38 protein-coding genes are annotated in these 57,671 nt (G+C 68.5%); 16 read left to right on the top strand and 22 right to left on the bottom strand.

Translation table 11 applies throughout. The annotated features are described in order from the left end of the window. Nucleotides 1-36 precede the first annotated feature (36 nt). From EKG36_RS00190 to EKG36_RS00180, 3 genes are all read left to right on the top strand, one after another. Nucleotides 37-882, top strand: coding sequence for a FadR/GntR family transcriptional regulator (locus EKG36_RS00190; RefSeq protein ID WP_126479799.1), 846 nt, complete (start codon nt 37-39; stop codon nt 880-882). A 348-nt stretch (nt 883-1,230) separates the two neighbouring features. Further along, nucleotides 1,231-2,493, top strand: a complete 1,263-nt coding sequence (locus tag EKG36_RS00185) for an allantoate amidohydrolase (RefSeq protein ID WP_126479797.1) — start codon at nt 1,231-1,233, stop codon at nt 2,491-2,493. A 70-nt stretch (nt 2,494-2,563) separates the two neighbouring features. Continuing rightward, complete coding sequence (locus EKG36_RS00180) at nt 2,564-3,985, top strand: YfcC family protein (RefSeq protein WP_246007387.1); 1,422 nt, start codon at nt 2,564-2,566, stop codon at nt 3,983-3,985. A 120-nt stretch (nt 3,986-4,105) separates the two neighbouring features. Here EKG36_RS00180 and EKG36_RS00175 read toward each other — a convergent pair whose 3' ends face one another. From EKG36_RS00175 to antA, 10 genes are all read right to left on the bottom strand, one after another. Further along, nucleotides 4,106-5,287 carry an alpha/beta hydrolase gene (locus EKG36_RS00175; RefSeq protein WP_126479794.1) on the bottom strand — a complete coding sequence of 394 codons (1,182 nt, stop codon included), beginning with the start codon at nt 5,285-5,287 and terminating at the stop codon, nt 4,106-4,108. A gap of 26 nt (nt 5,288-5,313) precedes the next feature. Next, a complete protein-coding gene (locus tag EKG36_RS00170; protein ID WP_126479792.1) occupies nt 5,314-6,576 on the bottom strand; it encodes a TRAP transporter large permease in 1,263 nt (420 codons plus the stop codon). Next, entirely contained in the window at nt 6,573-7,121 is a 549-nt protein-coding gene (locus tag EKG36_RS00165) for a TRAP transporter small permease (RefSeq protein ID WP_126479791.1), read from the bottom strand. The genes EKG36_RS00170 and EKG36_RS00165 overlap by 4 nt, the downstream gene beginning before the upstream one ends. 58 nt (nt 7,122-7,179) lie before the next feature. Continuing rightward, the gene (locus EKG36_RS00160) at nt 7,180-8,163 is read right to left on the bottom strand and encodes a TRAP transporter substrate-binding protein (protein WP_126479789.1); all 984 of its coding nucleotides are present in this window, start codon (nt 8,161-8,163) and stop codon (nt 7,180-7,182) included. A 73-nt stretch (nt 8,164-8,236) separates the two neighbouring features. Continuing rightward, nucleotides 8,237-9,211, bottom strand: a complete 975-nt coding sequence (gene catA / locus EKG36_RS00155) for a catechol 1,2-dioxygenase (RefSeq protein WP_126479787.1) — start codon at nt 9,209-9,211, stop codon at nt 8,237-8,239. A gap of 51 nt (nt 9,212-9,262) precedes the next feature. Further along, entirely contained in the window at nt 9,263-9,553 is a 291-nt protein-coding gene (catC, locus tag EKG36_RS00150; RefSeq protein WP_126479785.1) for a muconolactone Delta-isomerase, read from the bottom strand. Nucleotides 9,554-9,579: 26 nt separating this feature from the next. Beyond that, entirely contained in the window at nt 9,580-10,704 is a 1,125-nt protein-coding gene (locus EKG36_RS00145; RefSeq protein ID WP_126479783.1) for a muconate cycloisomerase family protein, read from the bottom strand. Nucleotides 10,705-10,795: 91 nt separating this feature from the next. Beyond that, on the bottom strand, nt 10,796-11,812 hold the full coding sequence (antC, locus tag EKG36_RS00140; protein WP_126479781.1) for an anthranilate 1,2-dioxygenase electron transfer component AntC: 1,017 nt from the start codon (nt 11,810-11,812) through the stop codon (nt 10,796-10,798). Between the two features lie 20 nt (nt 11,813-11,832). Then, nucleotides 11,833-12,318 carry an anthranilate 1,2-dioxygenase small subunit gene (gene antB, locus EKG36_RS00135; protein ID WP_126479779.1) on the bottom strand — a complete coding sequence of 162 codons (486 nt, stop codon included), beginning with the start codon at nt 12,316-12,318 and terminating at the stop codon, nt 11,833-11,835. A 3-nt stretch (nt 12,319-12,321) separates the two neighbouring features. Further along, on the bottom strand, nt 12,322-13,707 hold the full coding sequence (antA, locus tag EKG36_RS00130; protein ID WP_126479777.1) for an anthranilate 1,2-dioxygenase large subunit: 1,386 nt from the start codon (nt 13,705-13,707) through the stop codon (nt 12,322-12,324). 353 nt (nt 13,708-14,060) lie between these two features. Between antA and EKG36_RS00125 the strand changes: the two genes are divergently transcribed. Next, a complete protein-coding gene (locus tag EKG36_RS00125) occupies nt 14,061-15,065 on the top strand; it encodes an AraC family transcriptional regulator (protein WP_126479775.1) in 1,005 nt (334 codons plus the stop codon). Nucleotides 15,066-15,204: 139 nt separating this feature from the next. On the opposite strand, the gene EKG36_RS00120 is transcribed toward EKG36_RS00125, so the two are convergent. The 5 genes from EKG36_RS00120 to EKG36_RS00100 all read right to left on the bottom strand — a co-directional run bounded on the left by EKG36_RS00120 (nt 15,205) and on the right by EKG36_RS00100 (nt 20,029). After that, nucleotides 15,205-16,071 carry a SphA family protein gene (locus tag EKG36_RS00120; RefSeq protein ID WP_126479773.1) on the bottom strand — a complete coding sequence of 289 codons (867 nt, stop codon included), beginning with the start codon at nt 16,069-16,071 and terminating at the stop codon, nt 15,205-15,207. Between the two features lie 62 nt (nt 16,072-16,133). Next, the gene (locus EKG36_RS00115; RefSeq protein WP_221766013.1) at nt 16,134-16,658 is read right to left on the bottom strand and encodes a flavin reductase family protein; all 525 of its coding nucleotides are present in this window, start codon (nt 16,656-16,658) and stop codon (nt 16,134-16,136) included. Nucleotide 16,659: 1 nt separating this feature from the next. Then, nucleotides 16,660-17,901 (bottom strand): styrene monooxygenase/indole monooxygenase family protein, encoded by a 1,242-nt coding sequence (locus EKG36_RS00110; RefSeq protein WP_126479771.1) that lies wholly within the window; start codon nt 17,899-17,901, stop codon nt 16,660-16,662. A 56-nt stretch (nt 17,902-17,957) separates the two neighbouring features. After that, the gene (locus EKG36_RS00105) at nt 17,958-18,746 is read right to left on the bottom strand and encodes an SDR family oxidoreductase (protein ID WP_126479769.1); all 789 of its coding nucleotides are present in this window, start codon (nt 18,744-18,746) and stop codon (nt 17,958-17,960) included. Between the two features lie 17 nt (nt 18,747-18,763). Further along, complete coding sequence (locus EKG36_RS00100) at nt 18,764-20,029, bottom strand: dienelactone hydrolase family protein (RefSeq protein WP_246007386.1); 1,266 nt, start codon at nt 20,027-20,029, stop codon at nt 18,764-18,766. A 174-nt stretch (nt 20,030-20,203) separates the two neighbouring features. On the opposite strand from EKG36_RS00100, the gene EKG36_RS00095 reads away from it, so the two are divergent. From EKG36_RS00095 to EKG36_RS00085, 3 genes are all read left to right on the top strand, one after another. Beyond that, nucleotides 20,204-21,214: an AraC family transcriptional regulator gene (locus tag EKG36_RS00095; RefSeq protein WP_126479767.1), complete on the top strand. Its 1,011-nt coding sequence runs from the start codon at nt 20,204-20,206 to the stop codon at nt 21,212-21,214. 102 nt (nt 21,215-21,316) lie between these two features. Next, complete coding sequence (locus EKG36_RS00090) at nt 21,317-22,681, top strand: DNA-3-methyladenine glycosylase 2 family protein (RefSeq protein ID WP_126479765.1); 1,365 nt, start codon at nt 21,317-21,319, stop codon at nt 22,679-22,681. Between the two features lie 18 nt (nt 22,682-22,699). Beyond that, nucleotides 22,700-23,191, top strand: coding sequence for a methylated-DNA--[protein]-cysteine S-methyltransferase (locus tag EKG36_RS00085; RefSeq protein WP_126479763.1), 492 nt, complete (start codon nt 22,700-22,702; stop codon nt 23,189-23,191). Nucleotides 23,192-23,218: 27 nt separating this feature from the next. Here EKG36_RS00085 and EKG36_RS00080 read toward each other — a convergent pair whose 3' ends face one another. The 5 genes from EKG36_RS00080 to dctP all read right to left on the bottom strand — a co-directional run bounded on the left by EKG36_RS00080 (nt 23,219) and on the right by dctP (nt 28,295). Beyond that, on the bottom strand, nt 23,219-24,490 hold the full coding sequence (locus tag EKG36_RS00080) for a D-amino acid dehydrogenase (RefSeq protein ID WP_126479761.1): 1,272 nt from the start codon (nt 24,488-24,490) through the stop codon (nt 23,219-23,221). Then, nucleotides 24,487-25,257, bottom strand: a complete 771-nt coding sequence (locus tag EKG36_RS00075) for a gamma-glutamyl-gamma-aminobutyrate hydrolase family protein (RefSeq protein ID WP_126479759.1) — start codon at nt 25,255-25,257, stop codon at nt 24,487-24,489. The genes EKG36_RS00080 and EKG36_RS00075 overlap by 4 nt, the downstream gene beginning before the upstream one ends. A 32-nt stretch (nt 25,258-25,289) precedes the next feature. Further along, nucleotides 25,290-26,609, bottom strand: coding sequence for a TRAP transporter large permease (locus tag EKG36_RS00070; RefSeq protein WP_126479757.1), 1,320 nt, complete (start codon nt 26,607-26,609; stop codon nt 25,290-25,292). Further along, entirely contained in the window at nt 26,599-27,165 is a 567-nt protein-coding gene (locus EKG36_RS00065; protein WP_126479755.1) for a TRAP transporter small permease, read from the bottom strand. Before EKG36_RS00065 ends, EKG36_RS00070 begins: the two co-directional genes overlap by 11 nt. 113 nt (nt 27,166-27,278) lie before the next feature. Then, on the bottom strand, nt 27,279-28,295 hold the full coding sequence (dctP, locus tag EKG36_RS00060; RefSeq protein WP_126479753.1) for a TRAP transporter substrate-binding protein DctP: 1,017 nt from the start codon (nt 28,293-28,295) through the stop codon (nt 27,279-27,281). A 384-nt stretch (nt 28,296-28,679) separates the two neighbouring features. Here dctP and EKG36_RS00055 point away from each other — a divergent pair, with 384 nt between their 5' ends. After that, on the top strand, nt 28,680-29,489 hold the full coding sequence (locus EKG36_RS00055) for a helix-turn-helix domain-containing protein (RefSeq protein ID WP_126479751.1): 810 nt from the start codon (nt 28,680-28,682) through the stop codon (nt 29,487-29,489). A gap of 85 nt (nt 29,490-29,574) precedes the next feature. On the opposite strand, the gene EKG36_RS00050 is transcribed toward EKG36_RS00055, so the two are convergent. After that, the gene (locus EKG36_RS00050) at nt 29,575-30,063 is read right to left on the bottom strand and encodes a metallophosphoesterase family protein (protein WP_126479749.1); all 489 of its coding nucleotides are present in this window, start codon (nt 30,061-30,063) and stop codon (nt 29,575-29,577) included. 74 nt (nt 30,064-30,137) lie between these two features. Further along, entirely contained in the window at nt 30,138-30,728 is a 591-nt protein-coding gene (locus EKG36_RS00045; RefSeq protein WP_126479747.1) for a TetR/AcrR family transcriptional regulator, read from the bottom strand. A 93-nt stretch (nt 30,729-30,821) separates the two neighbouring features. Between EKG36_RS00045 and EKG36_RS00040 the strand changes: the two genes are divergently transcribed. The 8 genes from EKG36_RS00040 to EKG36_RS00005 all read left to right on the top strand — a co-directional run bounded on the left by EKG36_RS00040 (nt 30,822) and on the right by EKG36_RS00005 (nt 57,579). After that, nucleotides 30,822-31,325: an HPP family protein gene (locus EKG36_RS00040; RefSeq protein ID WP_126479745.1), complete on the top strand. Its 504-nt coding sequence runs from the start codon at nt 30,822-30,824 to the stop codon at nt 31,323-31,325. Nucleotides 31,326-31,411: 86 nt separating this feature from the next. Further along, nucleotides 31,412-35,008 carry an exodeoxyribonuclease V subunit gamma gene (gene recC, locus EKG36_RS00035; protein ID WP_126479743.1) on the top strand — a complete coding sequence of 1,199 codons (3,597 nt, stop codon included), beginning with the start codon at nt 31,412-31,414 and terminating at the stop codon, nt 35,006-35,008. After that, on the top strand, nt 35,005-38,841 hold the full coding sequence (gene recB, locus EKG36_RS00030; RefSeq protein WP_126479741.1) for an exodeoxyribonuclease V subunit beta: 3,837 nt from the start codon (nt 35,005-35,007) through the stop codon (nt 38,839-38,841). The genes recC and recB overlap by 4 nt, the downstream gene beginning before the upstream one ends. Continuing rightward, a complete protein-coding gene (gene recD / locus EKG36_RS00025) occupies nt 38,838-40,994 on the top strand; it encodes an exodeoxyribonuclease V subunit alpha (RefSeq protein WP_126479739.1) in 2,157 nt (718 codons plus the stop codon). Before recB ends, recD begins: the two co-directional genes overlap by 4 nt. Nucleotides 40,995-41,192: 198 nt before the next feature. Continuing rightward, nucleotides 41,193-49,664, top strand: coding sequence for a hypothetical protein (locus EKG36_RS00020; protein ID WP_126479737.1), 8,472 nt, complete (start codon nt 41,193-41,195; stop codon nt 49,662-49,664). Next, nucleotides 49,664-53,125, top strand: coding sequence for a hypothetical protein (locus EKG36_RS00015; RefSeq protein ID WP_126479735.1), 3,462 nt, complete (start codon nt 49,664-49,666; stop codon nt 53,123-53,125). The genes EKG36_RS00020 and EKG36_RS00015 overlap by 1 nt, the downstream gene beginning before the upstream one ends. 10 nt (nt 53,126-53,135) lie before the next feature. Further along, nucleotides 53,136-56,486 carry a phospholipase D-like domain-containing protein gene (locus EKG36_RS00010; protein ID WP_126479733.1) on the top strand — a complete coding sequence of 1,117 codons (3,351 nt, stop codon included), beginning with the start codon at nt 53,136-53,138 and terminating at the stop codon, nt 56,484-56,486. 181 nt (nt 56,487-56,667) lie between these two features. Then, nucleotides 56,668-57,579 carry a TauD/TfdA dioxygenase family protein gene (locus EKG36_RS00005; protein ID WP_221766012.1) on the top strand — a complete coding sequence of 304 codons (912 nt, stop codon included), beginning with the start codon at nt 56,668-56,670 and terminating at the stop codon, nt 57,577-57,579. The last annotated feature ends 92 nt before the right edge of the window (nt 57,580-57,671 follow it).

The raw sequence follows: 57,671 nt of genomic DNA, 5'->3' as shown, positions 1-57,671 counted from the left end.
CTCGCCGCCACGGGCTGTTCCACCGAAAGGAGAGTGATGAGCCAGTCACCACGACACGCCGCGCGCCGTGCCCGCCCCGAGGTCATCGGCGAGGCGATCAAGGAGTACATCGCGCGCCACGGGCTCGGCCCGGGGGATCGCCTGCCCCAGGAATCCCACCTCGTCGAGGCGCTGGACGCCTCCAAGGGCACCATTCGCGAGGCGCTGCGCGGCCTGGCAGCCCAGGGCCTGATCCAGACCCGCACCGGCCCCGGCGGCGGCGCCTTTATCTGCGAGGTGAGCGACGACCGGGCCATGGAGCTGCTGGGCAACTACTTCTTCTTCCGGCCGCCGACCATCCATGACATCTACGAGGTTCGCAAGCAGCTCCAGCCCGCCATGGTGGCCAGCCTCGAAGGCGTGCTGGACGACGACGCCTTCCGGCGCCTGGAAGCGGTCATGGCCTACTACACCCATCCGCCCGCCTCGCTGGAGGAGGAGCGCACCCAGCGCATCAAGGAGCTGGAATTCCACCTGGTGCTGGTGGATTACTGCCCCAACCCCCTGCTGGCGCTGATGTGTCGCTTCATGATCCGCCTGCTGATGAGCCTGACGACCTGCCAGCGGATCTACGAGCAGCCCTACCCGGAGCTGCGCCAGCGCGGCTACGACTTCCAGCGCCGCCTGCTCGACGCCCTGCGCGACGGCGACACGGACCAGGCACGACACATCATGACCGAGCACATGCAGGCCGCCCAGGCGCTGATGGAGGCGCGGGAGGCCACCCTCGACAAGGCCTTCTTCCGCGCCGACGACACCGCCGGCGAGGCCCCGAGCCGCGAATACCTGGCGCTGCGCGACCTGTCCGACGCCATCGATCCCTCGACGGCGCCCTCCCGCTAGCCGCCACGGATCCCCCGACGCCCCAGAACGCCGTCCAGGCCGGCACTCGGATACGTCGCCCTGCGGACCGAGCGGCCCGGAGGCTCTTCCCGCTCTTCCTCCCGCCGCTCGTCCTGGCGCCTTCCAGGCTTTAGACCATCGTCGCAGCTCGACGGGCGGCGACCGACCGAAATTTATCATAACAAATTGTTTTCTCCCGATTCCGCCCTCCCGGGGCCGAATGGGGGCATCCGCGAGGCCTCCGTCCGCGATTGACAGCGTTTGTCGGGCCCCGCTAGCCTCTATTTATCATGATAAATTAACGACACCCTGGCAGTGCCCACTCGGCCGCCTCGGCAAGGGGAATCCATGAATCATTCATACGAGTCGGCGGCCCGGCAGGCCTGGCAGTGGCTGGAGACGGCGGCCGGCTTCAGTGAAACCCGCCACCCGAATCTCGAGGGCGTCACCCGGCGCTGCGCGACGCCGGAGCACCGCGCCACCCTGGAGGCGCTGGGCGGCTGGATGCGGGAGCTCGGCATGGCGGTGCGGCTGGACAACGGCGCCAATCTGATCGGCCGTCACGCCAGCGCGACCCCGGGGGCCCGCACGCTGCTGCTCGGCTCGCACCAGGACACCGTGCCCAACGGCGGGAAGTACGACGGCATCCTGGGGGTGATCCTTCCGCTGGCGCTGGTCAAGACCCTCAAGGACAACGCCATCGAGCTGCCCTTCCACATCGACGTGGTGGCCTTCAGCGACGAGGAAGGCACGCGCTTCAGCTCGACGCTGCTGGGCTCCAAGGTGCTCGCCGGCACCTTCGACGACGCCATGCTGGAGGCCACCGACGACGCCGGCGTGACGCTGCGCGAGGCCCTCGAGGCCTTCGGCTGCCGCCCGGAGCAGATCGCCGAGGATCGCTATGCCCCCGAGGAGGTCCTCGCCTTCCTCGAGGTGCATATCGAGCAGGGGCCGCAGCTCGAGCTCGAGGACCTGCCGGTCGGCGTGGTGAGTGCCATCACCGGCATCGAACGCCACCGGCTGACCATCCGCGGCCAGGCCGGCCACGCCGGCACGGTGCCCATGCATGTGCGCCAGGACGCCCTGGTCGGTGCCGCCGAGGTGATCCGCCTGGTGGATGCCCTGTGCCGGGAGACCGACGACCTGGTCGGCGTGGTGGGCAAGATCGAGAACGCCCCCAACGGGGTGAACGTCATTCCCCAGGCCACCACCCTGTCCATCGAGCTGCGCTCGCCGCGCGACGAGATCCGGCGCCAGGCCCGGGAGACGCTGCTCGAGCGCATCGACAGCGTGCTGACCGCCTCCCGCCTGGGGCTCGACCATGCCCTGACCTACGAGCAGTCCGCCGTGCAGTGCTCGGACTGGCTCTCCGAGGAGCTGCAGGGCGCCGTGCGCGACAGCGGCCTCCCGCCGCGGGTGCTGTTCAGCGGGGCAGGCCATGACGGCCTGGCCATGCGCTCGCTGTGCGATATCGGCATGCTCTTCCTGCGCTGCGAAGGGGGGGTCAGCCACCATCCCGGCGAGGCCATCAAACCCGAGGACCTGACGGCCGCCGTCGAGGTCCTGGTCCACGTCTGCCAGCGCCTGGCCCAGCGCCACGACGCAGCATGACGGTTATTCCCGACTCACTTCACTCCCCACGACAACACCGACAACACCGACAACGCTCCGAGGGTCGACCATGAGCCAATCCCAACAACATCCCCAGACCTCGGCACCATCGGCCTCGACGACGCTGAAGTGGTACCAGCGCGTGCCGGACCCGATGGTCCTGATCTTCCTGATCCTGGTGGCCGCCTACCTGATGACCTTCATCGTGCCGGCCGGCGAGTACCAGCGTGAAATGCTCGACAACGGCAGGACGTCGGTCATTCCCGACTCCTTCCGCTATCTCGCGGACGTGGCCAACCTCCACGTCTTCGACATCTTCGTGGCCATCCCCGAGGGGTTGATCGCCGCGTCGCAGTACCTGTTCATCGTCTTCATCGCCGGCGGGCTCTTCCACATCCTGCAGCGCACCGGGGCCCTGGAGAACGCCATCGGCGTCGCCGTCCACCGGGTCGGCGCCGAGAACAGTTCCCGCAGCCGCAACCTGATCATCGTCGCCGGGACCTTCATCTACGGCTTCTTCGGCGTGGCCGTCGGCTTCGAGAACAACATCGCCCTGGTGCCCATCGGCGTGCTGATCGCCACCGCCATCGGCTGCTCGCGGCTGGTCGGCGTGACCATGGCCGTGGGCGGCATCGGCGTCGGCTTCGCCCTCTCGCCGATCAACCCCTATACCGTCGGCGTGGCGCAGGGCATCGGCGAGCTGCCCACCTTCTCCGGCTGGGGGCTGAGGACCCTGATGGTAGTCGGCTGCCTGGCCACCCTGAGCGCCTTCATCTGCCGCTACGTGGTCCACATCGACTATCGCGACGACCAGCCCGCCGAGCTCACCAAGCGGCTCGAGGACTACGTCCTGACGCGCCGCGACCTGATGACCCTGGGCATCTTCGTGGCTGGCCTGGTGGTCATGCTGATCGGTGTGTTCACCCGCGGCTGGTACATCAACGAGATCGCCGGCATGTTCCTGCTGATGGCGATCGTGATCGGCTTCGCCAACGGTCTGGGGGCCAATGAGCTGGTCAAGCAGATGATGGAGGGCGCCTCCACCGTCACCGCCGGTGCGCTGGTGATCGGGGTCGCGGCGTCGATCCAGGTCATCCTCAAGGACGCCCAGATCATCGACACCATCGTCCATGGCCTGAGCGGCCTGGTGGGCGACATGCCGACCGCCCTGGCGGCGGTGGCCGCCAGCGTTATCCAGGGCGTCATCAACCTGTTCGTGCCCAGCGGCTCGGGCCAGGCGCTGGTGACCATGCCGATCCTGATCCCGCTGGCCGACCTGATCGACATGAGCCGCCAGCTGATGATCACCGCCTTCCAGGTGGGCGACGGCCTGACCAACCTCATCGTGCCCACCTCGGGCGGCACCCTGGCCATGCTGGCCCTCGGCCGGGTCTCCTATGCCCAGTGGCTGCGCGTGATCATGCCGCTGATGGTGCTGGTCTACGCCATGTGCTGGATCGCGCTGATCGCCGGGCACTATCTCGGCTACTGAGTTCGGCGACTGAGCTCTGCTGCCGGGCATCACGAACAGGGCGAGCGTCCGCACCCGCGGACGCTCGCCCTTGTCGTTCTCCCCCTTCGTTTTCCCCTGACTCACCGAACGCCGGGGCGCTCACGTCGCGGGCGTCATCAGCGCCCGCGACGCCGCCAGCAGATCGCCGTCGGCGAGAGTCTCCATCACCGAGAAATGATGGGTGCCGGGCACGCTCGCGACCTCGAGGCTATCGAGATGAAACGCCCAGCGCCGGCCGAGGGCCCGCGACTGCCAGTGGAATTCCTCGCTTTCCCGCTCGCCGACGGCCAGGTGCAGGCGCAGGCCCGGGTTGGGGGTGGCGAACATCGGGCTCAGCGTCCGCGCCGTCTCGGTGTCCGGCAGGCCGAGCAGTGGCCCGAAGCTCATGTGACGCATCGGCTCGAGCTCATAGAGGCCGCTGACCAGCAGCGCGGAATGGATGGGCGTGGCAGGCATTGTCGGGTCCAGGGCCGGCCAGTCGGTGCTGACCAGGCAGGCGCCCAGGTGGCCGCCGGCGCTGTGGCCGCTGACCTGGATCCGCTCCCGATCGAAGCCCAGGCGCTCCGCCGCGTGCCAGAGATGACGCAGCGCGGCGCGCACGTCGTCGACCTGGTCGGCGATGGTGACCTCGGGACACAGCCGGTAGTTGAGCAGCGCCACTGCCCAGCCCGCCTCGAGCATTCCACCGAACAGCTGGCAATGCTCCGCCTTGTCCATGGCCTGCCAGTAGCCGCCGTGGAGGAACACCAGCAGCGGGGCGTTGGGGCGCGACGCGGGGAAGAAGTCGAGGCGCTGCTCCGGCGCCTTGCCATAGGCCAGCTCGCGACGGACCTCATGGTCCGCCAGGAACCTCTCGCCCTCCTCCCGCCAGCGTTGGAAGATGGCGAGGTGATCGGGAACGGCCGCCCGGGCGCTGTAGGCGGCGTTGACCTGGGAGGCGGTCAGGCCGTGCCAGACCGCCGGCTCGTCCGGCACCGAGACCGGCGGCTCGTCCAGGGTGGCCACCAGGGCGATGCGGCCCTCCTCGGTCGCCTCGACGGCGAAGTCGGCCGGCTTGAAGCCGCCGAAGACCTCCCGCCAGAGGCGGTCACAGGCCCAGGCACGGGGGTTCAGCCGGCCGCCCGGCGAGCGCACCATCAGGTACCGAAGGGCCGCCGGGGAGCGTCCGGCCTCCTTGAGGCGGCCCAGCAGCGCCACCAGGACTGCCCGGTAGGCAGCCTCCCGGGCCCCGGCCGTGTCCTCCGGCAGGGGCGCCTCGGCCCGCAGGGTCGTCATCGCCATGCGTTCGCCTCCCTCGTCTCGCGTGATCATCCGACCAGCGCCAGGGTCAGCCAGGGCTGCCAGGCCAGCAGCACCAGCGCCAGCAGGCTCATCAGCAGGAAGGGCCAGAGCGCGCGGAAGATCTTGAGTGGCGGTACCCCGGTCATCGACGAGCCGATGAACAGCCCAGCCCCCACCGGCGGCGTCAGCAGTCCCAGCACCAGGGTCAGGCACACCACCACCCCGAACTGGTAGGCGGTGATGTCGAACTGGTTCTGGGCGATCGGCAGCAGGATCGGCACCACCAGGATCAGCGCGGCGATGCCGTCGACGATCATCCCCACCAGCAGCAGGATGCCCACCACCAGCATCAGGAACGCAAAGGGGTTCTCGGTCAGCCCGGCGATCCAGGCCGCGGCCATCTGCGGCAACTCCTCATAGACGATCACCCAGCCGAACACCCCGGCGGCGGCGATCAGCATGATCACCAGGCCGGCATTGAAGGCGGTGCGCTTGAGGATCTCCGGCAGCTTGGCGAAGGTCAGGTCGCGGTAGACGAAGCGGCCGATCAGCAGCGCCGCCAGCGAGGCCAGGGCCGCGGATTCGGTGGGCGTGGCCAGGCCGGCGAGAATGCCACCGATGATGATCAAGGGGATGGTCATGGCCGGCAGGCCCATCAGCAGGAAGCGCCTGGCCTGCTCGCGGTTCGGCCACTGGCCCTGGGGATACTGCTGGACCAGGCCCACCGCGGCGATGGCCAGGAAGAAGAGCCCGCCCATCAACAGCCCCGGGATGATGCCGGCGATGAACATGTCGGCGATCGGCACCTGGGCCATCACTCCGTAGAGCACGAACAGCATCGACGGCGGGATGATCGGTGACAGCAGCCCGCCGGCGGCGGTGATGGCCGCGGCATAGGGCTTGTCGTAGCCGTCGGCTTCCATGGCCGGGACCATGGCCCGGGACATGATGGCGATCTGCGAGGCTGCCGAGCCGACGATGGCGGCCATCATCATGTTGGCGACGAGGTTGATGTACACCAGGCCGCCGCGAAAGCCACCGACCAGGATCCGCGCCAGGTCGATCAGCCGCCGGGTCAGCCCGCCCTCGTTCATCAGCTCGCCGGCGAGCATGAACAGCGGGATAGCGAGTAACCCATAATTTTCTATCGCTCCATACAGCTGCTGGGGATAGGAAGCGAACAACAGGGTGTTGCCCGAGTCGGCGATGTACCAGGCGGCGGTGAGCGCCAGCACCAGGGCGATGGGCACCGCGCCCAGCAGCAGCACGGCGAAGACGACGAGAGTCATGCGAGCCTCCTTTCCGCGCTCCCCAGGCCCTTCAGGCCGTCGATCAGGTTGACCACGGCATGCAGGCTCAGCGAGACGGCGAAAATGGGCAGGCACAGCCAGACCCAGAACTTGGGAATGCCCAGCGTGCGCGAGGTTTCGGAGTAGATGAAGTTGAAGGTCTCCCCCTGAAAGGCCTGGAGATCAAAGCCGGTGGCCCAGAGGGTCGCCGGGTCATACCAGCGCCAGCACAGCACGGCCAGGAAGAGCGCGAAGAACAGCACCATGGCATCGACGAACAGGTGCAGCCCCTGGCGGACGCCGCCCGGCAGGGCATCGACCAGCAGGGTGACGGCGACGCCCTCGCGACGCTTGAGCACCGCCGAGGTGGTGAAGAAGGTCATCCAGATCATGGCATGGATGGCCAGTTCGTCGGTCCAGTAGAGGGCATGGCCCAGCGAGCGGGTGGCGATGTTGAGCAGGATCAGCAGGCTGATCAGCGCCGCCAGCCCCGCTGCGATGGCCCCCTCACAGCGGGCGATGCCGGACGAGAGTCGTTTGAGCATGACGGCCTCCGGGGAACCCCGGCGCCTGGGCCGGGGCGGTGACAGGATCAGGCGGGAATCACTCGACCAGCTCGGCGGCCGTCTCGCGCAGGACGGCCAGGGACGGCGCCTTGGGTGACCAGGTGGCCTCCCACTCGGCGATGGCGTCCTCGAAGAAGGCCGGGCCGACCTCGCTCACCGCAATGTCCTGGCTGCGCAGGTCCTCGCCCCAGGCGGCGTGGTTCTCCTGGAAGCGGGCCATGACGTTATCGGCATGCTCGGCCATGGCGGTACGGATCAGTTCGCGCCCCTCACCATCGAGCTGCGCCCAGACGCGCCCGGAGATCACCGCCACCATGGGGAACATCATGTGGTTGGAGATCACCAGGTGCTCGGCCTGCTCGTAGAATTTGAGCAGCCGGATGGCATCGAAGTCCATGTCGATGGCATCGACCTGGCCATTGGCCAGGGCATCGTAGACGGCGGGCAGCGGCAGCGGCGTCGGGGCCGCATCGGCGGCGGTGTAGAAGTCGCGGATCGGGTCGAAGGGCGTGATGCGCACCTTGAGCCCGCTCAGGTCATCGGGGCCCTCGATGGGCTCGCGGCTGAGGATCTGGCGCATGCCGGCCATGCCGTATCCCACGCCCACCAGCCCGGCCTGGGCCGGCATCTTGTCGAGCAGGCCCTCGGCGGTGTCCGAGCGCAGCAGGGCGGCCGCGTGATCGATGTCCTCGACCAGGAAGGGCGCGTAGAGGGCACCGAAGTCCGGGATACGGTTGGAGATCTCGGCCAGGGTCAGGAAGGCCATGTCCAGGGAGCCCGCCTGGAGCTGCTGGACCATCTGGGCCTCGGTGCCGAGCTGCTGGGCGGGAAAGATGCTGACACTGTGCTCCCCGCCGGAGCGCTCCTCGAGGGTCTCGGCGAAGCCCTCGGCCTCCTGGGTCCAGATATGCGACTGGGGGGTGATCAGGCCGAGGCGGAAGTCGCGGGCCTGGGCGGTGAACGCGGTGACGGAAAGCGACGCCGCTACGGCGGCTGTCATCAGGGTCTTGAGCGTGTTCATCAGAGTGCCTCTGTTTTTGTAATCCTGTCTAATGTAACCGGCCCCGGCGGGCCGGCTATCAACGCGGGGAGTGTTACACCGTGGCCGTGCCCGCCAGCTGGCTGGCCCGATCCCGCTCGTCTTCCTTGGCGCGCGGGCGCTTGTGGCGGACCTGAAGCTCGGGGGTATCGGTCGCCGACAGCTCGACGTCGAACACCACCTGGGTGAAGGGGCCCTCGAAGCCGCTGGCCTCGATCGCCGCGGCGTCCTCGATCCGCTGACCTGCCACCACCAGCTCGTCGCGGGTGGCGAAGGCGAAGTCATCGAAGGTGTAGGGATCGCCGGCCAGGTTGATCTGGGTGGTCAGGTGCTGATGACCCGGCGCCGAGATGAAGTAGTGGATGTGCGCCGGACGCTGGCCGTGACGGCCGAGCAGGTCGAGCACCTGCTGGGTCGGGCTGTCCGGCGGGCAGCCATAGCCGGAGGGAATGATGCTGCGAACCGCGTAGCGGCCGTCGGCGTCGGTGATGATCGAGCGGCGCAGGTTGTACTCGGACTGCGACGGGTCGAAGAAGGAGTAGCCGCCCTTGGAGTCGGCGTGCCACACCTCGACCTTGGCGCCGGCGATCGGATTGCCGTCGGTGTCGCGCACCTGGCCGGTCAGCCACATCGCCTCGCCGTCGGTGTCTGTGCCGTCGTCCATGCGCCCGGAGCCCTGGATCTCCGGCGCCCCGGCCACGTACAGCGGCCCCTCGATGGTGCGCGGGGTGCCGCCGGTGCGACCGGCCTCGGCGTCGGCCGCATCCATGCGCATGTCCAGGTAGTGATCGAAGCCCAGGCCCGGGGCCAACAGGCCGAACTGGGTGCCCTGCCCCAGGGCATTCAGCACGCTGACGGCGGACCAGAACTCCTCGGGGGTGACGTCGAAGTCGTCGATCAGCTTGAACAGGTCACCGACCAGGCGGTGCAGGATCTGCTTGGCGCGCTCGCTGCCGCCGTCCTGGTCGAAGCCGCTGACGGCCTGCAGGAAGTCCTGGACTTCGGGGGTATCGAAGATCTTCACGGTCATGGTCGTTTCCTCGGTTATTGTCATGTCGTTGGCGACCGGCGGGGCCGGGGTTCAGCTGTCGTCCTCGCGGATCGACGAGGGATGGCGGCACAGCGGCTTGACGCGGATCTCCATGTAGGGGAACAGCGGCAGGTTGCTGACCAGTTCCTGCAGTTCGGCGTTGTCCTCGACGTCGAAGATGCTGACGTTGGCGTAGCTGCCGGCCACCCGCCACAGGTGCCGCCACTTGCCGGCACGCTGCAGCTCCTGGGCGTAGGCCTTCTCGCGCGCCTTGATCTCGGCGGCCTGCTCCACCGGCATCGCTGGCGGCAGCTTCACGGTCATTTCCACCTGGAAGAGCATGGGGATCTCCTTGGGTTGTCGGCCGCTCAGTCGCGGCGCCGGTAGTGGTCGAGCTTGTCCTCGTCGAGGCAGATGCCGAGCCCGGGGCCGGACGGCAGCTCGACGCCGTACTCGTGGTAGTGCAGCGGCTGGGCGACGATGTCGTCCTTGAGCAGCAAGGGGCCGAACATCTCGGTGCCCCAGGTCAGCTCGCCGAGCGTCGCCCAGGCATGCAACGAGGCGGCGGTACCGATGGTGCCCTCGAGCATGGTGCCGCCGTAGAGGCCGACGCCGGCGGCCCAGGCCACGTGAGCCAGCTCCAGCACGCTGCGCGGCCCGCCGGCCTTGGCGATCTTCAAGGCGAAGGCGTCACCGAAGCCCCCCGCCGCCAGGGTGAAGCCGTCGCGGGCGTCGTGGACCGCCTCGTCGGCCAGCATCGGCACCACGAAGCGTTGTGCCAGTCGGGTCAGGCCGGCGAACTCCCGGGCCGGGATCGGTTGCTCGATGAGGTCGATGCCGGCGGCCTCCAGGGCGTCGATGCCGCGGGCCGCGGTGGCCTCGTCCCAGGCCTGGTTGACGTCGACCCGCACGCTGGCCCGGTCGCCCAGCGCCGCCTTGATGGCGCCTACGTGGCGGACGTCCTCGTCCACCGGGCGGGCGCCGATCTTCAGCTTGAAGTCGCAGTGACGACGCTCCTCCAGGCGCTGGAAGGCCTCGTCGATGTCCTTGCGGGTATCGCCGGAGGCCAGGGTCCAGAGCACCGGTAGATGGGTGCTGCAGGCGCCGCCCAGCAGCTCCGCCACCGACAGGCCGCGGCGCTTGCCCTCGGCGTCGAGCAGCGCGGTCTCGAGCCCGGACTTGGCGAAGCTGTTGCCGCGCGCATGGCGGTCCAGGCGTGCGCGCAGGGCGTTGAGGTTGTCGGGCGCCTGGCCGATCAGCAGTGGTGCCAGGTAGGTATCGATGGTCTGCTTGATGCCCTCGGGGCTCTCCGGGCCGTAGGCCAGGCCACCGATGGTGGTGGCCTCGCCCAGGCCCTCGGTGCCGTCGGACAGCCGCAGGCGGATGATGACCAGGGTCTGGCAGGCCATGGTGGTCATCGACAGCCGGTGCGGTCGGATGGTTGGCAGGTCGACCAGCAGGGTCTCGACCTCTTGGATCAGGATGTCGGACATCGGAGTCTCCAGGCGGCTCGCCTCGGGGCGCCGCTCACGCAGGCAATGAAAGTCGCTGGGGCCGGACGGGGCACCCTCCGGCCGGTGGCGGTCAGCTCGAGACGAACTTCTCGAAGAACAGTCGGTGCTCGCCGACCTCGCGCTCCTCGAGCCACTGCCTCGAGGCCTCGATCATCGGCGGTGGCCCGCACAGGTAGGCGTCGAAGGGCCGGGCCAGGAAATCGAGATCGAAGAGATCGCAGACCACGCCCTGCCTGCCCTGCCAGCCCTCGGAGGGGGTCATCACGATGGTTTCAAAGGCGAAGTCGGGCAGGGTCTCGGTGAAGCGGTCCAGGCGATCGAGCTCGCTGAGATCGGCCTCCTGGGTCACCCCGTAACACAGCCGGATCGGCTGGCTGCACTCGCCCGCTTCCTCGAGTTGCTCGAGCATGCCGAGGAAGGCCGAGAGCCCGGTGCCGCCGGCCACCATCAGCAGGGGGGTCTGTATCTCGCGCAGGTAGAAGGCGCCCAGCGGGGCCTCCAGGGAGATGGCGTCGCCCGGCTTGGCACGCTCGCGCAGGTAGTCGCTCATCACCCCGCTGGGCAGCAGGCGGATCAGGAAACGCAGCTTGCCGTCCTTCACCGAGGCGGTGGCGAAGGAGTAGGCCCGCCATTCGTCGGTACCCGGCACCTCGAGGCGCGCGTACTGCCCGGGCAGGTACTGCAACGCCTGGGCGGGGGCGTCGAGGGTGATCTCGAGGATGGCGGCCGCATCGGACACCTGTTTCACGTCGCTCACGGTGGCGTCGTGCACCTCGGTGGCCACGCTGCACACGCCGGAGTCCACGTCGAAGTAGAAGGAGCCGTGACTGGACCGCAGGCGGGTCTGGCAGGCCAGCACGTGGCCCTGCTCGACCTCCTCCTCGGTCAGCGCTTCCTCGTCGATGTACTCGACGTCGACCTCGCCGGCCTCGCGCAGGCAGCGGCAGGTCCCGCAGACCCCCTCCCGGCAGTCCACCGGCAGGTTGACCCCGTGACGCTGGGCGGCGTCCATCAGCAGCTCGTTCTTGTCGACCTTGACGAAGCGCGTGGTGCCGTCCCGAAAGACGATGGCGGCTGTGTTATGCATGACTCGCCCTCCAGCGAAACTCAGACGTGGTAGAAATCCAGCACGGAATCGATCTTGTCGTTGAGCAGCACGGTGTGCTTGCGCAGGATCTTCCAGCCGTCGCCCTCGCCACGCAGGGTGTAGTCGGCGGTGCCGAAGAAGTGGCCGCTCTCGCCGAAGCGATAGAAGTGGGTCACCCAGTTGACCCGCACCTGGACGATGCCATCGTCCTGTTCCTCGCAACGCACGTTGTCGATCAGGTGCAGGGTCCGCGGCAGCGGCGTGGAGGCCGCGGACTTGCCGGTGCGCAGGCGGAAGATGCGGTCCTCGATGCCGGTACGGTCGGCGTAGTACATCAGCGACATCTCGCGCTTGGGATCCGAGGTGAGCTCGTCCTCGTTCTTCCACTGGGGAATATGGAACTCGCACTCCGGGGCGAACTGGTCGAGGTAGCCGTCCCAGTCACGGTCATCGCAGAGCTCGGCCAGGCGGTACATGAACTGCTCGATGGATTGCTGAAGAGTCATGGCTTACACCTCCTGGAGCTTGAGTGCTTTCTTTTCGAGGCCCTCGAGCAGCAGCCGCTGCCAGGTACCGTGCTGGTTCACGTAGAGGCCCTCGTGGGTGAACTCGGTGCCGGTGATCACCGGCTGGATGCCGAGCACCTGGCTGTTGTGGGTCTCGCCGTACTGCCAGTCCTGGTGCCCCCGGGAGATGTCGCTCCAGCGGGAGGCACGCGCCTGGAAGCCGCGCTGCTGCTCGCGGAACTCCACCAGGTCGTCGGGGGTGCCCATGCCGGAGACGTTGAAGAAGTCCTCGAACTGGCGGATGCGGTTCTCGCGGTCGGTGTCGGACTCGCCCTTCACGCCCAGGCAGAGGCTGATGACCTCGGTCTTGTTCCAGGCCACCGGACGCACGATGCGCAGCTGGGAGCTGATCTGGTCCATGAAGAACAGGCTCGGGTAGATGTTCAGGTTGCGCAGGCGATGCATGGTCCACTCGGCGCGCTCCCGGGGATGGATCTCGAGCATGCGCGGCATCACGGTGGCGTAGCCGGGACGCACCTGGGGGTTGGGCATGTCGCTGAACAGCAGGCTGTGGCCGTTGGCGAAGGAGAACCAGCCGTCGTCGGTGTCCTTGTCGCCGGCGCCCAGCTTGCTGTAGTCGAGGGTGTCCCCGCCGCCGTGCTTCTGCGCCTCGAGCTCGCGGCGATGCTGTACGGTGGAGACGTAGTTGTAGTGCACGGTGCTGACGTGATAGCCGTCCAGGCCGTTCTCGTTCTGCAGCTTCCAGTTGCCGTTGAAGGTGTAGGTGGACTTGCCCGGCAGCACCTCCAGCTCACCGTCCTCGGCCTGCTCGACCATCATGTCGAAGAACAGCCGGGTATCGCCGAGGAAGTCCTCGAGGCTCTCGGTGCCCTCGGCGTCGAGGCTGATGAAGACGAAGCCCCGATAGCTCTCGATGCGGGCCTGCTTGAGACCGCGGCTCGCCTTGTCGAAGTCCGCCGGATACTCGCTCGGCGCCTTGACCTTGACCAGGCGGCCATCGGACTTGTAGCACCAGGCGTGGAAGGGGCAGGTATAGGTGGACTGGTTGCCGCACTCGGTGCGCACCAGGGTCGCGCCACGGTGCTGGCAGGTATTGGCCAGGGCGCGCAGCTGCCCCTTGGCGTCGCGAGCGATGATCATCGGCTGGCGACCGGCCTGCATGGTGATGAAGTCGTTGTTCTCGGGAATCTGACTCTCGTGGCAGGCGAAGATCCACTGCTTCTCGAAGATCAGTTCCATCTCCAGATCGAACAGGGCCTCGTCGGTGAACATCTCCCGGGCCATCTGGTAGACGCCGTCATCGGGACGGAAATCGAGACAGTTCTCGACGAATTGCTGCCACTCGGGGATAGAGCGTTGTGCGGTCATCGGTCATCACCGTCTTGTTGCTTGTCGTGGTGTGACCCAACTTAGGCGTGGCTCCGCGATGCCACTATTCGCTTCTTCGGCCAAGGCTATGCACTTTTTCGGCGCGATCGGCGAAGCCCCGCATACGGCGGCCCCTCCGGCCTAGACTTTGGTCGCAACCCCGGCGAAAAGCCGCCCAAGCCTTGGCCTGGGCCAATGGCGATGTGGCATAAAGGTGCTATAATTCGCACAAGAAAGTTCGCTATGCGAACAGCAAGACTGACTAGCGAACAAAATAGCCTCTGACGATGGGTCCCGACCAGCCCGACAAGAAGCCGTAACCAGCGGCTCGGCCCCGGAGGCGAGGAGACCGTATGACACTCGCGCCCCAAGCTTCGCCCCGCCAGCGGATCGCCACCCTGATCCACGATCCCGACGACGCCTGGCGCTGGATGCGTGGCATCAATGGCCCCCATGAATTGAAAGTGCCCCGCCCCCGGGATCTGGCCTTTCGCCACGAGGGCACGGCGCTCGGCAACGTGGCCATTGGCATCCTCGAGTACGCGACCCCGGTCAATATCCAGGTCAAGGACCTGGCGCACAGCTACAGTATCAGCCTGCCGTTGTCCGGCATTCAGCACATCGAGCACCAGCAGGAGGACTTCGCCTCCGATGCCGCCACGGGTGCGATTATCTCTCCCCACCAGCCGCTGCGGCTGACCATGGCGGAGGACTGCCGCAAGCAGCTGGTGAGGCTGTCCCGAGAGGCAGTGGAACACCGGCTGGCGCAGCTGCTTGGGCGCCGGCTGACGGCGCCGGTGATCTTCGACCCGCGGATGCCGGTGGACGGCGCTCTCGGCGACTGGTGGAAGACCGTCGCCCACCTGCAGGAGATGCTCGGCGCGGAAGGCTCGATGTGCGACCTGCCCGAGGTGTGGGGCAACTTCGAGAGCGGCTTGATCACCAGCCTGCTCTACGCCCAGCCCCACAACTATTCGGGGGAGCTGCTCGGCCGGCACGAGCAGCGCCCGGGCTACCTCGTCCAGCTCGAGGCCATGATGCGCGAATCCCTCGACCAGCCGCTCTCGCTGGAGGATCTCGAGAAGTTCTCCGGCGTCTCCCGGGAGCGCCTCTACCAGGACTTCCATGCCCACTTCGGCGCTGCCCCCATCGCCCACTTCCGCAACCTGCGCTTCGAGTGGGTGAAGCGCCGCCTCGAGCACGCCGGCCCACGGGAGAGCGTCTCCAGCATCGCCATGGACTGCGGCTTCCTGCAGCTCGGCCGCTTCTCCAAGGACTACCAGAAGCGCTTCGGCGAGCGACCCTCCCAGGCCATCGGCCGCCACGCAGGGAGCGGGGTGCCGGCCGTCCGTCACTGAGGGCCTATCGAAGGCGCCTCCGAGGGAGGCGCCGCACCCGGCCATCCAACGGAAAGGGCACGGACCATCAGCGATGGCCCGTGCCCTTTTCGATGTCTTCTACGATGCCGGCCTAAAGCGGCCAGGCAGCCTTGATCCACTAGGCGTCGCCGTCCGGCCGGTTCTCGACGAAGAACTCCCGCTCGTACTTCAGCGCCACGAAGGCGCCATCGCCGGCATCCCACTTGATGGACGGGCCGATGGAGAAGGCCTGCCCCTCGTTGCCGATATCCACGCCGTTGAGCCGGTCACCGGTGATCTGCTTGTAGGCATAGCCGCCGATACCGACGACCCAGTTCGGATGGACGCCGTAGCCGAGGGCATAATCGGCGTGCAGCTCCTGGCCGGAGCGATAGTCGGTGTCCTCGTTCTCGAAGTTGTAGTCATACATCAACTTGATGTCCCAGTTGAGGCCGGCCGGGTCGACCCGCGAGGCCGCATACACGCCCTGCACCGTCCAGTAGTTGCGGCCGATATTGGCCAGCTCCCCGGCCTCGAAGCTGCCCGTGGGGGCGATCACGTCGACGCCGACGGCACTGTGCAGGGTGGGACTGTGATGGTAGGCCAGGGCCGCGGTGAGATCGATATCGCCGAGGCCCCGGTCACTGTCGTGCATGCCGTTGAGCGAGACGTCCAGGTCCACCAGCGGCAGCAGCGCAGCGAAGGCCAGCTGGCCGCCCAGCAGACGGCGCTCGGTTACCCAGAGTAGCCGTGGCGCCAGCACGTCGGCGCGCAGGCGGAAGTCCACTGGCAGGCTGTCGCCGTCGTCGTCCCGAAAGTCGTCGGCGGCATAATGGTTGGCATAGAGCAGCGAATAGAGCCCCGGCGGCGGCAGGGCCCCCATCATGTAGTTCTCCGCGCCCATGGGGTAGCTCGAGCCGCCCCCCTCGGTCGCCTGCGCGCTGGAGGCCAGCGCCATCGCCAGTCCGGCAATGCCAGCCGCTGCGCCTTTCTGATAATGCGTCATGAGGATTGTCCGATCGTTGTTGTTGTTGGATGCGGGCTCCGACGTGGCGGAGCCCGGTGTGCTCAGGCACTCAGGCGCTGGAAGCCACCCTGGTAGAACAGCAGGGGCTCCCCTTCCTCGGTCGCGAAGGCCTGCACACGGCCGACGATGAGCAGGTGATCCCCGGCAACGCGAGTGAACTCCACACGACATTCGAGGCGCGCCAGCGCTCCCTCCAGCAGCGGCACCCCCGCTGCATTGTCGCGTTGGGCCACTCCCTCGAACTTGTCGTCCGACGGACGGGCGAACTGCATGGCCAGGGCATCCTGGTGATGGCCGAGGATGTTGACCGCGAAGGCACGTCCCTCGGCGAAGGCCGCCAGGCTGGGGGACTTGAGTGCCAGGCTCCAGAGGATCAGCGGCGGATCCAGCGACAACGAGGAGAAGGAGTTGGCGGTGATGCCCACCGGTGCGCCGTCCTCGGTCCGGGCGGTGACGATCGTCACGCCGGTGGCGAAGCGGCCCAGGGTGTCACGCAGGGCGCGACCATCGATTGCCTCCGGCGCGGGCATCTCGTTAGTGCGCTGCGAAGCCGTCAGGGTCGTCATGTCAGGCCCCCTTCTTCATGTGGTCGTTGACGAAGTGATTGCAGGCCCGGGCATCCAGCCACCAGGGGTGGTAATCGGGCGGATTGTCGAAGCCGTTGGCGAGCACCGTGGCCAGGGAGGGGGATTGCTGGGCCGCGCCGAGCAGGTTGAGGATGTGCTCCTCGGGGGGCAGCAGCAGGCTGTTGGTCCAGCTCACCACGTCCTTGGCATAGCGCCAGTACGCCTCGAAGGTGGCGCGCATCCAGTCGGCATCGAAGGCTTGCTCCCCACGAGCCAGGATGGCGTCCAGGTAGATGCGGCTGCACTTGGCGCCGTTGTTGGAGCCCTGGCCGGTGATCGGGTCATTGACCACCAGCGCATCGGCGATGCCCAGGACCCGACGCCCGGAGGGCAGGGTCGCGACCGGCTGGCGCACGGTCGGCGGGAAGCGCCCGGCGAGGATGCCCTGGTCGTCGGTGAGCTGGACGTCCTGGCAGCGCTCGGCCTCCCAGGGCGCGAAGGTACGCAGCAGCTCGAGGCTCCTGGCCAGGTGCTGCTCGGGAGTCGAGACGCCCTGCCAGCAGTCCAGGGGGCCGCCGGGGATTCCCTCGAACACCATGATCTCGCAGGGACCGTTCAGCGTCAGGGCCGGGAAGGCGAAGTACTCGCCGACGCCGGGGATCAGGTTGAAGGCCACCCGTGAGAAGGGCTCACGCGGCGCCATGCCCTGCACATAGGTCAGCGCCAGGGCCCGCTGGGGCTTGTCGAAACGCGAGCGCTGGGCGTCGCGCTCGAACAGGCGCACGATGTCGCCCTTGCCGGCGGCCACCAGCACCAGATCATGGGAAGCGGCCAGCTCCTCCAGGTCATCGATGCCGGCATCCCGGATCACCAGCTCGCCGCCGAGCCGTTCGAATTCGTCCATCCACACCGGCATCTTGAGGCGCTGGTCGACCGATTGCGCCGGGCGATCGAGACGCGCGGCCCAGTCGATCGCCTTGGCCCCTTGCCGGTCGGGATCGGGCACCGTCATGCCGATCCCCTCGACCAGCGGGCAGTCCTGCTCCCAGAAATTCAGCCCCAGGTCACGCTCGGTCTGCAGCGCCCGATCGAACATGCACTGGCTCGACATCACCCGCCCGCCGCGAATCTGCTCCGCGGTGCGGTTGGACAGCAGGGTCACCTGGTAGCCGTGCTTGAGCAGGCCGATCCCGGTCTGCAGACCGGACTGGCCGGCCCCTACGATGGCAATGCGTCGGGTCATGATCATCTCCACGATCGATTGTTGTTGTTCCAGCCGTGGGCTGGCGGAGGCCAGTCTCAGCCGGCCAGCCGGGGAATCGCCGGCACGCGCTGCTCTGGCCCCAGGGCCGAGTAGCCGCCGTCGACGGCGTAGTCGGCGCCAGTGACGAAGCTGGCGCGCTCCGAGCACAAGAAGAGCACCACCTGGGCGACCTCCTCCGGGTCGCCGGCACGGCCGAGCATGTGGAAGTCCGCGGCCACTCGGTCGGTGCGCTCGCGGTCGCCGCCGCTGACCTCTTCGATCAGCCGCGACCAGGTCCAGCCCGGGGAGACCGCGTTGACGCGGATGCCCTCCTCGGCGAAGTCCAGGGCCATGCTGCGGGTCAGCTGGCGGATGGCGGCCTTGCTGGCCGGATACAGCCAGCGCCCTGTCTGGGCGGCCTGGGCCGAGATGCTGCTGAAGTTGACGATGGCGCCGCCCCCTCGCCGCCGCATCGCCGGCAGCACGGCCTTGGACGCCATCACGGCGCTGACGAGGTTGATGTCGAGGGCCTGTAACCAATCGGCGCGCGAGGAGGCGACCCCCTCGTCCTGATAGCTACAGGCCAGGTTGATCAGGGCATCGATGCCGCCGAAGCGCGCCTCGACCGCCTCGACGGCCTCCTGCAGCCGGGCATCGTCGGTGATGTCGGTGGCCAGGAAGCAGGCCCCGGGCCCCAGGCGGTCCGCCAGGGCGGCGCCGGCCTCGGCATCGATATCCAGGATGGCGACGCCGGCCCCGGCGGCGACGAAGGCCTCGGCCACGGCTTGGCCGATCAGGGTGGCGCCGCCGGTGATGATCACGGTGCGTGCGTGAAAGTCTTCCATCTCGGTTTCCTCCCCGTTCAGCGCTCGGCCCACTTGGCCATGAGCTCGTTGGACGGCAGCGTCTCGTCCAGCAGCTTGGCGGCGGTCGCATGGCCGGCCACCGGCAGTCCCTCGGGATCGAGCACCCCGATCTGCACCAGCACCGAGGCCTGATCCCAGTAGATGTGCTCGTGATAGAGCTTGTCGCCGCGGAACTTGACGATGGCCACCAGGGGGATCTCGACGTACTTGCCGGTCGGGGCGATGCCCGGCAGCAGCCAGTCGATCTCGCGGTCATGGGTGAAGCAGAACAGCAGCTCGTCGACGATCTGCGTCTCGCCGATGGTCCGCGAGATGGGAATCAGCCGGGTATCGTCCGGATTGCTGTCGACGAAGTGGTGCTTGTAGAAGCGGTACAGGTCCCGATAGCCGACGCCGCCGGTGAGGGTCGGGATATGATTGACGTAGGGCTCGGCGACCATGGTGGCCATGGTGTCGTCGACGTTACGGGTGGAAAACTCGTACTCGCAGTGCTTGTCCCACAATGCGGAGAGGTCGTAGCGGGGTCCCATGGCCTTGCGGAAGGCCGCCACGGAGCGCTGGTGCGCCATCAGCGCCGACGGCTTGTGGTAGTGCTCGGAGCCCGGCCGAGCGAAGGCGTGATCCACGTCAGGATAGAGATACAGCTCGATGTTGTCGCGACCCTCCAGGGTGGCCTGGATGTCCTGGCGCGCCGCCGCCGGGCAGTACTCGTCGTTTCCGGCGAAGTGCAGCACCAGCCGGCCCCCGATATGCTCCGCCTCGTCCAGGTGGTTCTCGATGCCCATGCCGTAGTAGCCCACCGCGGCCGCCACGTCACAGCGGCAGGCGGTGAGGTAGGCCAGCCGGGCGCCGAGGCAGAAGCCCAGTGCACCGACCGGGCCGTGGCACTCGGGGCGGGCCCGCAGCGCCTCGATGGCTGCGCCGATATCCGCCACGCCCAGGTCCTGGTCGAAGCCCTGGTAGAAGCCGAAGGCCTTCTGCCAGTCCTCGGGGGCATAGCCCAGCTCCACCCCCGGCTCCTGGCGCCAGAACAGGTCCGGAGCCAGCACCACATAGCCCTCCTCCGCGTAGTAGTCGGCGATCTCGCGGATGGTGGCGTTGACGCCGAAGATCTCCTGCAGCAGCACGATGCCCGGCCCGCTGCCCGCCGCGGGCACCGCAAGATACCCGCTGAAAGTGCCGCTGCCATCCACTGCCTGGATCTCGATGGTCGTGCCCATGATCATGCCTCCCCGGTTGTTGTTGGAATTGACGAGGTTCACCTTATGCAGGGCCTCCGGGGCGGCACGAGCCGGGCACTGCAGCGGCTATCCGTTCCGTGCAGAAAGTGCATTACCAGGGCCCGGATCAAGAAAATGGGGCCGTATACTGGCCACACCCCTGCGATACGACCCGGCCTGACCGGGCGGATGACAACAACAACAAGGGAGAGCCCCATGACACCGGAAGACCGTTCCCCCGGCTGGCTGCGGTCGGCCCTGCTGGAAGACGACCGCCGGCTGGTCTTCAGCTCCGAGGCCCTGGAGGAGGTCCAGGAGAACGTCTCGAGCGTCTTCAAGCCGCACCGGCTGGACACCCCGCGCGGCGATGGCGCCTTGAGGGCCCGGCTGCACTCCGTGGGCCTGGGCAAGGTCTCGTTCAACCGACTGACCTACGGCCGCGAGGTCCGCATCGACCCCGAGCGGCTGGAGCGCTTCTACCTGATCCAGATGCCGGTCTGTGGGCAGGCCGAGATCCGCTGCGACCGGCATTGCATCGCCTCGGACGAGACCTTGGCTTCGGTGCTCAACCCGACGGAACGACTGGAGATGCGCTGGAGCGGTGACTGCGACCAGCTGATGCTGCGCATCGAGCGCGAGGCCCTGGAGCTGGCCTGCAGCCGCCAGCTCGGCCGCCCGCTGCGCGAGCCGCTGTGCTTCCAGCCGGCGCTGCGCTGGCGGGACGACCCGAACTGGTTTCACCTCGTCGCCTACCTGGCCCGGCTGCTCAGGGCATCGCCCGGCGCCCCCGGCCAACCTCTGATCGCCCCGCAACTCGAGCAGCTGGTCATCGGCACCCTGCTGGCGATCCAGCCCCACAACTACGCCGAAGCCATGCAGCAGGGCGAGCGACGCCTGGCGCCACGTCACGTCAAGCGGGTCGAGGAGTACATCGAGGCGCATGCCGAGGAACCGCTGACGCCAGCATTGCTGGCCGAGGTCGCCGGCGTCAGCCTGCGGACGCTGTATGCCGGGTTTCGTGACTTCCGGCAGCAGAGCCCGATGGAATACCTTCGCCTGGTGCGCCTGCAGCGGGTCAGGACGGCGCTGCAGACGGACGACGGCAACGCCTCGGTCACCGAGACGGCCATGCGCTGGGGCTTCGCCCATATGGGGCGTTTCAGCCAGCGTTATCGCCAGGTCTTCGGCGAGACGCCCAGCGAGACCCGGCGCCGGGCAGGCTGCTGAGGATGGTCCGGGGCCTGCGCTTCTCGGGGTCCGATTCCGGCTAGTCGGCGCCGTCCCAGGCGATACACTGGGAGGCAGACACCCACGCCGAGGATCGTCGCCATGCTGGATGCCGCCCAGTGCCGCCAGGCCCGCCTGGCCCGGGATGCCCGCTTCGACGGCCGTTTCTTCGTCGCGGTGACCACCACCGGCATCTACTGCCGGCCGGTGTGCCCGGCGACGCCGCCCCATGAGCACAACGTGCGCTACTTCCCCAGTGCCCTGGCCGCCGCCGAGGCCGGCTATCGCCCCTGCCTGCGCTGCCGGCCGGACAGCGCGCCGGATTCGCCGGCCTGGCGCGGCACCCACACGACGCTGGAGCGCGCCCTGCGGCTGATCGACGAGGGCGCCCTGCGCGACGACTCGCTGGCCGCGCTATGCGACCGGCTGGGCATCGGCGAGCGCTACCTGCGCCGGCTGTTCCAGCAACGCATCGGCGTCTCGCCCAAGGCCTACGCCCAGCACCGCCAGTGCCTGTTCGCCAAGCAGCTGCTGCACCAGACGACGCTGCCGGTCACCGACATCGCCTACGCGAGCGGCTTTCGCAGCCTGCGCCGCTTCAACGACGCCTTCCGCAGCCGCATCGGCCTGGCGCCCCGGGACCTGCGCCGTCGCGCCGGGGAGGCCGGCGAGGGCCTGACGCTCCACCTGGCCTATCGCCCGCCCTATGCCTGGAAGAGGCTGCGCGACTTCCATGCCAGCCGCGCCATCGAGGGCCTGGAGTGGGTCGGCAAGCGGCACTACGGCCGCTGCATCCGCTGGGGGGAGACGACGGGCCGCTTCACCGCCGAGCACGTCCCCGGCCGCCAGGCCTTCCGGGTGCGCCTCGAGCTCGACGACCTGAAGGCGCTGGCTCCGGTGGTGCGGTGCATCCGCCGGGTGCTCGACCTGGACGCCGACACCGCCACCATCGAGGCCCACCTGACGCGCGCCCTGCCCGGCCTCGCGCTGGTCGAGGGGCTGCGCCTGCCCGGCGTCTGGTCGCCCTTCGAGGCCGGCATGCGCGCCATCCTCGGCCAGCAGGTGTCCATCGTCGCCGCCCGCCGGCTGGTCACCGAACTGGTGGCGGCGCTCGGCGAGCCGGCCGGCGACGGCTGCCGCCACTTCCCCACCCCCGCCGCCGTTGCCGACAGCGACCTGGCCTTCCTCGCCATGCCCGGGGCGCGCCGCGAGACCCTGCGCCGCTTCGCGGCCTGGTACGCTGGTGGCGACGCGAGCGACGACCCGGCCGCCTGGACGGCGCTCAAGGGCATCGGCCCATGGACGGCGAACTACGCGGCGCTGCGCGGCACCGGCCACCCGGATATCTGGCTGGCCGGCGATGCCGGCCTGCGCCGGGCGCTGCCGAGGCTCGACGGCGCCGACCCGGCAAGCGCCTCGCCCTGGCGCAGCTACCTGACCCTGCAACTCTGGTCGCAAGAATCCTGAGAACCAAGGAGCAAGCCGATGACTGACGAGGCCCTGGACTACTATCAACCGCCGGAGACCGGCGCCCTTGGCCTGATCCGCCTGCGGGCCACGGCAACCGGCCTCACCGAGGTCGTCTTCGTCATGGAAGAAGACGAACCGGCCCGTCCCAACGCGCTCACCGAGCGCGCCCGCAGCCAGCTCGCCGAGTACTTCGCCGGCACGCGCCAGGCCTTCGACCTGCCGCTGACGCCCGAGGGCACCGACTTCCAGCGCCGCGTCTGGCAGGCGCTCGAGACCATCCCCTTCGGCGAGACCCGATGCTACGCCGAGATCGCCGAACAGCTGCGCTGCAAGGGCGGCCAGCGCGCCGTGGGGGCAGCCAACGGCAAGAACCCGCTGGCCATCGTGGTGCCCTGCCACCGGGTGATCGGCAGCGACGGTCGGCTCACCGGCTATGCCGGCGGCATCGGCCGCAAGCAGTGGCTGCTGGCCCACGAAGCCGGCGAGGTGCCCTTCGCGCTGGGGTGAACGGCATGCGATAGCGCAGGAGCGACGTCAGCGCACCCCATGATCGCAGGGACGAAAGCCCCGATCACCGATGGCGCCTGAGTCGCCGCGCATCTGCGACACCAGCACCGAGCCCGCGCCCATGGCGAGCGTCCAGCCCAGCATGCCGTGGCCCACGTTGAGGAAGAGGTTATCGGCACCGGCCTGACCGATGATCGGGCGGCTGCTGGGCGTGACGGGACGGAACCCGCACCAGCGGTCGAGCACGCGATCGTAATCGCCAGCATCGGGGAAGCGCGACCGGCAGACGCTCAACAGGTGATCGAGCCGCGCCGGGTCCTGGGTCCTGTCGTAGCCGACGATATCGGCACAGCCGGCGATTCTCAGGCGATCCCCCATGCGCGCCAGCACCATCTTGTGGGCCACGTCGGTGATGCACAGATCCGGGGTCTTGTCTGTCACCGGTACGGTGATGCTGTAGCCCTTGACGGGATAGATCGGCAGCTTGAGCCCGATGCCGCGCGCCAGCGACACGCTCTCCGGTCCCGCTGCCAGCACGTAGCGGTCCGCGGTGATCACGCCCTGGTTCGTGTCCAGACCGGTGATCGTTCCCCCACGGGTCCGCAGCCGCGCCACCCGGCAGCAATAACGCTCCTCGATCTCCCCATTCCGACGCATCGTCGCCAACAAGGACCGGGCGAAAGCGTGAGCATCACCGACCTCATCGCCTGGGGAATGAACGCCGCCGGCGAAGGCGCCCTGGATCTGCGACACCCGGGGGTCCAGGGCCAGGCAGGCCTCGCGGTCCAAGAGCGCTTGCTGCGCTCCCCACTGGATTTTCTCGCGGACGCGAGCGCCGGCCGCCTCGAGTGCCTCGGCCGAGTCGTAGAGATGCAGCTTGCCCGAAGAACGATGATCGAACACGGGCTGCACCGAAGACGCCACCTCCCCCATCACGGCCTGGGAGTGCAGGGCCAGACGCAGGATATCGCGAGTGTTGCGCGTCTCGCGGGAAGCACGGGCATTGGCCAGAAAGCGCAGCCCCCAGCGCAAGAAGTCAGGATCCGTGGACAAGCGAATCTTGAAAGCTGGGTCGCGACCCAGCAGGATGCCCGGCATCTTGCGCAGCAGTGCCCATGAGGCCATGGCGTCGGTGTAGGCGTAGCTCAACTGCCCGCCGTTGGCGAAACTGGTTGCCAGCGCCGGCCCTTCGCCGGCCTCCACCAGCGTCACCCGATAGCCCGCTTGGCTAAGGAGGTAGGCGGAGCTGACGCCCACGATGCCGGCCCCTAGAACAGCGACCGTCTGTGTTTCTTTCACGAGCCACCCGCCTTCCTCTCGGCACCGTCATGTCCGCGAAGACCTTGCCGATAGGCCGCCGCCGCTTCGACCAGGGCGTCGAACACCCGCCGCTCGCTGTCATTGATCAAGTATTCCGGATGCCACTGGAGGCCGATGCAGAAGCGCTGGTCTGGCACCTCGATCGCTTCGATGACATGATCCTCGGCGACCGCACTGACGACGAGGTGCTTGGGCACGTCCTTGATCGCCTGGTGGTGGACACTGTTGACCTCCAAACGCTCGCGACCGACCAACCGATGCAAGAGGCTGCCCGGGGTCAGGCTCACCGAGTGACTGGCCTCGCTATGCGGCAGAGGCTGCATGTGCCCGAGGCTCGAGCGCACTTCCGAAGGCAGGTCCTGGATCAGCTTGGCGCCCTGACTCACCGCGATCAGTTGCATGCCGCCACAGATGCCGACCACGGGCAGGTCCCGGGCCAGCGCCCCCTCGAGCAGTCGCTGTTCGAAGCGAGTGCGATGCACCTTGGTGACCAAGTCGCCCTGGCGCTCTTCCTCGCCGTAGAGGGCGGGAGGGATGTCGTACATGCCCCCACTGATCACGACCCCGTCGACCAGGTCGAGGTAGCGTTCGATCGCGTTGAGATCATGGGGCAAGCCGATGGCCGTCCCCCCTGCCGTCTCGATGGCACCGCAGTAATTCTCTCGCAACGCATACCAGGGCTCCTGGGCATAGCTCGTGCTGTATTCAATATCCAGGGTGATACCGATAATGGGCGTTCCCGTCATGATATTACGACCTCAACTGGTTGAATCGGCCTTCAAGGCGTTACGGGTTGGTAGTCCAGAATCAGCTCCGGCAGGAAAAGCGATAACTCTGGAATGAATGTCGTCAGCAGCAATACCGGGAAATACCCCAAGAGGATGAAGGCGAAGGAATAGCCGATCATCCGAGGTAGCGTGGTATTGCCGATCAATCCGGCGAAATAGAGGATCGGTGCCGTGGGTGGTGTGATGAGGCCCATGCCCAGGTTGACCCCGACGATGGCGCCGAAATGCACCGGATCGATCCCAAGGCTCATGGCGACAGGCAGCAGCATGGGAGAGGCCAGCAAGACGCCACTGATATCGTCCAGGAACATGCCGACCACCAACAGGAAGAGATTGATCAACAGCAGCAAGACGATCTTGTTATCGCTGATGCCGAGCATGAACTCCAGCACGGTCTGCGGTACGTTCTCCATGGTCCAGACCCTGGCCAGCATGGAGGAGAAGAACACCAGGATCATGAGCACGGCGGCAATCTGCCCCGTTTTCCAGGCCACCTCACCGAAGGAACGAAACGTCAGCCCCTTGTAGACCCACAAGGCCACCGGGATCGCATACACCACCGCGATGGCGGCGGCTTCGGTCGGCGTCGTGATGCCGCCATAGATACAGCCCAGTATGATCACCGGCATGGCCAGGCCGAATGCGGCGCGCTTCGTCTTGAGCCACACATCGATACCCGTCTCACGCACCGAGCGCTGTGGCGGTTCCATCACCGGCATCTTGCGCGTCAGGAAGTAGTTGAGGACGGAGAAGCAGCCGATCAATAGCACTGCTGGAATCACCGGCGACAGGAACATGGCGGTGATCGATGTATTGGTCACCCAACCATAGAGAATCATCGAAGAGCTCGGCGGGATGAGCAGGGCCAATACCGACGAAGCCGCGACCAGTGCCGTCGCATAGCCCCGGTCATAGCCTCGATCGACCATCTTGGGAATCATGATCGAGCCGATCGCGGCGACCGCTGCCGTCGACATGCCAGAGATGGCACCGAAGATGGCCGTGGCAAACACCAGGACGACGCCCAAACCGCCCTTGACCCTGGCCATCAGGCTTTCTGCCAAGTCGATCAAGCGGTTGGCGATTCCCCCGCTCGTCATGACGCCCCCAGCGAAGATATAGAGCGGAATCGCCAGCAGAATGAGGGAGGATAGCTTCGAAAACCCCGACGACACCAAGAAGTTGGGGTTGGGAAAGCCGCCCATCACGAACAGGAACAGGGCCGCCGCAAAGAAGCATAAGGGCGCCGGAACCCCGAGAAAGAGCAAGCCAATCAGAATCAGTGCATCGATCAGGACTTCAATATCCATGAGGTTCTCCCGCCTGAACAGCCGACAACTCATCCTCTTCGGCAAGCGATCGATAGCGCTCGCCACGAATCAAGCATCGCGTTCGGCGTACGATTTCGATCAGATAGTAGAACCCCATCAATGCCATGCCGACGACCATGGCGACATGCACCAGGCACAACGGAAGACGCAGTTCCGGCGACTTGGGCGAAAACTTCACGCTCCACTGGAGATAACGAAGACATACCCACAGCATCGCTATTGTCAGGGTCAGAGACAGCGCGGCCACCAGCAAGCACACCAACTCCCTCGAGCGCTCAGAGGAGAGAATGAGGTCCATCACACTGGCCGAGATATGGTTATCACGATAAACACCGTATCCAGCCCCCACGAAATACAACCAAACCGCTAAGTAAATCGATACTTCTTCGACACCATAAAGGGGGGAATCCAACAAGTAGCGAATCACTACCTGAACGAAAACAAGCACTGAAAACGCGATTGTCGTCGATCCCATTATCCAGCGCTGGCTGACCATTAGGCCATTATGTATGGCCCTTAACCTCGCCAAGTTCATTGGAATTCTCCGGCATTCTTTCGCCCGAAACACCCCATCCAACAAGGTGGAAGGATGTAACCCAGGGATAGGAAAGGAACGGCCGAGAATCCAACGATCTCGGCCTAGCGTCGTCACTGGATGTTCAGGCTGTCCTTGAGTCGAGCCATGTTCTTGGCACCGATCTCGTCTTGAATCTCGGGCCAGACATCGCGACGAACCACTTCTGCCGTCTGCTGCAGCTCCTGGTCGTTGAGCACGACGACCTCGATACCCGCATCGCGCATTTGCTGGAGGAATTTTTCATGCTCTTCCTTGGCCACAGCGAAGCGCTCGGCCGAGAGCTCGGTGGCCGCCCGGGAGATGGCGTGTTGCTGGTCTTGAGGGAGGCTCTCGTAGCGAGACTTGTTCACGGCGATGAAGGACACCTCGAAGTGGTCGTTGTTCTGCACCCACATCTCGGCAATATCGGCGAAATTATTCATGGTGAGCTCGGGAGTGGCCCCGATCGCGCCATCGACGACACCGGTTTGCATGGCCGTGTACAGGTCGGACCAAGGAATGGGCGCGGTCTGATAGCCCAGACGGTCGAGCAACGCTTGGTGGGTGGTGCCACCGGGCCAGACGCGAATCTTCAGGCCCTGTTCGGCATTGGGGTCGCGCGGATGCGGCGCAGCCTCGGTATAGACGATCCCCCCCATGCCGGACACGAACGCCCCCAGGACCTGGATGTCCTGCTCGGCCAAGGCATCGTTGATCGTTTCATAGACTACCCCGCCTTCGGAAAAGGCTTCCTCTCCGGACTCGAAGTCCAGGGCCGCATAGGGGAACCACTGCAAGGCGAGCACTTCATTGAAGCTGTTGGACAGCGGCTGGATGGCGAAGTCGATGGTTCCGCCCATGACCTGCTCATGGACCTCGACCCAGTCGCCGAGCTGACTGGCGGGGTAGACGTCGATGTTGACCTGGTCATCGGTGTAATCCGCCACCCGCGAGGAAAAGGCGTTGGCGAACTCGACCACCGTGGTATCCGGTGGCTCGATTGCCGACAGCCGCAGGGTCGTGTCGGCTTGGGCCACCGTGGCGGTGGAACCGATTGCCGCCACCAGGGCTCCGCGGCAGAGGGGCTTGATGGAATCGAACAGTTTCATAGCTCAGCTCCTTATTGTTGTGAAGCTCAACCGGCGAGTCTTGGCCACGTTGAGTACTTCATTGGAGCAGAGGCGAATCGGAGCGGACATTTCGCAAGAGGCACACCTTGGCGCAGAGGGTGCATCACCCTGATGCACGCATGCCGCCACACTGCATCAACCACGGCTACCAGCCCCGAGGCAGCACATGAAACAGCCATCCCGCGACGCACCATAATGGACAAGGAGGGACTGCCTGGCAGGTCGCCAGGGACATGCATATGATGACGAGTCGATCGAAGGGAGCCGGGTAAGGCGGGCGGGCTGACCTCCTACGTATTGCCAGCACCGCGAGGCGCTTCCATGCTTAGCCAGGCTACTAGACGCTTCTCCGGGGATCACGTCTTGGACTTTACCGCGAACCTGAAATTGCTGTGCAGCTACTACCCTTCCACGGCCCAAGTCTGCCGCAGGATGGGAATCAACCGTACTCAGTTCAACAAGTACCTGACGGGAGCCGTTCAACCGTCAAAAGCCAACCTGCGCATCATCTGTGATTTCTTCGGGATAGAACCCTTTGAAATCGTCCTGCCTCATCATCAGTTCCGCACCCAGGTCATGGCCGAGCGAACCGACACTGCAACGACTGATGCTGTCGCCCCCTACTTCCGCGAGATGATCCAGCTGCATGGCCAGTCCAGCCCCAGCCTGGAGCGCTATATCGGCTGGTACTACGAGTACTACTACTCGCTGGGGTTTCCGGGAAAAGTGTTCCAGTCATTGATCGAGATCAGCAGCAAAGCAGGTGGCATCAGTTACGAGCGCTACGAGCGACTGACGACGCCCAACGCCCATCAAGGAAAGATAACGCACTGCCACTATGAGGGCGTCGCCATCAACCTGTGCGATCGGATCTTTTTGATGGACTATGAAGCCCTGACCGTCAATGAGATCACCCAGACGGTGCTGTTTCCTTCGTACAAGAGCCGGATCACTCATCTCCATGGCCTCAAGATAGGCGTCTCGTCAAAGAGCCACCGAGACCCGGCCTGTACCCGTGTGCTCTACGAATTCCTGGGAGATAGCATCGATTTCAAGGCCCGCTTTCGAGCGTGCGGCCTTTACGACCCGGACGAGCTTCCCCCGGACACCATTGCCGGCATCGACAATAGCCAGTCACGACACGCTCCCCTGTTCACGGCGATCGGGGAGTGAGCCAGCAAAGCGAAGCAAGCCATGTCGTAACCATGCGGGGGTCAGAACCGGTAACGGTTGCCGCTGGCGCCCTGCATCTGCCGCCTCACAGCGGCAGATGCAGGAGGGCGCCGCGCAGGGCCGACTCCTCGGCCCACAGCCGGCCCAGGGTCAGCGGCAGCGAGAAGCGGCGTCGGCCGGCGCCGCCGGGGTTGAACAGCAGCCGGCCGTCGCGCCACTCGTTGCGCGCCTTGTGGGAGTGGCCGTGAAGCACGGCGTCGCAGGCGGTTGTGTCGTCGAAGTCGGCGATGTCATGCACCAGATGCAGCCGCCAGCCGTTGACCGCGAGGTCCTGATGCCAGGGCAGCGCCTCGGCCCAGTCCGCGGTGTCGACGTTGCCGCGCACGGCGTGCACCGGCGCCAGCTCGGCCAGCCGCGTGAGGATCGCCTCGTCCCGGGCCCGGCTGCCCACGTCGCCGAGGTGCACGATCAGCCCGCAGCCCTCGAGCATCGTCAGCGCCTCGTCGCGCAGCGTGCCGTGGGTGTCGGCGATCACGCCGATCGGCGCGTCGAGCTCGAAGTGCTCGGTGTTCATGCGTCTGGCTCCCGTCCTGCGATGTCGCCCCATGGTGCCGCCACTCCGCCGCGTCGGCCAGCGCCGTGGCGCGCTCAGGGCCTCGTCCAGTCCGCCTCGCCCTCGCGTTCCAGCGGCCGGGCGTCCAGCGCCAGCAGCGGCGCCAGCGCTTCCCAGGCATCGTCCACGGCGTCCGGCCCGAACAGGTAGGCGTTGACGATCATGCCGTCCAGCGTCACCTGGACGAGGCGTGCCAGTCGAGACGCCGCCTCGCCCTGCTGATCGGCGAGGGTGTCCTCGACCAGCGCCGCCACCTCGGCCTTGTGACACCGCGACAGCGCCAGCAAGGACGCCGGTTCCCGGGCATATTCCTCGGTCGCCTTGAGGAACATGCAGCCGTGGAAATGCTCGGAGGCGAACCAGCGGGCATGCCAGTCGAAGACGGCGCGGAGGCGTTCCGGGGTCGTTGGCTGGGCCTCCACGGCTGCCCGGAGCGAGGCCATGAAGCGCTCGTGGCGTTGCGCCAGCACCGCCTCCACCAGCGCCTCCTTGCCGGGAAAGTGGTGATAGAGCGTCATCTTCGAGACTCCGGCCTCGTCGCGGATCCGGTCCACGCCGACGGCGTGATAGCCGTACTCCCCGAACAGCCGGGTCGCCGTCGCCAGGATATCGTCGCGCTTGGCCATGATTGCACCTCCTCGTCATCCGGAGCCTTGCTTCGATGCGTTCATGCTACTACTGTACAGACCAGTCTGTACAGATCGACGACGAGGAGACTCATGCTCCACAAGATGAAGGGCGGCGGTACCGTGCCGGCACGCCCCGACACCCTCCAGATTCTCACCGGCCTGATGGGCGGCGTGAGCGGCATCGGCCTGGTGGCCTGGCTGACCCGGCTCACCGAGGTGCCGCTGCTCATGGCCCCCTTCGGCGCCACCTGCGTGCTGCTGTTCGCCGCGCCGGGCGCGCCCCTGGCCCAGCCCCGTAACGTGATCGGCGGCCACCTGGTCTCGGCGCTGGTCGGCCTGATCGTCATGCAGTGGCTGGGCACCGGGCCGCTGGCCATGGCGGTCGGCGTCGGCGTGGCCATCGCCGCGATGCAGGCGCTGCGCGTAGTGCATCCCCCGGCGGGCGCCAATCCGCTGGTGGTGATGATGTCCGGCGCCGTCGGCTATGACTTCCTGCTGATGCCGGTGCTGGCGGGCTCGGTGAGCCTGGTGCTGGTGGCGCTGCTGATCAACAACCTGGGAACGGAACGGCGCTGGCCGAACTACTGGCTCTGATGCCCCTCTGGAGCTTGCCCCCGGCTTCATGCGCCCCGCGATTTGCGGCACCATGAAGGCCCGCCCCTCGTCGCGAAGGATTCGCCATGCTCGCCACCACAGAGACCGCCCTGACGCCCGGCTTCATGGTGATCCACAGCAATCGCCTGGAGGCGCTGCGCGACCTGGCGGTGGAATGGCTGCGCAACCATCCGCTGGGCCCGCTGGAAGACGAGGTGATCCTGGTGCAGAGCAACGGCATCAGCCAGTGGCTGAAGCTGGCGCTGGCCGCCGACCCGCCCGAGGGCGCCGGCATCGCTGCCGCCATGGACGTCACCCTGCCGGCGCGCTACCTGTGGCAGGCCTACCGGGCGGTGCTGGGGAGCGACGCCGTGCCGCCGGCCTCGCCGCTGGACAAGCCGCGGCTCGTCTGGCGGCTGATGCGCCTGCTGCCCGAGCTGCTGAATGATCCCACCTTCGCGCCCCTGGCCCGTTTCCTGGCCGACGACGAGGACCTGCGCAAGCGCCACCAGCTCGCCGAGCGCCTGGCCGACCTCTTCGACCAGTACCAGGTCTACCGCGCCGACTGGCTGGCCGCCTGGGCCGAGGGCCGCGACGAGCTGATCGACGCCCGCGGCCAGGCCCGGCCGCTCGCCGAGGACCAGCGCTGGCAGCCGGCCCTGTGGCGGCGGCTGCGCGACGACATCGGCGAACAGGGACTCGCTACCAGCCGCGCCTGGGTGCATACCCGCTTCCTCGAGGCCTGCCGCGAACTGACGCCCGAGACGAGGCCCGCCGGCCTGCCGCGCCGGGTGGTGGTGTTCGGCATCTCCTCGCTGCCCCGCCAGACCCTGGAGGCCCTGGCTGCGGTGTCGAGGGTCAGCCAGGTGCTGCTCTGCGTGCACAACCCCTGCCGCCACTACTGGGCGGACATCATCGAGCACAAGGATCTCCTGCGCGCCGCCCGCCGGCGCCAGCGCCACCGTCCGGGCATGCCCCTGGCGCTCGACGACACCCAGCTGCACCTCCACGCCCAGCCGCTGATCGCCGCCTGGGGCAAGCAGGGCCGCGACTACCTGCGCCTGCTCGACGAGTTCGACGACCAGGACGCCTACCGGGCGCTGTTCGACGCCGAGGAGCTGCGCATCGACCTCTTCGATTCGCCGCTCGAGCAGGCCGAGGCGCCGGGGCTGCTGCAGCAGCTCCAGGACGACATCCTCGAACTGCGCCCGCCCCAGGAAACCCGCGATGCCTGGCCGGCGGTGGACCCGGTGCGCGATCGCAGCCTGCGCTTCCACATTGCCCACAGTGCCCTGCGCGAGGTGGAGATCCTCCACGACCAGCTGCTCGCCGCCTTCGACGCCGACCCCACGCTGCGCCCGCGCGACGTGCTGGTGATGGTGCCGGACATCGACACCTACGCCGCCGCCGTGCAGGCGGTGTTCGGCCGCTTGGCGCCGGACGACCCGCGCCATATCCCCTTCACGCTCTCCGACCAGACCAGCCGCCACCGCCAGCCGCTGCTGGTGGCGCTGGAGGCGCTGCTGCACCTGCCGGAGTCGCGTCTCACGGTGAGCGACCTGCTCGACCTGCTGGAGGTGCCTGCCCTGCGTGGGCGCTTCGGGCTGGATGCCGAGGCGCTGCCGGTGCTGCGCCGCTGGATCGAGGGCGCCGGCATCCGCTGGGGGCTCGACGCCGAGCAGCGCGCCCGGCTCGACCTGCCCGGCGGGCTCACCGCCAACACCTGGGCCTTCGGCCTGCGACGGCTGCTGCTGGGCTATGCGGTGGGCGACACCGCCGAGGGCCCCTGGCACGACATCGAGCCGTTCGGCGACATCGGCGGCCTGGAGGCGGCCCTGGCCGGGCCGCTGATGGACCTGCTCGATGTGCTCGAGACCCAGTGGCGTGCGCTCTCCGAGCCCGCCGACGTGCCGACCTGGTGCCGGCGGCTGCGCGAACTCGTCGGCGAGTGCTTCGCCGCCGAGGACGAGGCAGACCTTGCCACCCTCAGCCGCCTGGAGGAGCTGCTGGAGGACTGGCAGGAGACCACCGAGGACGCCGGCCTCAGCGAGGCCCTGCCGCTCTCGGTGGTGCGCGAGCACTGGCTCGGCCAGCTCGACGAGGCCAACCTCTCCCAGCGCTTCCTGGCCGGCGCGGTGAATGTCGCCACCCTGATGCCGATGCGCGCCATCCCCTTCCGCCACGTCTGCCTGCTGGGCATGAACGACGGCGACTACCCGCGCACCCAACGCCCGCTGGACATCGACCTGATGGGCCACGACTACCGCCCCGGCGACCGCTCGCGGCGCGAGGACGACCGCTACCTGTTCCTCGAGGCGCTGCTCTCGGCCCGCGACAGCCTGGTGATCAGCTGGGTGGGGCGCAGCATCCACGACAACGAACCCCGGCCGCCCTCGGTGCTGCTCGGCCAGCTGCGCGACCACCTGGCCGCCGGCTGGCGACTGGCCACGCACGAGAACGACGACGGCCAGGCCCTGCTCGACGCCCTGACCACCGAACATCCGCTGCAGCCGTTCAGCCGCAGCTACTTCTCAGCAGACCCACGCCTGTTTACCTATGCCCAGGAATGGCGGGCGGTGCATGCTGTCAAGACAGCACCAGAAGGCGTCACGGATGGCGAGCTGCCGCCGATCGAGCTCGACACCGCCCTGCCCCTGGCCCGCCTCTCCGGCTTCCTCAAGGACCCGGTCAAGGCCTTCTTCACCACCCGGCTCGGGGTCTTCCTCGAGCGCGAGGCGCTGGAGAGCCCCGACCACGAGCCCTTCGCCCTGGACGGCCTGGACCACTGGCAGCTCCAGCAGGCGCTGGTCGAGGCCGGGCGCCGCGCCGTGGACGAGGGCACCTCGCCGACGCCGGCCGTCCACGACACCCTGGAACGCCTGGAGCGCGAGGGGCGCCTCGCCATGGGCGGCTTCGCCGAGCTGATGCGCGAGGCGCTGGTCGAGCCGCTGGACGCCCTCTTCGAGGCCTATGCCGAGAAGCTCGCGGCCTGGCCCCACGCCTGGGAGACACCGGCCCCGGTCTCGCTGGCACTGGCCACCGACGCCGGCCCGCTGCTGGTGGAAGACTGGCTGGACGGCCTGCGCGAGAACGACGAAGGCGAGCGCTGCCGGCTGGTGCTGATGACCAGCAGCCTGGTCAACAAGGGCAAGTACCACTGGAAGCACTGGCTGGCGCCCTGGGTCAGTCATCTCGCCGGCCAGCTCGCCCTGGGCCCCATGACCACGGTGCTGCTCTCCCGGGCCGGCGGCGGCACCCTGCCGCCCCTGGACGAAGCCACTGCCCGGGCCCACCTGGAGGCCGTCGCCCGCGCCTGGCGCGCCGGCATGACCGCCCCGCTGCCGCTGGCCCGGGACACCGCCTTCGCCTGGCACGAGAAGGGCGGCGACGAGAACGCCCTGGCCCGCGTTTTCGGGGGCGACTCGGACCAGGCCGAGGAGGCCGACCTCAAGGCCTGGAAGGCCGCCGTCACCGCCTTCCATGGCACCGGCTTCAACGGCGATCACGGCGAGCTGGGCCGCGATCCCTACCTGGCCCGTCAGTGGCGCAACCTGGAGGGTCTGGTGCGCCACGAGGCCGCCGGCCGGCGCTTCACCGAGCTGTGTGATGCCCTCTACGCCCCGCTGCATGACGCGGTGAAAACCAAGAAGAACGGAGGCAAGGGCCAGGGAGGTCGCTCATGAACTCGCCCGAGACCGTGCAAGCGGCCGAGACCCCACGCCTCGATCCGGTTGCCCTGCCGCTCACCGGCAGCCGGCTGATCGAGGCCAGCGCCGGCACCGGCAAGACCTTCACCATCGCCCTGCTCTACCTGCGCCTGGTGCTCGGCCCCAGGGTCTCAAACGAAGAGCATGCCGAGGACGCGGCGAGCTTCCCGCGGCCGCTGACCCCGCCGGAGATCCTGGTGGTCACCTTCACCAACGCCGCCACCCAGGAGCTGCGCGACCGCATCCGCGCCCGGCTGGTGGAGGCCGCCGCGGCCTTTCAATCGGGGACAGACCCCGATTTCGCTGCGTCCCCTAATGAGACCGGCGATCTCTTCGACGAACCGGAATTGGAAGGAAATGGGGTCTGTCCCCAATTCAATCCGCCCAGCGGCGATCCGCTGCTGGCCCTGCGCGACAGCTACCCCCGCGAGAGCTGGCCGACCTGCGCCCGCCGCCTGCGGCTGGCCGCCGAGTGGATGGACGAGGCGGCGGTCTCCACCATCCACTCCTGGTGCCACCGCATGCTGCGCGAGCATGCCTTCGACAGCGGCAGCCTGTTCGCCCTGGAGATGGCGCTGGACCAGTCGGAGATGGACCTGGAGATCGCCCGGGACTACTGGCGCAGCTTCTACTACGACCTCGCCCCCGAGGCGCTGGCGATCATCGCCCGCTACTGGACGACCCCGGACACCCTCAACGACACCGCTGCCCGGCTGCGCACCCATGCCGCCGCCCTGCACGCGGCGCCGCCGCCCGCCGAGGCCCTGGATGCCTACCGCGAGCAGCGCTCCGCGGCCCTGGCCGAACTCAAGGCGCCCTGGCCGGCCTGGCTCGACGAGCTGGAGCCCCTGCTCGAGGAAGCGGCCCAGCGCAAGGCCTTCAACGGCCAGAAGCTCAATGCCAGGAGCCGCGCCAACTGGCTGGGTGCCCTGCGCGACTGGGCGAGCGATCCGGAACTGGCCAGGCCGTCGCTGACCGACGCCGCCTGGAAGCGCCTGACGCCCGAGGGTATCGCCGAGATCTGGAAGGAAGACCCGGCGCCCGACCTGCCGGCGCTGGAGGCGCTTTCCGAGCTGCCGGACCGGCTCGCCGAGCTGCCCGATCCGTTCGCCGACCTGCTCGCCCACGCCGTGCACTGGATGGCCGCGCGTCGCGAGACCGTGCAGCGCCGCCGCGCCGAGCTCGGCCCCGACGACCTGCTGCAGCGCCTGGACGCCGCCTTCGCGGGCGAGGCCGGCGAGACGCTGGCCGCGCGCATCCGCGAGCAGTTCCCGGTGGCGCTGGTCGACGAGTTCCAGGACACCGACCCGGTGCAGTACCGGCTCTTCGACCGGGTCTATCAACTGGCCGAGAACCGCGACGACAGCGCCGTGCTGCTGATCGGTGACCCCAAGCAGGCCATCTACGCCTTCCGCGGCGCCGATATCCACACCTACCTCCAGGCCCGGCGCGACACCGCCGGCCGCCACGTCACGCTGGGCACCAACTTCCGCTCCGCCGCGCCCATGGTCGAGGCGGTCAACCGGGTGTTCGCCCATGCCGAGCAGAGCGAGGCCGGTGCCTTCCTGTTCCGCCGCGGCGACGACAACCCCGTGCCCTTTGCGCCGGTGGATGCGAAGGGCAGGAAGGATGCCCTGGTCCGCCACGGCGCGGCCCAGCCGGCGCTGACCCTCTGGCACCAGCACGCCGAGACGCCGCTGTCGAAGTCCGCCTACCTCAGCGAGCTGGCCGGGCGCTGCGCCGCCGAGATGGCCGCCCTGCTGCGCGAGGGCCAGACCGGGCAGACGGGCTTCGTCCAGAGCAGTGGCGAAGAGCACGGCGAGCTGCGCCCATTGGCGCCGTCGGACCTCGCCGTGCTGGTCAACAACGCCGGCGAGGCCCGGGCCATCCGCGGCGCCCTGCTCGCCCGCGGCATCCGCAGCGTCTACCTCTCCGACAAGGAGGGCGTGTTCGAGACCGAGGCCGCCGCCGAGCTGGAGGTATGGCTGGCCGCCTGCGCCGCCCCGGACGACGAGCGCGCCCTGCGCGCGGCGCTGGCCACGCCCAGCCTGGGGCTCTCGCTCGCCAAACTCGACGCCCTGAATGGCGGTGCCCAGCAGGACGAGCTGGCCTGGGAGGCGCGGGTGATGCAGTTCCGCGACTACCACCGCCAGTGGCAGCGCCGCGGCGTGCTGCCCATGCTGCACCGGCTGCTGGCCGACTTCGCCGTACCCGGCCGGCTGCTCACTGTGCCGGAGGGCGAGCGACGGCTCACCGACCTGCTGCATCTTGGAGAACTCTTGCAGGAGGCCAGCGCCGAGATCGACGGCGAGCATGCCCTGCTGCGCCATCTCGCCGAGTCCCGGGCCCGGCCCCAGGAGCAGTCCGACGCCCACCGGCTGCGCCTGGAGAGCGACGCCGACCTGGTGCAGGTGGTGACCATCCACAAGTCCAAGGGCCTGGAGTACCCGCTGGTGTTCCTGCCCTTCATCGCCGCCTTCCGCCCGGTGAAGGCCGGCGACCTGCCGCTGCGCTGGCACGACGACGACGGGAACCTGCGCCTCTCCCTGGACGCCGACGAGGCCACCCTGGCCCGGGCCGACCACGAACGCCTGGGCGAGGACCTGCGCAAGCTCTACGTGGCCCTGACCCGCGCCCGCCACGCCACCTGGCTCGGCCTGGCGCCGCTGGACGCCATGGAGCGCAGCGCCGTCGGCCACCTCCTCTCCGGTGGCGAACCGCTGCTCCCCGAGGCCCTGCGCCCGGCGCTCGATGCTTTGGCGGACGCTGATGGTCACGACAGCGGCCGGGTACGGGTGACCGAGGCCCCGGAGGCCGATCCCGCCCCGGTGCACCTGGCCACCGAGCAGGCGCCCCTGGGCGAGGCACGCGCCCCCACCCGGACCATTCGCGAGCACTGGTGGATCGCCAGCTACTCGGCGCTGCGCGCCGGGGCCACGCCGGACGACGAACGCGACACCGCCGTCGAGGCCGGCCCGGCCCCCGAGCCCACCACCGCCGACGAGGCCACCGCCATGGAGGTGATCGACGAGCCCTTCGACGCCGGCGCCGCCGCGGTGAGCGAGGGCTCGCTTCACCGCTTCCCCCGCGGGCCTTCGGCGGGCACCTTCCTGCACGGCCTGCTGGAATGGGCCGGCGAGGAAGGCTTCGCCAAGGTGGCCGGAGACGCCGCGCTGCGCGAGGACACCCTGGCCCGGCGCGCCAACCGCCGTGGCTGGGAGGGCCAGATCGCCGCCCTCGAGCAGTGGCTGCCGGAGCTGCTGACCACCCCGCTGCCGGTGCCGAATGATGCCGCCCCGCTGCGCCTCGATCAGCTTTCCGGCTACCGGGTGGAGCTGGAATTCTGGTTCGCCGCCCACAAGGTGAAGACAAGCGAGCTGGACGCCCTCGTGAGCGCTCACACACTGGATAACCTGCCCCGGCCGGCGCTGGAGCCCGACACCCTGAACGGCATGCTCAAGGGCTTCATCGACCTGGTGGTGGAGCACGAGGGCCGCTTCTACGTGCTCGACTGGAAGTCCAACCACCTGGGCGCGAACGATGCCGCCTACACCGAGGCGGCGATGGCGGAGGCCGTGCTCGAGAAGCGCTACGACGTGCAGTACTGCCTCTACCTGCTGGCCCTGCACCGGCTGCTTCAGGCCCGGCTGCCGGACTACGACATCGACCGCCACCTGGGCGGGGCGCTCTACGTCTTCCTGCGCGGCACCCGCGCGCCCTCCCGGGGCGTGCACGCCGAGCGCCCGCCGAACGAGCTGATCCTCAATCTCGATGCCCTGTTCCGCGCCGCCGAGGAGGACGCCGCATGATCCCGGACACCCCCGATCTCGCCGCCGAACGGGCGCTGGCCGATCACGCGGCCCTGTTCACCCTGCTCGACCGCTGGGTGGAACGCGGCTGGCTGCGCTCGCTGGACCGCGCCTTCGCCGCCTTCCTCGGCCGCGAGGTGAGTGAAGCCTCACCCCGGCTGCTGCTGGCGGCGGCGCTGGCCAGCCACCAGCTCGGCCGCGGCCACGTGTGCCTGGACCTGGCCCAGACCCTGGCCACCCCGGACCTGGCCCTCTCGCTGCCGCCGGAGGGCGACAGCCTGGAGGACCCACCGCCGCTGCCCAGCCGGGTGATGGCCGCGCTCGACCTCGATGCCTGGCGTGCGGCGCTGGCCCAGCCCGAGCTGGTCGCCACCGGGCCCGGCAGCACCCCGCTGGTGCTCGCCGGGAGCCGAGAGCACCCCCGGCTCTACCTGCGCCGCTACTGGCAGCACGAGCAGGATATCCACACCCGGATCGGCGACCGGCTCGGCATGGATGACGAGGCCCCGGACGCGGCCCGCCTGCGGCCGATCCTCGATGCCCTCTTCCCGCCTCGACCCGATATCGACCGGCAGCTCGACTGGCAGAAGGCCGCCTGCGCCCTGGCCGGGCGCTCGCGCTTCGCGGTGATCACCGGCGGCCCCGGCACAGGCAAGACCACCACCGTGGTGCGCCTGCTCGCCCTGCTTCAGGCGCTTGCCTTGGGGAATAACATGGCGAATAGCAAGGGTGAAGAAGATGGGGGCGAACAGGCCCTGCGCATTCGTCTGGCCGCGCCCACCGGCAAGGCCGCCGCCCGGCTCAACGAGTCCATCGCCGGCCAGGTGGCGAAGCTCGCCCTCGACGGCCTGGCCGACGACCCCGAGCGGCTGCACGACGTGATCCCGAAAGAGGTCTCGACGCTGCACAGGTTATTGGGCTCTCGGCCGGACACCCGCCGCTTCCGCCACGACCGCCACGACCGCCACAACCCGCTGCCGCTGGACGTGCTGGTGGTGGACGAGGCCTCGATGGTGGACGTGGGCATGATGGCCGCGCTGCTCGAGGCGCTGCCGCCCCGGGCGCGGCTGGTGTTGCTCGGCGACAAGGACCAGCTCGCCTCGGTGGAGGCCGGCTCGATACTGGGCGACCTGTGCGCCCGAGCCGAGGGCGGCCACTACACCCCGGGCACCGCCGAGTGGCTGGCCGAGGCCACTGGCCAGCCGCTGCCCACGGACACCCTCGACGCCGATGGCCAGCCGCTCGACCAGGCCATCGCCATGCTGCGCGTCAGCCATCGCTTCACCGCCGACAGCGGCATCGGCCGGCTGGCCGCCGCCATCAACCTCGAGGCCGAGCCCGCCGCCAAGCGCCGCGCCATCTCCGAGGCGCTCAACCATGGCTTCGCGGACCTCTCGCACTTGAAACTAGGCGCCGACGACGAGCGCGGCCTGGCGCGCCTGGCCGTGACCGGCTGCCCCGAGCGCTTTCCCAATGCCGGCGCGGCCAGCGCGCCGCCGGTGGGCTATCGCCACTTCCTCGCCACCATGGCCGAGCGGCGCCCGGCGGACGACGCGGCTCAGGCGGCCTTCGATGACTGGGCCCGCGCCGTGCTGGCGGCCCACGGCCACTTCCAGCTGCTGTGCGCGCTGCGCCGCGGCCCCTGGGGCGTGGAGGGATTGAACGAGCGGGTGCGCCAGGCGCTGGAGCGGGAAGGGCTGATCGACAGCCAGGACGGCCGCCAGCGCTGGTACCCCGGCCGCCCGGTGCTGGTGACGAAGAACGACTACGGCCTGGGGCTGATGAACGGCGATATCGGCATCACCCTGGACATGCCGCGCCCGGGCGCTGCGCCAGGCGACGGCAGCCGCCGCCTGCTGCGGGTGGCCTTCCCCGCCGGCGACGGCACCGATCGCATCAAGTGGGTGCTGCCCTCGCGCCTGCAAGCGGTGGAGACGGTGTTCGCCATGACGGTGCACAAGTCCCAGGGCTCGGAGTTCACCCACGCCGCCCTGGTGCTGCCTGACGCACCGAATCCCATCCTCACCCGCGAGCTGGTCTACACCGGCATCACCCGTGCCCGCCACTGGCTGACGCTGGTCGAGACCGGCCGCGGCCAGCTGATGGACGCCGCACAGCGGCGAGTGATGCGGGTAAGTGGATTGGGAGGATAAGAAATTCAAGACACTGGAATTTCTTATTAGCTTTTTCACCATGCAAGCCTTATCACTGCCCACTGAAAGTATTGTATCCAGGGGCTGCATCCGCCGTGCTTTTGTCCGACTTGACTTGCTGTATGCGCGTGAGATTCCTACCTTCACATTTATTCACTGCAAGGCTGTTCGCTTCACGCCAGAACAAGAGTCAAGCCGATGCCACGCCAAGCTGGTATTCCCCTGCTGGAGCTATTCTCCGCGGTGGATCAGGTCAACTCGGTACTGCCACAGGCAGTAGGGGATTTCTTCGGGCGCTTTGCGGTCATCGGCCATACCAGCCGCCGCTCGCCGGGCGCCATCATCCACCAGGGCCGCCTTCAGGCACTGGATGAGTCGCTGGATGCCGATTCCCAGGGCTTCGATGTCGGTATCGGCACCCTGTCTTTACCACTGATTCACACCGGCCTGCCGTTCCAGCTCTCGCTGCAGCGCCAGGCCGTTGCGGACAACCTCGAACCGCCACCCGACGCCTGGCAGCTCGACCTCTTCCTGGCCGATTTCAGCCTCAGCGTCGACGGCCTGCAGCCGGCCCTGTTCGTCGAGGAAACCGGCACCACGCCGCGGCACCTGCTGCGCGACCCGAACAACGACAGGGTGCGCATCACCGGCTCGGCCGTGCTGCGGCTGCAGAAGAATGCCGGCAGCTCCGATGTCGACTTCCTGTTCATCGACCACCCCGACCCGCTCGACCCGACGCTGCAATCCGGCGCCGTGGTGTCGCTGAACTTCACCCCGCCCCACTTCTTCCTCGGCTCGTCGGACATCGGCCTGTCGGTCGGCAAGCTGACCTTCGACTTCTCCTCCAGCTACTCGCCGGCGGACGTGCTGGAGCGCAACCAGGGACCGACCTGGATGGGCCTGGCCATTCGCGAGGCCACCGTCTACGCACCGCGCAACCTGCCGGTGGTCGGCGACCTGTCCGGCGGCGTCAAGGACCTGCTGATCGGTCGGCCGGCCGGCATCCAGGGCGAGTTCGAGCTGCAGTTCGGCCGCACGGCCATGGACCCGGCCACCTTCCAGTTCGAGCAGCAACCGAGCGGCGACAACCGCCCGGTCGACATGAGCGACGGCTTCCCGCGCGTGATCTTCGAGGGCAGTCCGGACGAGCGGGTCAGCTTTCACGCCGGCTTCAACGCCCCGGCGCCGCCGGACGATGGCAGCCTGCCCGACGGCGCGCTGCAGGACTGGACCGCCATCTGGACCTGGCCCGACCGCGAAGACGAGGAAGGCGACAGTTCCAGCGGCAGCGTCGGCCAGAACCAGGTGCTGACAGTGCAGCCCATCGAGATCCTGACCATCGATGGCCAGGAGCAGCGCTTCAAGCATCCGCCGTTCACGTTCCGCTTCATCGCCGCCGGCGACCCGCCGAGCATTGCCGTGATCACCGACGGCGGCGATCGCCTCGCCAATGTCGTCCAGCTCAACGGCGGCATCGCGGACATCGAGCCCCTGACCCTGGAAGCGGTCTCCAACGCCGCCGACACGAGCGAGAGCGAATTCGACTGGAGCATCGAGGCCAATGGCAGCAGTGCCACGGGCGCCACCTTCAGCCCCGACCTGACCGGCCTGTCGGCGGACCGTGACGGCCACCTCTTCGTGCGCCTGCGCGAGAAGGTCGATGGCGAGGATGGCCACCGGGTGGCGCGCCTGCATCTGAAGCTGACCGAACGTACGCCGCTATTGATCGGTTGCGAGAGCGGCGTCTTCGACGCCACCGACACCAGCACCCCGCTGGACCTGATCGAGGTCGAGAAGACCTTCGACCTCTCGGACTTCCACGCCCAGGGCGACTTCACCGACCGGCTGGTCAGCGCCGTGCTCGACGGCTCCCCGGCCGGCGTCAGTGTGCCCAGCGACGGCCTGGCCCGCGTGGTCATCGGCGACGGTGCCGGCCCGGCGCCACCCGAAGACGATCGCCATGTGCAGATCCTCATGGAGTTCGAGGAGAACGACCCGCTGCGCTGGGGCGAGCATACCCCCAAGGACGTCGACCGCTCGGCCGGCGCCGCCAATATCCACGAGCAGCTGCTGCGCTGGGCCAACAAGTACCCGGGCGCCGATTTTCTTGTGGTCGGCCACACCGACGATTTGAATTTCGGTGAGCCCGGCCCCACCGCCGCCCAGGGCAATATCACCCTGGCCCGTGACCGCGCCGACAAGGCCCACGAATTCCTGACCACGCCCACCGCCGGGCTAGCGGCGATCGACAGCAGCCGGGTGGTGCGCCGCGGTGAGCACAGCGACTGGGATGCGGCCAACAGTGCCGGCGACAGCCTGGAAGAGAGCGCCGACATCGACCTGGCAGCGGCCGAGAAATCGGAAGCTTTCGGCGATGCCTCCTTCGCGCTGGGCTGGCTGATTCGTCACCAGCTGGAACGCAGCGGCTGGGAGATGGAGCACGATTCGGCGCACGCCTATGAACCGGATCGCCAGGCCTACCGCCGGGCCGATATCTACGCGATAGGCGGCACACCCGTGGCCGAGGCGATTCACACCGCCCAAAGCGCCGTTCATCGCGCCACCCTGCGCCGCTCGCTGGTGCCGGCACCGGGCCGCGATCCGGCCCCGATACCGCCCAAGGCCGCCGCCATCGACTACCGCGTCAAGCTGCGCTTCGTGTGGGACAGCCCCACGGCCACCCGCTGGGAAGACGCAGTGCCGACGCTGGCCGAAGCTGAATTCGCCTGGTCGCCCACCGAGATGCCGCTGCCGGCCGTCAACGGTGAGGCCGTCGAAGCCAGTCGCGAGACGCTGACCATCCACGCGCAGTGGATTCACGATGTGCGGACCGGCTTCACGCGCACCACCCTCGGCATCCGCTCCGACGGCGATCCCGACGGCCTGGTGTCCACCGACCAGAAGAACCTGACCGCGGCGCTGGCCTTCGGGCCGATGCTGCTGTCCGGCGTCGATTCCGACACCGACATGGTCGAAGCCGGCGCCCGCGTCACCGCACTGATCGCCGCGGCGGCCTTTGCCGATGTGCCGCTGGGCGGCGGCGACCCGCTGGTCGGCAACGGCTCGAAGACGGCATTGATTGCCGTCGAGGCCGAGGCGCAGACGCGCGCCGTCAGCGATGCGGCGGAGGACTACCAGGTCAAGCTGACCAGCGACTACACCTGCACGCTGCACGTCAATGGCGGCGCGCTCGGCATCAAGACCGCCGCCGACCGACCGATGAAGATTCGCTACAAGGGCGTCGGCTTCGAGTTCGACAACTCGAAGGAGGGCTGGGACAAGCTCGGCCTGGCCTTCGATACCAGCAGTATGGAGATCGAGGACCCCGGCAAATGGGAAATCGACGGCGTGCTCGGCAGCCTGCTGCGCATTGTCGAAGTGGCCATGGGCCGCGGCTCGCTGTGGATCGAGGGGCGCATCGCCGTGGCCCTGAATATCGGCGTGGTGGAAATCTCCGAGGCCATCATCCGGCTCACCTTCGAGGACGGCAGCCCGCTGCCGACATTCGAGCTGCGCGGCTTCGTGCTCAAGGCCGACGTGCCGGCCGTGCTCACCGGCGAGGGCCGGCTGCGCATCGAGGACGGCGGCGTGGTTCGCGCCGGTGTCGATGCCGACATCATCCCGCTGGACCTCAAGGCCAGCGCCGCACTGGCGCTGGCACGCAAGACCGACCCCGAGCCCTACACCTTCCTCAGCCTGGCCGTCGGCGTGCAGTTCTCCACGCCGCTTCCATTGCTGCAGACCGGCGCCGCCCTGTACGGCATGAAGGGCATGTTCGTCATGAACGGCGAGCGCGACATCCCGGCCGAAAGCGACGACCCGGTCGGCCGCGAGCTGACCTGGTGGGGCACGCCCCCGGAAAGCAAGTACCGGGCACGCCAGGGCCAGTACGCGCTCGGCGTCGGCGTGGTGGTCGGCACGCTGCCCGACGTCAGCTTCTGCTTTTCGGCCTCGGGCATGGTGGTGGTCGGCTTCCCCGATCCGGAAGTCATCCTCGGCGTCGATGTCAAGGTCATCGAGGTGCCGAACACCACGGTCAGCGACGAAGGCTCGTCGGAAGGCGCGATTACCGGCCTGATCGTCATCGACGACGAGGCCGTCACCGTGGCCGTGTCGGCCCAGTACGAAATCCCCAAGGTGCTCAAGGTCAAGGTACCGTTCGGCGCCTATTTCCCCTATGACGGCGACGGCACCTTCGTGCGCCTCGGCTGCGACGGCCAGACCGACTTCGGCCGCGTCGGCGAACCGATCACGCTGACCCTGCTGCCCGGTACCCTGGACGTGGAGGCCTGGGCCTACCTGATGATCGAGCAAGGCGGCCTGCCGTCGCTGGGCGGCGATGAGCGCTTCTCCTTCGACGGCTTCTCGGTCGGCTTCGGTGCCGGCTGGGGGATCGACTGGAGCGCCGGACCAATCAGCCTGTCGGCCTCGGCCAAGGTGCTGGTCGGTTTCGGCACCAAGCCACTGCTGATCAAGGGCGGCGTGTTCGTCGCCGGCGAGCTGGACCTGGTGGTGCTGTCGATCTCCGCTCGCGGCGAGCTGATCCTGACCTACCTCGACCCACCGGACCAGGATGCCAAACTGCGCCTGGACGGCGAATTCTGCGGCGAGGTCGACCTGTTCTTCTTCTCCATCAAGGGCTGTGTCGGCGTCAGCATCGGCGACGACCTGGAGGCACTGACACCGCCGGAACCCGAGCCGCCCATCGTGTCGGTCTCGCTGACCGACCGGCGCGACCGCATCATGGGCACGGCCGCGCCGCTTGGCACGTCGATCGCCGCTGCGCCGCTGTTCGATCTCGACGAGGAAGGCAACAACCAGGGCGCATCGCCCGACGACAACCACACGGTCTGGCCCGATACCGCGCCGGTGCTGCATTTCAGCCATTTCATTGCCAACGGCCTCGGCGATTCGGCGCAGTTCGACCCCGGCAATGCCCCGGCCCAGCCGCGCTGGTTCGGCAGCAACCGGCTCAAGTACGCCTACCGGCTGGACAGCCTTCAACTGCGCCGCAAACGCGATGGCCTGGTGGTCGGCGAAGGCACGCAGCTCGAATCGGTGTGGATGAGCAGCCCCTACCGGCAACCGGTCAGCGAGGCCGGCAACCCGGAGCCAAGCGAGCACGAAGGGCCCAACCTGAAGCTGCTCGACTGGAACCCGTGGAACTGGCCGCTGAACCTGCCGGGCGACGACGCCGGCGAGGGCCTGGCCGGCGATCCGGCCGCGGAAGTGGCCGATCTCTGCGAGCCGGTGCCCGAGGCGCGTCGCGCCTGCGTGTTCGGCCGTGCCGCCACCGGGCTGGGCTGGCAGCGGGTGCTGCTGCGCCAGGAAAGCCGGGCCGAGCCGCCCTACCCGAGCCGCTTCCACCTCACCGCCGAGCCGCTGCTGCGCAGCGGCGGTAGTGTCTACCGGCGCCGCGACCTGCAAACCCTGCTGAGCGTCTTCGCCGCCCACCTGGTGCCGGGCCGGCTGCGGCAATTGCCGTTCCCGGTCACCGTGGCCGGCACCACGCTGCAACAAGGCTACCGGCTGCCATCGGCCCAGCGCAGCGTCGAGGGCGGCCAGCTGGCCCTGCCGCTGCCCTGGGAAGCCCGGTTCGATCGTGAGCTGGCCCAACCGCGCGTCACGCTGCTGGTCTGCGATGCCGCCGGCCAGCCCGGCCGCACGCAGAAGCAATGCATCGACTTCGGCCAGCTGCGCCCCAGCGGCAAGCGCACCCGGATCAGCGTCGACGGCATCGACGTGGCCGCCATCGACCCGAACCAGCCGTTCACATTGACCGACTCGGTCGACGCCGAACGTTTCCGTCCCGGCCGGGATCGGCAGACCGATATCGCCTTTCTCGACGCCGGCATCGAGTTGCGCCTGCCGTCGCCGAGCCTGCAGGTCGAACTGCGGCTGATGAAGTTCCACCAGGCCGATATCGAGATTCATGCGCTGGACGCCAATGGCCGGCCCGTGGCCAGCGACACCGTCACCGGTCCGGTAAACGCCGGCCTCACGGCCCACCTGAACGCCCCCGGCGGCATTGCCCGCGTACAGGTCACCGGCGGCGGCCAGAGCGCCGTGCTGTTCGGCTTCTGCTTCACGGCTGCGGCCGAGGGCGACGAGCCCAGCGGCCAGGCCTGCGAGTCCTTCCGCCGCCTGAAGCCGCGCCGCGAGCCGTTGAAGGTCGTCGAGCACGGCAATATCAGGTTCACGCCGCTGCGCGATGGCGAGCAACTGCGGCTGGTCGATGCCGTCGATCAGCGCGACCGCACGCCGGTGGCCGGCAACGACGGAAGCGCCGAGATCAGCTTCCCGGCCTCCGGCCTGCGCATCGAGCTCCCGAACCGCTGCCGCGCCGTCGAGCTGTGGATCATGCAGTTCAGCAGCAAGCCGGTGAAGGCTGAGGCGCACGACAGCGACGGCAATCCCGTCGCCAGCGGCCATACGCCGCAGGCCCAGCGCCAGGCCCACCGCGTATTGCTCGACGCCGGCGACGATGGCCACATCAGCGGCGTGCAACTGACCGGCGGCGCCGGCGAAGCGGTACTGCTGCGCCTCTGCTGCCGCGGCGCCAGCCCCGAGGCGCGGCGCTGCATCGACTTCGAGGGCGCCTCGGTCGGCGGCAGCCGGGTCGCAAAACTCGAGCACCAGGGCGTGCTGTTCGCCGACAGCGACGAGCAGCGCCGCCTGCGGCTGGTCGATGCCGTCGACGCACGGCCCGAACCGGCCCGGCGCGGCCGCGATGGCATCGGCGACCTGCTGTTCGACGACGATGGCCTGCGTATCACGCTGCCGAATGACTGCACCGAAGTCAGCATCGGCCTGCTGCTACTGGCCGGGCCAGTCAAGGGCACGGCCCGCGATGCCCTGGGAGCACGCGTCGACCATGCCAGCACCGGCGACGAGCGCGGCTCCGAGCAACGGCTGGTCTTCCGCGGCGCCGGCATTCGCCAGATCGAGCTGTTGGGCGGTGGCGGCAAGGCGCTGTTGTTCGAGCTGTGCTGCCGGGCAGCGAAGCCGGCGACCAGCATCGAGTCGCCGCCACTCACCCATGCCACTCATGCTCCGGCCTTCGACGCCCTCACGCACGACGACCCGACCGCGTCATCGCTGGCCGCCTTCATCAGCGGCCGTACCGACAATGCACCGACGCAGACACTGGTGCGCGGCATGGTCGGCGAAGACGTCGGCGCCCACTGGCCCGGCCGGGTCGTCAGGGAACGGCAGGAACACGGCCGCCGCTGCCAGGTGATCGAGTACAACCCGGCCAGCGACGATACCGGCCCCTGGAACGGCTTCCAGGTCATTGCGCCGCCGGGCAAGCAGGTCAGCGTACTGGCCGTCTGCGGCACCGATCAGGTCATGGTCGAGCGCCGGCAGACCGACGCCGAAAACCGGGATCGTCGCCGCCACGAGACCCAGGACCAGGCCAGCCAGGGCCCCGGGCAACGCCGCGCCCTGGTGCTCGATCCGGGCGAGGAGTACGAGCTGGAAGCAACCTGGTCGTGGCAGGCCTGGCAAGCCAATGAAGAGGGCACCAACGAGCCACCGGCCACGCCCCCGGGCGACCAATGGACGCCGGCCGCCGCACCGCAGCGCTTCCACTTCGCCATTGCCGACGAGCAGCCGGCCGACAACAGCCCGCAGGACGGCCTCAACGAGTACCTGTTCGATGTGCGTGACATCAGCCGCCACCTGACCGCCGTGGAGCCGGCCGATGGCCGTGCCTGTCACTTCCTCGACGACGCTCTGTGGGTGCATTTCGACGCCGGCCACATGGAGCAGCTGGCCCAGCGCTATGGCCGCGAGCTGACGCTTGCCGTGCGCCGCACCGACCCGCCACCGCAGCCGGACCCGGCATCACTGGCCGACATGCTGGCGGCACTGCCTGGCGAGTTCGGCTGGAGCCACAGCCCGCCGCAATTGCTCGAGCCCGGCTATCGGCGGATCAACGAGGCCGCTGCGGCGGCGCCCTGCCTGCCGGACGAGCCGATCGTCGGCGGCGCCTCGCTGCACGCCAGGTTCGCGCTCGAGCCGCAGGCCATGTACGACTTCAGCCTGATCGCGCCACGCCGCGATGCCAGGGGCGAGCCGATCGATGCGCGCACCGTCAGCGCCACGCGCTTTGTCACCTCGCGCTATGCCAACCCGCTGCAGCTGCTGGAGCACCTGGGCTATTACCCGGGCGACCCGGCACCGTATCGGCCGGACGACATTATCCTGCCTGCCGGCGCGATCCTGCCCGGCGGCGCGGAAGAGGTCTCCGACAGCCTGTTCGACGAGCTGCTGCGCGACATGCAGGCCGACACCCTGCCGCTGCCGACCAGCACGCCGGTCAGCTACGTGGTCTGGCGCCACGACGGTGCGCAGTGGCGCATCGAGGGCCTGCTGGTCGACAGCCTCGAACCGCTGTTGCGCATCACCACCGTGCTGCAGGACGACGACCGGGCCGAGATCGTCACCCGCTGCGATGTGCGCCACGCGGAGGTCGATGGCCACACGCTGTCGCTGCATCGCAGCAACGAGCGTCGTACCCGGGTCTTCCTGAAGGCCGATAGTCCGTTCACGCTGGCGGCCGGCAGCCACGAGCTGCGCCTCGACATGGACACCAGCGGCGGCGTGCTGCACGGCCGCCGACGGCTGAGTCACCGGCCGGCCATCATCGAACGGGAGGGGTTCTGATGAGCGACTTCGTAACGCCATACCTGTTCAATGCCCACGCGCTGCCGGTCGACACCGACGAGCCACACGCTCGGCACGGCAATCACCTGCGGGTGAACCACCATCCGCTGCTGGGCCTGCCGGTGGCCCCCTTCCTGGTGGCACGCGCCGAGATCGACAACCTCAAGCTGCTCAACACGCGCAGCGACGCCCGGTTCTACGACCGCAACGACAACGAGCTGCTGCCCCCCTTCGACGTCACACCGGACAACCCGGTCACCGCCGTCATCACGCTGGCGCCGCGTGAAACCTGTATCTGGGCCCAGGTCGAGGCGCTATCGGTGGAGGACAGCAAGCCGCGCGAGCAGCCAGACTCACCGCCGCCGGTCACCGATGCCGAGCCGATCCCGTTCAACCCGATACTGCCTCGTCCCGGCGTGGTGCGTCCGGGCGGCTCGCGGCCGATGCCCCCCAACAACCCCTTTGACGACATCGGCCGGATCACGCGGCGCCCGTCGCCTCTCTTCAACCGCGAGCGCTTCCGGGTGCCCAACATCGATCCCGACCTGCTGAGACGCAACCGCAGGCTCACTTGCGAGGCCTTCGTCGACTCTGCCGCCGGACCGGCCACGATCGGTCGCCGCTCCGAGCGTCGCTATGCCTTTTCAGGCCCCGGCATTACCCAGATTCGCATCACCGGCTGGGGCCGGGTAACCCGCGTGCGCTGGATCGAGGCGCGCGACGAGCAGCGGCTCGAGTACGAGCCCTGCACCATCATGAACCTGCCCCATGAAGGCGGCGCGCGCTACCTGCCGATCCACGACGCGCTGGCTCGGGCCGATCAGCGCGTTGCCCAGCAGGCACCCAAGCGCCGTCCGCTGCAGGAAACCCTCGACACCCCGGCACCGGCGGCCGCACCGCTGGCCGACGCGACTTTCGAGCAACAGCGCGTGGCATCGCTCAGCGCCACCGCGGTGGCAGACCTGGAACCGCTGATCAACGACCTGAGCCAGTCGCAACGGGAACAGGTGGTCGACGAAGCCTTCGTCGACGAGCATGGCAACAACGTCGGTTCCAGCACCGCCAGTCGCCTGGGCCGGGTGCTGCAGATGTTGGCCGACCCCGGCACCGCCAGCCGGCTCGGCTACAAGTGGCGTGACGATGCCTACAAGGAAAGCGACGAGCGCGTGGTGTTCTACCGCGTGTTCGGCTTCTTCGCCGATCCCCCACCCAGCGGGCCGCTGGACCAGCGCCCGCCCGAGGAAACGCTGGTCGACGGCATGATCGACTCGCTGCGGCCACAGCACCGCAACTGGTCGCGCCAGGAACTGCTGCAGGCGCTGGCCTCGCTGCTCGGACACAGCGGCGACGATGCGCCACTCACCCACGCGACCGCGCGAACCCCGCTGGCTGGCGTGAATGCCGAAGCGCTGGACAAACTGGAAGACCACGACCGCTACTTCGGCGTCTCCAGCATTGCCATTGCCGACCGCGGCGCCCCGCTGGACCCGCTGCGTCCGCCGCAGCTGCCACCACCCGAGGAAACGCCGCCGCTGCGCGACAACTGGCTGCCGGCAACGCCGCCGGCCGCGCGGCGCGAAGTGATCGTCGATGTGCGCAAGAGTCGCGTCGGTGGCCTGCTGGCCGCCGGCAAGCGCACGCCGGCCGCGGCGCCCGGCGCCGTTTACCGGCCACTGAACAAGGCCAACGGCGACGGCTTCCACCTGCCGCTGGTGCTGGCGCTGAACAGCGACGACGGCACCCAGCCGCCCGAGCCGGAGCCCGGCAGCGGTTTCGTCGCCGATCGCCAGGCCGGCCCCGAGGCCATCCGCTACTTCATCGCCGAGCAGGACCGCTTCGGCCGCTGGTCGAACTGGGCCCGCCGCGAGCACCGCGCCGGCGTGCGGCCGCGGCCGCCGCGGCCCGAGTTCCAGGCTTACTACCGCCAGCCGGCCATCGAAGATGCCGCCTCCAACGGCGGCAGCGTGCTGGTCAAGGTCATGGTACCCGATGCCGAATCGCTGGCACCGGGCAGCCACCTGCTGCAGACCTTGCGGCTGTTCCGCGTCGACGAGGTCGACGGCACGCTGGCACCCCTGGAGGCCGCCGAAGCCGACAAGCAGCTGCACCCGGCCGACGCCGGCGCCCCCGCCGACGAACGCCGCTTCCTTCTCGACCTGCGCTGGACCGGCCCGGTGCTCGCCGCCACCGAGCAGCGCACGCTGCGGCTGACGGCCCGCTGGATCGATACCGAGGGCCGCCAGTCCGAGGAGTCCACGCCGACCACGCTGAGGTTGGTCGATCCGCGCCCGCCCGCACCGGTCCCGGTACCCGACGAGCTGCAATACGCCGCTCGGCCCGACGTGACCGGCCTGTGCTGGGTGGAATACCGCTGGCACCCGCAGCCGGGCCAGCACCATTTCGGCGTCTACTACAGCGACGAAAACCGGCTGCGCAGCCACCTCGACGATCTCGACCGCCACGACCTGCTCGACGACCTGGATGCCGCCGCCGACGCCGCCGCCCGCGCCACGATCTTTCGCGCCAACGAGGCGCTGTTCCCCGACTTCCTGTTCGAGCGCCTGCGCGAGGTCAACGTGGCCTTCAACTCCGGCGAGCGGGGCTTCCGCCACCCGGTTTCCGGCAGCCTGCGCATTCTCAATTTCTACAAGGTGGCCGCCGAGGCCGAGAGCGGCGCCAAGCCGGTGCTCACCGATGTGCCGATGATCGTCTATGGCGTGCCCAATGCCGATCCGCCGCCGCGGCCCACCGTGCAGGTCACGCCGGTGTCCGCCGAGGCCGGCGAGAACCCGCTGGTGGCCCAGGTGCAGATCAATCTGCTGACCGGCACCACCAAGGGCCTGAACTGGCGGCTGCGACGCAGCTCGGTCAGCACCCAAACGCTGGCCAGGGTGCCCGTCGTCGCCACCGGTGCCATGGGGGAGATCGACGAGGCCACTGGTCGCCAGCAGTCGGTCTACCGCGACGACGGCCCGGTGCAGATCGCCCCCCACGCGCAGTTGCGTCCCTGGGTGCGCTATAGCTGGGTCGCCGAGGTACAAGGCGCACCGGAATCCGGCTCCGAGGCCGCCGGCCAGGCCGTGCCGGGCCTGTGGAGCCGGCCGTCTGACCCGTTCAGCCTGGTGCTGCTGCCGGAGCAACCACCGGCGCCGCCGAGCATCGATGATGTGCAGGGTCAGACCGTCGGCAGCGACCGCCGCCAGGTGCAGATCACCTTCAGCCACCCGGATGAACTGTCCGGCGGCAGCGTTGGCAGCTACCGGCTACGGCTGTCGCGACGGCTGGCCAGCGACGCGCCGCTGGAGCTGCTGCGCGACGAGGCCATCGGCGGCAGCGGCCCTTTCGTGGTCAGCGACGAGGCCAGCGACAGCACGCCGGTGCCGGTCGGTACCGAATACCTGGTCGAACTGGTCGACCCCTTGGGTCGCGCCAGCGGCCCCGGCCTGGCGGTCGTCACCTAGGAGCCTCATCATGGTCGATCTCGTTCCCGCTCCCAATACGCTGGGCCTGTCCTCACCGGCCCTGGGGCCATGGTTCCGGCACAGCGACACCAGCGTCACCTTGCCGACGCTGCCGCTGCCCAACGCCGACCTGTCACTGTCGCTGACACTGGATAACGACCTGCAGTGGCGCACCCCGGCCATTGCCACCCGCTCCTATCTGTTTGCCAGCACCACGCGCCCGCCGGCGCTGCGCGGCCTGCGCCAGGAAGACGGCAGCAGCGCGTTCACCGACGGCAACCTGGTGGTGCTGCTGACGCTGCTGCCGGAAGCCGAGCTGCGGCTGTGGGCGCTGACCCAGATCATCCCGTCACCCGACGGCAGCCCCGCGCCGCCCGCCAACAACCCGGCGCGGCCACGGGTGCGCTGGCTGGCCATGGAAGTGCCGGCCGCCAGCGCCGGCAGCATTGCCGACCTCGAGAACCTGCGCGAGGCGGATCTGCCGGCCGACCTCAGCAACGATGCCGACAAGGCGGCCTTTCTCGGTCTCGGCAGCGACGCTGGCCTGGTCAATGCCGGCGAGCCTGTGCGCGAGCTGCGCCGCCCGGAAACCTCCAGCGCCGTGGCACTGCAAAACCGCAGCGGCGCGCCGCTGAACGTCCAACTGTGGTGCTTCGACTACCGCGGCCGACCGCTGGACCCCGGCGCGGTGGCCAACTGGTGGACCTTCATGGCCCAAACCGGCAACTGGGACAACCTCTGGGCCGACGACGACGAGGCCAACCCGCTCACCGCGGCGGTGACGGCCGGCCGCATGGTGCACCTGACCAATGCCCACGAAGGCCCCATCGACCCGCCGCTGCTCGGCCGCCTGAACCTCACCGACCTGAACCAGACCGGCGGTTCCACGGCGCTTTACCAGGCCGCCGCCAATCCGGCCATCGCGCTGACCGCGGCTGCCAATGCCGACACCGACAGCGCCCCGCTGCCGCGCCTGGCCGCCCTGCCGCTCGGCAACTACGCGCCACCGGCCACGGCGACGCCGTTCGCCGGCTGGACCGGCGGCGGCTTCGCGGCTGGCATTACGCGCGATTTCCTGCGCATCGCCTGCGTCGATATCGAGAAGCACCTCGTCGGCCTGCCGCGGACCGCCGGCACGGCCCAGGCCGACCCGCGCCACCGCATCAGCGCGGCGCGCAATACCGCCGCCAACCCGGTGCTGGCCACCAGCGACGCCGTCACCGGCCAGCTCATGGCCACGCTCAACGCCGGCGCCAACGGCATCGCCATGGCCCCGGTCATGGACCGGCTCTGGGGCCAGACCAACCCGCCGGCCGATTTCGGCACCGGCGACCTGCCGGACCCGCTCGATTTCAGCGTGCGAGCCCTGGCCGGCGAAGGGCAGACCACCGGCGGAGGGTCGGTAGCCGACCAGCGCGTGGCCGTGCGCTTCGAGGGCTCGCTGCCCCCCGGTGGCTGGGTGCGACTGTGGACCCACGGGCTCGATACACGAAGCGGTCGCCGTTTCCGGCAGGACGGCGGCGGCGCGCTGGCCGATGCCAATGGCGATGCCTGGCTGGTACTGGCGCTGCCGGACGGCGCCGCGGCCCCCACCGGCCCGGATGCCGACCCGGTGCCGTTGTCCTGCGATGCGCTGGTCATTGCCGATGGCCAGAGCCGCTACTACGCCGACCTGCGCTTCGAGCGCCCTGCCACCGAGCCCGGCAGCCAGCTGAGCCTGCCCGCCCCGCCCACCATCCCGGCCGGTGTCACGCTGTGGCTGTGCGAACAGGGCGCGGCCATGAACCGTGGCACCGGCCAATACGCCAGCGGCCAGACACTGCTGGCCGTGCCCGACGACGCCAGCGCCACCCCGCAGCTGGTCGACCTGGCCAGCCTCGATGCCACCGACCTGGCCGCCAACACCCTGCCCAATGCCGCAGCGGCCGGCGATACGCTGATTGTCACCGAACCCGCCTTTGGCCAGACCCCGGACGGCGACCTCGACGCGGCCGGCAGCGCGGCCACCCTGGTCAAACGCGAGCGCGCAGGCCTGAGCGAAGTGGCGACCATGGGCCGACCGGCACCCTCGCAGGAGCGCCGCGAACTGGCCGCCTACGATGCGGCCGGTGCCACCGGCGTCATCGGTGCCACGCCGGGACGCGCCGCCTACCACGAGTCACCCCCCATGCAGCTCGGCCATCCCGGCGTGCCGGCCGCGGCGGAAATCCACGGCCCCGGAGCGGCCCTGGCCGGTCCGGCCGCCGATGCCCTGCATCAGCCCATGGCGGAGCGGCGCGCCGACAACCTGCTCGATTTCGTCGCCCATAACAGCGCACCGGTCACTCCCACCCCCGATCCGGGCGGCACCACCACCTGGGCGGCCGTGCTGGAAACCGGCACCTTCGGCGTGGCGGGCGATGCCGCCATCCGGGCGCTGCTGGCCAACAACCCCGGCTTTCTGCCCGGCCAGAGCTGGCTGGACCTCAAGGGCCAGATCGAGACTGCGTTGCAGAACCGGACCGGTCAGCCGATCGACCTGGACACTGTCATCGACTCGGCCAATTTCGACGACAACGCGCTGGCCGCCGCCCTCGACCGCATGATCCTCAACACCCGCGACGGCAGCGCCAGCTTCGCCAGTGCCGTGCTGGCGGCCATCGGCCGCGCCGAGGACTTCCTCTACCTGGAGACCCCGGCCATCGATGCCCTGATGGCCAATCCCGGCAATATCGACCTGCTCGGCACCATCCGGACTCGCTGGACCGTCCGGCCCGACCTGCGCGTGCTGCTGTGCGTGCCGGAAAAATACCTGCCGGATCAGACAGCCAAACTGGAGGACGTCCGCATCGCGGGCGTGCGCGCCGCACTCACTGCCTTGCGAACGGCGGGCGGCAACCGCGTGCAGCTGTTCTCCCCCCTGGCCGGCCCAGGCCGCCCCGGCTACCTGGCCAGCACCAGCGTCATAGTCGACGACGCACTGATGCTCACCGGCAGCACCCACCTGTGGCGTCGCGGCCTCACCTTCGACAGCTCGCTGGCCGCCGGCCTGTTCGACGAAAACGTCGCCGTCGGCCGCCCCGCCGCAGTCCGCGCCGCCCGGCAACGGCTACTCGCCAACGCCCTCGGCCTGCCGCTGAATTTCCTGCCCGACGACCCGGAAGACTGCCTCGACGCCATCGCCCAGCTCAACGCCAGCGGCGGCCTCGGCCGCGTTGACCCCGGCGCTTACCTCTCCTCCACCAACGGCAACGCCCCGAGCAGCGCCGACATGGACATCTGGAACCCCAACGGCCAGCCTGGCGGCACCTCGGACTGGCTGACCTTCTTCGCCGCACTGACCGGCGATGCCTCCACCGAGTTCAACAACGCCATCCGGTAGCCCCTCACCAGGCCGCGGCCAGCTGATGGACGCGGCGCAGCGGTGGGTGAGTGGCCTGGGGCAAGCGACAAGGGGCCGACGCGGCAGGCGCCGTCATGGCAGGTGCCCCTTTGGAAAACCGCCTCGTCTCTGTCAGCATGCCCCGCACATACATCCTGTGCGCGGATGACAGCGGCGCCCCGTGGCCACCTTCCTTGAGGCATCCGACGGCGCCCTCCTCCTTGCTGGCATCGCGCTCAACCACAGGAGGCCCACCTCGATGTCTCGTCGATCCACGCTCCCGCCCCTGGACCCGTCACACGTCGCCACCATCGAAGCCTTCGGCGCCACCATCACCCCGCTGGAGCCGCTGGGCGCGCAGGTACGGGGCATCGGCCTGTCGTCCGGGGAGGCGCCGCCGCCCGAGGTCCTCGACGCCCTGGAGCGCGAGATGGCCAACCGCGGGTTCCTGGTCTTCAAGAACGGCGCACCGCTCGCGGCCGACGACTTCCTCCGCGCGAGCTGCTGGTGGGGCGGCAAGGAACTGCACAGCACCCACGGCGTGCACCCGGCCACGCCCGAGGGCAACCCGCATATCTTCCGCCTCTCGAACGACCGCCGTCACGGCATCCCCGACGTGGGGCCGCAATGGCACAACGACGGCAGCTTCAACACCGACACCTTCTCGCACTCGGGCTACCACATCGTCCGGCCCGCGGAGAAAGGCGGCGGCACCTACTTCGCCCATCAGGGTGCCGCCTACGACGCCCTCCCGGTGGATCGCAAGGAATTCTGGAGCCGCCTTTCATCGGTAAACTCCAGTTCAGGTGCCGTTCACCCCATGGTGCACGAGCACCCCATTTCCCGGCGCAAGTGCATCTGGATGCACCTGGGCATGACGGGGGCGGTGATCGAGAAGCTGCCCGACGAGGAGGCCTTTCGCCTGTTGAACGCCGACGAACTGAAGCAGCTCTGTCATGAGTACAACGACATCCTGAATGCCGGGCTGGAGAACGGCTACGCTGCCGCCTACGAGTATCGGGAAAACGACTGCGTGTTCATCGACAATCTCGCCGTGGCGCATCCGGAGCCTGTCAACATAGTTGGCACATGAAATGACTTCGGCTCTTTAAAATCCTGATGCCTGTGACATCGGGACCCGCTCGGGATTCAGGTGCACGATTTCTGGCAAGCTGAGGTTTCGGA

This window comes from Halomonas nitroreducens, assembly GCF_003966155.1.
Lineage (GTDB): Bacteria > Pseudomonadota > Gammaproteobacteria > Pseudomonadales > Halomonadaceae > Halomonas > Halomonas nitroreducens.
This window is presented reverse-complemented; position numbering and strand designations above follow the sequence as displayed.

Bases quoted from the DNA above. Each gene is read 5' to 3' on its own strand.
- EKG36_RS00045 (WP_126479747.1), bottom strand. From the start codon at position 30,728: ATGGCCAAGCGCGACGATATCCTGGCGACGGCGACCCGGCTGTTCGGG.
- catA (WP_126479787.1), bottom strand. From the start codon at position 9,211: ATGACCGTGAAGATCTTCGATACCCCCGAAGTCCAGGACTTCCTGCAG.
- EKG36_RS00070 (WP_126479757.1), bottom strand. From the start codon at position 26,609: ATGGATATTGAAGTCCTGATCGATGCACTGATTCTGATTGGCTTGCTC.
- recC (WP_126479743.1), top strand. From the start codon at position 31,412: ATGCTCGCCACCACAGAGACCGCCCTGACGCCCGGCTTCATGGTGATC.
- EKG36_RS00170 (WP_126479792.1), bottom strand. From the start codon at position 6,576: ATGACTCTCGTCGTCTTCGCCGTGCTGCTGCTGGGCGCGGTGCCCATC.
- EKG36_RS00190 (WP_126479799.1), top strand. From the start codon at position 37: ATGAGCCAGTCACCACGACACGCCGCGCGCCGTGCCCGCCCCGAGGTC.
- catC (WP_126479785.1), bottom strand. From the start codon at position 9,553: ATGCTCTTCCAGGTGGAAATGACCGTGAAGCTGCCGCCAGCGATGCCG.
- EKG36_RS00050 (WP_126479749.1), bottom strand. From the start codon at position 30,063: ATGAACACCGAGCACTTCGAGCTCGACGCGCCGATCGGCGTGATCGCC.
- dctP (WP_126479753.1), bottom strand. From the start codon at position 28,295: ATGAAACTGTTCGATTCCATCAAGCCCCTCTGCCGCGGAGCCCTGGTG.
- EKG36_RS00110 (WP_126479771.1), bottom strand. From the start codon at position 17,901: ATGACCCGACGCATTGCCATCGTAGGGGCCGGCCAGTCCGGTCTGCAG.
- recB (WP_126479741.1), top strand. From the start codon at position 35,005: ATGAACTCGCCCGAGACCGTGCAAGCGGCCGAGACCCCACGCCTCGAT.
- antA (WP_126479777.1), bottom strand. From the start codon at position 13,707: ATGACCGCACAACGCTCTATCCCCGAGTGGCAGCAATTCGTCGAGAAC.
- EKG36_RS00040 (WP_126479745.1), top strand. From the start codon at position 30,822: ATGCTCCACAAGATGAAGGGCGGCGGTACCGTGCCGGCACGCCCCGAC.
- EKG36_RS00090 (WP_126479765.1), top strand. From the start codon at position 21,317: ATGCTGGATGCCGCCCAGTGCCGCCAGGCCCGCCTGGCCCGGGATGCC.
- EKG36_RS00085 (WP_126479763.1), top strand. From the start codon at position 22,700: ATGACTGACGAGGCCCTGGACTACTATCAACCGCCGGAGACCGGCGCC.
- EKG36_RS00175 (WP_126479794.1), bottom strand. From the start codon at position 5,287: ATGGCGATGACGACCCTGCGGGCCGAGGCGCCCCTGCCGGAGGACACG.
- EKG36_RS00095 (WP_126479767.1), top strand. From the start codon at position 20,204: ATGACACCGGAAGACCGTTCCCCCGGCTGGCTGCGGTCGGCCCTGCTG.
- EKG36_RS00020 (WP_126479737.1), top strand. From the start codon at position 41,193: ATGCCACGCCAAGCTGGTATTCCCCTGCTGGAGCTATTCTCCGCGGTG.
- EKG36_RS00075 (WP_126479759.1), bottom strand. From the start codon at position 25,257: ATGACGGGAACGCCCATTATCGGTATCACCCTGGATATTGAATACAGC.
- EKG36_RS00145 (WP_126479783.1), bottom strand. From the start codon at position 10,704: ATGTCCGACATCCTGATCCAAGAGGTCGAGACCCTGCTGGTCGACCTG.
- recD (WP_126479739.1), top strand. From the start codon at position 38,838: ATGATCCCGGACACCCCCGATCTCGCCGCCGAACGGGCGCTGGCCGAT.
- EKG36_RS00010 (WP_126479733.1), top strand. From the start codon at position 53,136: ATGGTCGATCTCGTTCCCGCTCCCAATACGCTGGGCCTGTCCTCACCG.
- EKG36_RS00105 (WP_126479769.1), bottom strand. From the start codon at position 18,746: ATGGAAGACTTTCACGCACGCACCGTGATCATCACCGGCGGCGCCACC.
- EKG36_RS00115 (WP_221766013.1), bottom strand. From the start codon at position 16,658: ATGACGACCCTGACGGCTTCGCAGCGCACTAACGAGATGCCCGCGCCG.
- EKG36_RS00120 (WP_126479773.1), bottom strand. From the start codon at position 16,071: ATGACGCATTATCAGAAAGGCGCAGCGGCTGGCATTGCCGGACTGGCG.
- EKG36_RS00185 (WP_126479797.1), top strand. From the start codon at position 1,231: ATGAATCATTCATACGAGTCGGCGGCCCGGCAGGCCTGGCAGTGGCTG.
- EKG36_RS00160 (WP_126479789.1), bottom strand. From the start codon at position 8,163: ATGAACACGCTCAAGACCCTGATGACAGCCGCCGTAGCGGCGTCGCTT.
- EKG36_RS00015 (WP_126479735.1), top strand. From the start codon at position 49,664: ATGAGCGACTTCGTAACGCCATACCTGTTCAATGCCCACGCGCTGCCG.
- EKG36_RS00065 (WP_126479755.1), bottom strand. From the start codon at position 27,165: ATGAACTTGGCGAGGTTAAGGGCCATACATAATGGCCTAATGGTCAGC.
- EKG36_RS00180 (WP_246007387.1), top strand. From the start codon at position 2,564: ATGAGCCAATCCCAACAACATCCCCAGACCTCGGCACCATCGGCCTCG.
- antC (WP_126479781.1), bottom strand. From the start codon at position 11,812: ATGCATAACACAGCCGCCATCGTCTTTCGGGACGGCACCACGCGCTTC.
- EKG36_RS00165 (WP_126479791.1), bottom strand. From the start codon at position 7,121: ATGCTCAAACGACTCTCGTCCGGCATCGCCCGCTGTGAGGGGGCCATC.
- EKG36_RS00125 (WP_126479775.1), top strand. From the start codon at position 14,061: ATGACACTCGCGCCCCAAGCTTCGCCCCGCCAGCGGATCGCCACCCTG.
- antB (WP_126479779.1), bottom strand. From the start codon at position 12,318: ATGACTCTTCAGCAATCCATCGAGCAGTTCATGTACCGCCTGGCCGAG.